The organism is Frankia sp. CcI49, assembly GCF_001983215.1.
GTDB lineage: Bacteria > Actinomycetota > Actinomycetes > Frankiales > Frankiaceae > Parafrankia > Parafrankia irregularis.
This window is the reverse complement of sequence record NZ_MOWP01000025.1, coordinates 115343-173013: the sequence shown is the minus strand read 5'-3', so window position 1 is coordinate 173013 and position 57671 is coordinate 115343. Positions and strand designations below refer to the sequence as shown.

At 71.6% G+C, this 57671-nt stretch carries 45 protein-coding genes and 1 tRNA gene (2 of these 46 running past the window's edge); 17 read left to right on the top strand and 29 right to left on the bottom strand.

Features of this window, described 5'->3' with window-relative positions:
* Nucleotides 1-499 carry the 5' portion of an MMPL family transporter gene (locus tag CcI49_RS21990; protein WP_076828967.1) on the bottom strand. Its footprint begins 2207 nt before the window's first position, so the window shows 499 of its 2706 coding nt (coding positions 1-499); the start codon lies at nucleotides 497-499; its stop codon lies beyond the left edge, outside the window.
* Between the two features lie 419 nt (nucleotides 500-918).
* Nucleotides 919-1125 (bottom strand): DUF1918 domain-containing protein, encoded by a 207-nt coding sequence (locus CcI49_RS21985; RefSeq protein ID WP_076828965.1) that lies wholly within the window; start codon nucleotides 1123-1125, stop codon nucleotides 919-921.
* A gap of 790 nt (nucleotides 1126-1915) precedes the next feature.
* On the opposite strand from CcI49_RS21985, the gene CcI49_RS21980 reads away from it, so the two are divergent.
* The 3 genes from CcI49_RS21980 (at nucleotide 1916) to CcI49_RS21970 (ending at nucleotide 6269) form a co-directional block, all read left to right on the top strand.
* Nucleotides 1916-3121 carry a phosphatase PAP2 family protein gene (locus tag CcI49_RS21980; RefSeq protein WP_076828963.1) on the top strand — a complete coding sequence of 402 codons (1206 nt, stop codon included), beginning with the start codon at nucleotides 1916-1918 and terminating at the stop codon, nucleotides 3119-3121.
* A gap of 107 nt (nucleotides 3122-3228) precedes the next feature.
* The gene (locus CcI49_RS21975; RefSeq protein WP_241840181.1) at nucleotides 3229-4419 is read left to right on the top strand and encodes a phosphotransferase family protein; all 1191 of its coding nucleotides are present in this window, start codon (nucleotides 3229-3231) and stop codon (nucleotides 4417-4419) included.
* A gap of 107 nt (nucleotides 4420-4526) precedes the next feature.
* The gene (locus CcI49_RS21970; protein ID WP_116437469.1) at nucleotides 4527-6269 is read left to right on the top strand and encodes a C2 family cysteine protease; all 1743 of its coding nucleotides are present in this window, start codon (nucleotides 4527-4529) and stop codon (nucleotides 6267-6269) included.
* Nucleotide 6270: 1 nt separating this feature from the next.
* Here CcI49_RS21970 and CcI49_RS21965 read toward each other — a convergent pair whose 3' ends face one another.
* On the bottom strand, nucleotides 6271-7329 hold the full coding sequence (locus CcI49_RS21965; RefSeq protein WP_076828959.1) for a universal stress protein: 1059 nt from the start codon (nucleotides 7327-7329) through the stop codon (nucleotides 6271-6273).
* Between the two features lie 1004 nt (nucleotides 7330-8333).
* Between CcI49_RS21965 and CcI49_RS21960 the strand changes: the two genes are divergently transcribed.
* The gene (locus tag CcI49_RS21960; RefSeq protein ID WP_076828957.1) at nucleotides 8334-10565 is read left to right on the top strand and encodes a hypothetical protein; all 2232 of its coding nucleotides are present in this window, start codon (nucleotides 8334-8336) and stop codon (nucleotides 10563-10565) included.
* Between the two features lie 130 nt (nucleotides 10566-10695).
* Nucleotides 10696-12450, top strand: a complete 1755-nt coding sequence (locus CcI49_RS21955) for a GMC family oxidoreductase (RefSeq protein WP_235498189.1) — start codon at nucleotides 10696-10698, stop codon at nucleotides 12448-12450.
* 71 nt (nucleotides 12451-12521) lie between these two features.
* Here CcI49_RS21955 and CcI49_RS21950 read toward each other — a convergent pair whose 3' ends face one another.
* A complete protein-coding gene (locus CcI49_RS21950; protein WP_054568891.1) occupies nucleotides 12522-13232 on the bottom strand; it encodes a hypothetical protein in 711 nt (236 codons plus the stop codon).
* Nucleotides 13233-13579: 347 nt separating this feature from the next.
* On the opposite strand from CcI49_RS21950, the gene CcI49_RS21945 reads away from it, so the two are divergent.
* Together CcI49_RS21945 and CcI49_RS42135 are read left to right on the top strand one after the other, a co-directional pair.
* On the top strand, nucleotides 13580-14107 hold the full coding sequence (locus CcI49_RS21945) for a peptidylprolyl isomerase (RefSeq protein WP_054568892.1): 528 nt from the start codon (nucleotides 13580-13582) through the stop codon (nucleotides 14105-14107).
* A gap of 10 nt (nucleotides 14108-14117) precedes the next feature.
* Entirely contained in the window at nucleotides 14118-15350 is a 1233-nt protein-coding gene (locus CcI49_RS42135) for a rhomboid family intramembrane serine protease (RefSeq protein WP_076828954.1), read from the top strand.
* Nucleotides 15351-15396: 46 nt separating this feature from the next.
* Here the strand turns inward: CcI49_RS42135 and CcI49_RS21935 are convergent, their stop codons facing one another.
* Nucleotides 15397-15843: a PH domain-containing protein gene (locus tag CcI49_RS21935; protein ID WP_076828952.1), complete on the bottom strand. Its 447-nt coding sequence runs from the start codon at nucleotides 15841-15843 to the stop codon at nucleotides 15397-15399.
* Between the two features lie 215 nt (nucleotides 15844-16058).
* Here CcI49_RS21935 and CcI49_RS21930 point away from each other — a divergent pair, with 215 nt between their 5' ends.
* Complete coding sequence (locus CcI49_RS21930; RefSeq protein ID WP_054568896.1) at nucleotides 16059-17981, top strand: glycoside hydrolase family 15 protein; 1923 nt, start codon at nucleotides 16059-16061, stop codon at nucleotides 17979-17981.
* 161 nt (nucleotides 17982-18142) lie between these two features.
* Here CcI49_RS21930 and CcI49_RS21925 read toward each other — a convergent pair whose 3' ends face one another.
* Nucleotides 18143-18409, bottom strand: a complete 267-nt coding sequence (locus CcI49_RS21925) for a cell division protein CrgA (RefSeq protein WP_006538545.1) — start codon at nucleotides 18407-18409, stop codon at nucleotides 18143-18145.
* Between the two features lie 333 nt (nucleotides 18410-18742).
* Between CcI49_RS21925 and CcI49_RS21920 the strand changes: the two genes are divergently transcribed.
* Both CcI49_RS21920 and CcI49_RS21915 read left to right on the top strand, forming a co-directional pair.
* Nucleotides 18743-19726, top strand: coding sequence for a DUF881 domain-containing protein (locus tag CcI49_RS21920; RefSeq protein WP_076828949.1), 984 nt, complete (start codon nucleotides 18743-18745; stop codon nucleotides 19724-19726).
* A 115-nt stretch (nucleotides 19727-19841) separates the two neighbouring features.
* The gene (locus CcI49_RS21915; RefSeq protein WP_054568898.1) at nucleotides 19842-20510 is read left to right on the top strand and encodes an aminodeoxychorismate/anthranilate synthase component II; all 669 of its coding nucleotides are present in this window, start codon (nucleotides 19842-19844) and stop codon (nucleotides 20508-20510) included.
* Nucleotides 20511-20573: 63 nt separating this feature from the next.
* On the opposite strand, the gene pknB is transcribed toward CcI49_RS21915, so the two are convergent.
* From pknB to CcI49_RS21880, 7 genes are read right to left on the bottom strand one after another with little or no spacing between them, the layout of a single operon-like run.
* Entirely contained in the window at nucleotides 20574-22661 is a 2088-nt protein-coding gene (pknB, locus tag CcI49_RS21910; protein WP_076828947.1) for a Stk1 family PASTA domain-containing Ser/Thr kinase, read from the bottom strand.
* Nucleotides 22658-24307, bottom strand: coding sequence for a serine/threonine-protein kinase (locus CcI49_RS21905; RefSeq protein WP_076828945.1), 1650 nt, complete (start codon nucleotides 24305-24307; stop codon nucleotides 22658-22660). The genes pknB and CcI49_RS21905 overlap by 4 nt, the downstream gene beginning before the upstream one ends.
* A complete protein-coding gene (locus tag CcI49_RS21900) occupies nucleotides 24304-25755 on the bottom strand; it encodes a penicillin-binding protein 2 (RefSeq protein ID WP_054568901.1) in 1452 nt (483 codons plus the stop codon). The genes CcI49_RS21905 and CcI49_RS21900 overlap by 4 nt, the downstream gene beginning before the upstream one ends.
* Complete coding sequence (locus CcI49_RS21895) at nucleotides 25752-27233, bottom strand: FtsW/RodA/SpoVE family cell cycle protein (protein ID WP_054568902.1); 1482 nt, start codon at nucleotides 27231-27233, stop codon at nucleotides 25752-25754. Before CcI49_RS21895 ends, CcI49_RS21900 begins: the two co-directional genes overlap by 4 nt.
* Nucleotides 27234-27246: 13 nt before the next feature.
* On the bottom strand, nucleotides 27247-28653 hold the full coding sequence (locus CcI49_RS21890) for a PP2C family serine/threonine-protein phosphatase (RefSeq protein WP_054568903.1): 1407 nt from the start codon (nucleotides 28651-28653) through the stop codon (nucleotides 27247-27249).
* Nucleotides 28650-29192, bottom strand: coding sequence for an FHA domain-containing protein (locus CcI49_RS21885; RefSeq protein ID WP_054568904.1), 543 nt, complete (start codon nucleotides 29190-29192; stop codon nucleotides 28650-28652). Before CcI49_RS21885 ends, CcI49_RS21890 begins: the two co-directional genes overlap by 4 nt.
* A gap of 2 nt (nucleotides 29193-29194) precedes the next feature.
* Nucleotides 29195-30691 (bottom strand): FhaA domain-containing protein, encoded by a 1497-nt coding sequence (locus tag CcI49_RS21880; RefSeq protein WP_054568905.1) that lies wholly within the window; start codon nucleotides 30689-30691, stop codon nucleotides 29195-29197.
* Nucleotides 30692-30851: 160 nt separating this feature from the next.
* Between CcI49_RS21880 and CcI49_RS21875 the strand changes: the two genes are divergently transcribed.
* Nucleotides 30852-30934, top strand: a tRNA-Leu gene (locus CcI49_RS21875).
* 1055 nt (nucleotides 30935-31989) lie between these two features.
* Here CcI49_RS21875 and CcI49_RS21865 read toward each other — a convergent pair.
* Together CcI49_RS21865 and CcI49_RS21860 are read right to left on the bottom strand one after the other, a co-directional pair.
* On the bottom strand, nucleotides 31990-32787 hold the full coding sequence (locus CcI49_RS21865) for an HNH endonuclease family protein (protein ID WP_083749651.1): 798 nt from the start codon (nucleotides 32785-32787) through the stop codon (nucleotides 31990-31992).
* A 174-nt stretch (nucleotides 32788-32961) separates the two neighbouring features.
* Complete coding sequence (locus CcI49_RS21860; RefSeq protein ID WP_076828941.1) at nucleotides 32962-34893, bottom strand: DUF4352 domain-containing protein; 1932 nt, start codon at nucleotides 34891-34893, stop codon at nucleotides 32962-32964.
* Nucleotides 34894-35386: 493 nt separating this feature from the next.
* Between CcI49_RS21860 and CcI49_RS42630 the strand changes: the two genes are divergently transcribed.
* Nucleotides 35387-35560 (top strand): hypothetical protein, encoded by a 174-nt coding sequence (locus CcI49_RS42630; protein ID WP_006543788.1) that lies wholly within the window; start codon nucleotides 35387-35389, stop codon nucleotides 35558-35560.
* A 192-nt stretch (nucleotides 35561-35752) separates the two neighbouring features.
* On the opposite strand, the gene CcI49_RS21850 is transcribed toward CcI49_RS42630, so the two are convergent.
* Nucleotides 35753-36148: a cold-shock protein gene (locus tag CcI49_RS21850; RefSeq protein ID WP_006543787.1), complete on the bottom strand. Its 396-nt coding sequence runs from the start codon at nucleotides 36146-36148 to the stop codon at nucleotides 35753-35755.
* Between the two features lie 316 nt (nucleotides 36149-36464).
* Between CcI49_RS21850 and CcI49_RS21845 the strand changes: the two genes are divergently transcribed.
* A complete protein-coding gene (locus CcI49_RS21845; protein ID WP_006543786.1) occupies nucleotides 36465-36692 on the top strand; it encodes a hypothetical protein in 228 nt (75 codons plus the stop codon).
* 99 nt (nucleotides 36693-36791) lie between these two features.
* Here the strand turns inward: CcI49_RS21845 and larE are convergent, their stop codons facing one another.
* Nucleotides 36792-38234: an ATP-dependent sacrificial sulfur transferase LarE gene (gene larE, locus CcI49_RS21840; protein WP_277872748.1), complete on the bottom strand. Its 1443-nt coding sequence runs from the start codon at nucleotides 38232-38234 to the stop codon at nucleotides 36792-36794.
* Between the two features lie 58 nt (nucleotides 38235-38292).
* Here larE and purS point away from each other — a divergent pair, with 58 nt between their 5' ends.
* Nucleotides 38293-38544: a phosphoribosylformylglycinamidine synthase subunit PurS gene (gene purS, locus CcI49_RS21835; protein ID WP_035954139.1), complete on the top strand. Its 252-nt coding sequence runs from the start codon at nucleotides 38293-38295 to the stop codon at nucleotides 38542-38544.
* A 144-nt stretch (nucleotides 38545-38688) separates the two neighbouring features.
* Here the strand turns inward: purS and CcI49_RS21830 are convergent, their stop codons facing one another.
* From CcI49_RS21830 to CcI49_RS21810, 5 genes are all read right to left on the bottom strand, one after another.
* A complete protein-coding gene (locus CcI49_RS21830) occupies nucleotides 38689-39039 on the bottom strand; it encodes a rhodanese-like domain-containing protein (RefSeq protein WP_054568909.1) in 351 nt (116 codons plus the stop codon).
* 48 nt (nucleotides 39040-39087) lie between these two features.
* On the bottom strand, nucleotides 39088-39966 hold the full coding sequence (locus CcI49_RS21825; protein WP_076828937.1) for a DNA-formamidopyrimidine glycosylase family protein: 879 nt from the start codon (nucleotides 39964-39966) through the stop codon (nucleotides 39088-39090).
* Nucleotides 39967-40000: 34 nt separating this feature from the next.
* Nucleotides 40001-40888: a 1,4-dihydroxy-6-naphthoate synthase gene (locus CcI49_RS21820; RefSeq protein ID WP_076828936.1), complete on the bottom strand. Its 888-nt coding sequence runs from the start codon at nucleotides 40886-40888 to the stop codon at nucleotides 40001-40003.
* Between the two features lie 132 nt (nucleotides 40889-41020).
* Entirely contained in the window at nucleotides 41021-41941 is a 921-nt protein-coding gene (mqnB, locus tag CcI49_RS21815; RefSeq protein WP_054568911.1) for a futalosine hydrolase, read from the bottom strand.
* Nucleotides 41942-42279: 338 nt separating this feature from the next.
* Complete coding sequence (locus CcI49_RS21810) at nucleotides 42280-44139, bottom strand: MFS transporter (RefSeq protein WP_076828934.1); 1860 nt, start codon at nucleotides 44137-44139, stop codon at nucleotides 42280-42282.
* Between the two features lie 309 nt (nucleotides 44140-44448).
* Here CcI49_RS21810 and CcI49_RS21805 point away from each other — a divergent pair, with 309 nt between their 5' ends.
* Entirely contained in the window at nucleotides 44449-45579 is a 1131-nt protein-coding gene (locus tag CcI49_RS21805) for a DUF3027 domain-containing protein (RefSeq protein ID WP_076828994.1), read from the top strand.
* A 180-nt stretch (nucleotides 45580-45759) separates the two neighbouring features.
* Here CcI49_RS21805 and purL read toward each other — a convergent pair whose 3' ends face one another.
* The 5 genes from purL to CcI49_RS21780 form a co-directional block, all read right to left on the bottom strand.
* Nucleotides 45760-48018: a phosphoribosylformylglycinamidine synthase subunit PurL gene (gene purL / locus CcI49_RS21800; protein ID WP_054568913.1), complete on the bottom strand. Its 2259-nt coding sequence runs from the start codon at nucleotides 48016-48018 to the stop codon at nucleotides 45760-45762.
* 72 nt (nucleotides 48019-48090) lie between these two features.
* Nucleotides 48091-49062, bottom strand: coding sequence for an ABC transporter substrate-binding protein (locus tag CcI49_RS21795; RefSeq protein WP_198955590.1), 972 nt, complete (start codon nucleotides 49060-49062; stop codon nucleotides 48091-48093).
* A 5-nt stretch (nucleotides 49063-49067) separates the two neighbouring features.
* Nucleotides 49068-49787 (bottom strand): phosphoribosylformylglycinamidine synthase subunit PurQ, encoded by a 720-nt coding sequence (purQ, locus tag CcI49_RS21790; protein ID WP_054568915.1) that lies wholly within the window; start codon nucleotides 49785-49787, stop codon nucleotides 49068-49070.
* A 186-nt stretch (nucleotides 49788-49973) separates the two neighbouring features.
* Nucleotides 49974-50435, bottom strand: a complete 462-nt coding sequence (locus CcI49_RS21785; protein WP_241840183.1) for an ATP-binding protein — start codon at nucleotides 50433-50435, stop codon at nucleotides 49974-49976.
* Nucleotides 50436-50739: 304 nt separating this feature from the next.
* On the bottom strand, nucleotides 50740-51699 hold the full coding sequence (locus CcI49_RS21780) for an FAD-dependent oxidoreductase (protein ID WP_054568917.1): 960 nt from the start codon (nucleotides 51697-51699) through the stop codon (nucleotides 50740-50742).
* A gap of 468 nt (nucleotides 51700-52167) precedes the next feature.
* Here CcI49_RS21780 and CcI49_RS21775 point away from each other — a divergent pair, with 468 nt between their 5' ends.
* The gene (locus CcI49_RS21775; RefSeq protein ID WP_083473572.1) at nucleotides 52168-53187 is read left to right on the top strand and encodes a DUF5926 family protein; all 1020 of its coding nucleotides are present in this window, start codon (nucleotides 52168-52170) and stop codon (nucleotides 53185-53187) included.
* A 7-nt stretch (nucleotides 53188-53194) separates the two neighbouring features.
* Nucleotides 53195-54388 (top strand): geranylgeranyl reductase family protein, encoded by a 1194-nt coding sequence (locus CcI49_RS21770; protein WP_076828931.1) that lies wholly within the window; start codon nucleotides 53195-53197, stop codon nucleotides 54386-54388.
* 58 nt (nucleotides 54389-54446) lie between these two features.
* Here the strand turns inward: CcI49_RS21770 and CcI49_RS21765 are convergent, their stop codons facing one another.
* The gene (locus CcI49_RS21765) at nucleotides 54447-56645 is read right to left on the bottom strand and encodes a MinD/ParA family protein (RefSeq protein ID WP_076828930.1); all 2199 of its coding nucleotides are present in this window, start codon (nucleotides 56643-56645) and stop codon (nucleotides 54447-54449) included.
* Nucleotides 56646-56835: 190 nt separating this feature from the next.
* Nucleotides 56836-57671: the 3' portion of a nickel pincer cofactor biosynthesis protein LarB gene (larB, locus tag CcI49_RS21760; RefSeq protein WP_076828929.1), read on the bottom strand. The gene runs 16 nt beyond the window's last position; only the last 836 of its 852 coding nucleotides appear in the window; the start codon falls outside the window, past its right edge; its stop codon occupies nucleotides 56836-56838.

The window sequence follows — 57671 nt, the reverse complement described above, 5'->3', positions numbered from 1 at the left end:
ACTTCGGGTCGGGATCACGCTGCTGCGCCGCCAGGAGGATCTTCCCGGCCGCGCTGTTGATGATTTGACCGTCCGAGCTGGTCACGAGATTCGCGGTGAACTGGAGCGCCGTGAGCGGCGTGATCACGCTCTCGATGCGAGGGTCCTTCTCCAGGGTGGCCGACAGATCCCGGAACTTCTTGACATTGGCGGCGGTGAAGAGATCGACCAGGTCGGCGTCGGGCTTCGTCGTGAAGAGCGTGATCATCGCTTGGCCGCCGAAGAGGTCCTGGTAGGCGACGTTGTCCTTCGCGACCTGCGAGTCCGCGTTGAGGTAGTTCTCCTGACCGGTGGTGAACTCCAGCCTGGTCAGGCCAAGTCCGAGTGCCACCGTGACGATCGCGGTGACGGCTGCGACCAGGCCGGTACGGCTGCCGACCACCCGCCCGACGCCGAACCAGAAACGGGCCGTGCCGCCTGGTCGGGAAGACCTGTCAGACGGCACTGACGAACTTGGCATCAAGTTGCTCCGGGATCAGCGTTGCGCTCGGTGCACCCCCATAGGGGAACACCCGAGACGGTTTCCATGGTGTATAACGCACATCACATCCAGGAGCCGACCCCTGGCGTACGGCAATCCTTCCGGACCGGAGTCGAACCGGGACCCGGACAGACCGTACGTGCCAACAGGTAGTCGTTTCTGTCGCGCACCGTGGTGGTTTGGTCCGGGCGGGCACAATTACCTGTGGCGGTGGTGCGGTCGGCGCCCCGATCGGGCGATCGATCTGGCTGAACCGACGTCCGGGCCGCCCGGAGGCGGGTGAACGTCCAGCCCGTGGCGGACTGCGCGTGGCGGACTGCGCGTGGGTGGGCCGCCGGCGCCCCAGCGGCCATGAGCGGGTGCTGGGGAAGCGGGCCGTGGGGCGCCGGGGCCAGCTCTCAGACGGTCACATGCTCACGTGCCGGCCGGAGCTCGATGTTCGAGTCGGCGCCAGGGAAGAAAAGGCCCTCGTGGCCGTCGTCCCAGCGGACCACGAACGGCGGCCCGCCGGCTGCCCCGCGGACCTCGATGATCACGCCGTGACGCTCGGGGTCCCCCACCGTCCGGCCGTGGACGACGAAGCGGTCGCCTACCGATGCGTACATGATGTTTCTCCCTTCGGCCTCGGTGCGCGATGCCAGCGATCGAGGTGGCACGCCCGGAGCAGCCGTCCCGCCACCATCGCCCGGCGGCTCCGCCGGTCGCGGCCACCCGGGGTCATGGCGTCCTGGGACGTGGCACCCTGGGCCGTTCGGGCGGAGCGGTAGTTCCGGGGTAACACGGTTCGCGGCCACCGGCAGGTCGGAAGGGACGCATGCCGTAAAGGTCCGCTTCATCAATTTTGCGTGCTTCGCCGGGCGTGTGGGTTGATCGAGGGATGTTCCTGCGTCCCCGCTGCTGGCAACCCATGTGATATAGGCCACGATCGGCCCGGTTGGTGTGGGTAGTGAGAGCGACGTCTCCTGCGGCTTCGGATGGGGCGACGGTGGCTGCGCCGGGGTGCGCCTGTTGCCAGGGAAGGCGCGGAGTGGCACGTTGGCAGCCGCTGGCGACCGCGCAGGCCTTGCGCGGGGGTGACCGTTCGGTGTCGCCCGTCTGACAGAGCGACGGGACAAGCGTGCCCATGTGGTGGAAATAGCCGAGGGTTGTTCGCTGTTGGTTTATCTCACTGTCACTTCACTGCCGACCGGTGCGACATGTCGGCGAGTCACCGCGGTGACCCTGACCGGGTGATCCGCCGGGGGTGGTGACGGAGTGTCAGTACCCGGCCGTGTTGTGGGATGAGTGGGGCATCACAGGGATTCGATCCTTGCTCTGCTTACCGATCGGCCGGTAGGAACGGGAGGGTTAACAGGGCATGTCGTCGGGAGGGCGTGAGACGCGCCGGGAGGGCTCATGGTGAGCATTCCGATTCCTTCGCGTGACCAGGCACGGTCCGCGACCGGGCCGGTGGCGGTGCCGCCGCTGGCGGTGACCTTGCGGACGTCCTGGCTGCACGCCACCCGGCTGGGTCGGGCGACATCCTCGGCGCTGTTCTACGGCGGCCAGGTGCTGCTCATGGCCGCGTTGTTCATGGTCTACCGGCTCGGCCGCCAGCTCGCCGTCGGCCGGGAGCCGCAGGCGCTGGCCAACGCCCGGGACGTCTGGAGCTTCGAGCGGCTCATCGACCTGCCCGACGAATCCGCGCTGCAACGCCTCGCGCTGCACTCGACGGAGCTGCTGGAGCTCGCGAACCGCTTCTACATCGGCGTGCACTTCCCGGCCTCTGTCGCGTTCCTGCTGTGGGTCATGCTCCGGCATCGGGACGCGTGGCCGCGGGTGCGGATGGTCATCCTCGCCTCGACGGGTGCCGCGCTGGTGATCCACATGCTGTACCCGCTGGCGCCGCCGCGTTTCCTGCCGCAGGTGCTGCCGCATGTGTCGCTCGTCGACACCGGCGCGGTCTTCGGCCCGTCGCCCTACTCGGGCGGCGACAAGGTGGCGAACCAGTACGCCGCGATGCCGAGCCTGCACGTCGGCTGGTCGATCATCGTTGCGTGGGGGACGGTCACCATTCTGCGGGCCCGGGCGCGCTGGTTGATGATCCTGCATCCGGTACTGACCGTCATCGTTGTCGTGATCACGGCGAACCACTACTGGATGGATGGCGTCATCGGTGGTGGCCTGGTCGCGCTCGCGGTCTTCATGACCAGGCCGGAAGTGCAGACCCGGCTGCGCTCCGTGTCCCGCACGGCCTGGGCCGGGGTACGGTCCGGCGCTCAGGTCCCGGTGGCGGTTCGGGTGCCGATCGTGGCTCAGGTGCCGGTCGTGGCTCAGGCCCCGGCAGGGGCTCAGGCGCCGGTAGGGGCAGGACAGCTGCAGGTGGGGGCCCAGTCAGGGCCGGAGGGACAGCCCGACCGGGGTGCTGCGGCGGTGGCGACGGAAAGCCCACTCTCGGTTCCGCCCGCTCGGAACAAGCCTGGCGGAACCGAGGCGACGTCCATCGGCCTGCCCGATCAGCGAGCGCTCGTGGACGGCAGCCCGTCTGGCGACCTGAGCGGCCCGTCCCTCGACCTGGTGGAGCCGCCGGGCGCGGAGCCTGCCAGCGGGCTGGCTGGCTGACCACTCGCTCGCCGCACCCGACAATCGTCTGTCGTACAAGGGATTCTGGATTTTTCCCGGGGCCGTCCGGGCTCCCCGAACGCCAGCCTGAGCACTAGGCTCTACCGATGGCCGTGGATGATCTGGCGGGGTCACGCCCGGTGCGGGACGAGGACGCGCTCGACATACCCGCAGTGGACGACTGGTTGCGCCAGTACCTTCGGAAACAGACCGATCCAGAGACCGCTGGCGCCGCGGCGCCGGCCGCCGTTGCAGAGGGCCTCGGCACACAGGCGGGCGATGAGGCCGCCAGCGAGGTCCAGACTGTCCCGCCTGCTGGCCGTCCCGAGGTCCGGCAGTTCTCGGGCGGCGCCTCCAACCTCACCTATCTGCTTCGCTACCAGGATCGGGATCTTGTTCTGCGTCGTCCGCCGCAGGGGCGCAAGGCGACCGGCGSGCACGACATGGCACGTGAGTTCCGGGTGCAGACCCGGCTGCGGCCGGCGTTCCGTTACGTGCCCCGCATGGTCGCCTTCTGCGATGACCCGACGGTGATCGGCTCGGACTTCTACGTCATGGAGAAGGTGCCCGGCGTCATCCCCCGATCGGAGTTCCCGCGCTTGCTCACGCTGGATCCCGTCCGGACCCGCCAGCTCGCCTTCAAGGTTGTGGATCTGCTGGTCGAGCTGCACGACATCGACCCGGCCGCCCACGGGCTCTCGGACCTCGGGCGTGGCGTCGGCTACGTGGACCGGCAGATCCGCGGATGGACGCGTCGCTACCGGGATGCGCGTACGCCGAACGTCCCGTCCTACGAGGCGATCATGAGCTGGCTCGCCGAGTACGCGCCGGAGGACGTCGCCTCCTGTCTGATTCACAACGACTTCCGGCTGGACAACGTGGTCTTCGACGTGTCCCATCCGACCGCAGATGGCCTACCGCGGATCAGCRGAGTGCTGGACTGGGAGATGGCGACGATCGGCGATCCACTGATGGACCTCGGGGGCGCGCTCGCCTACTGGGTCCAGGCGGACGACGACGAGATCTACCGCCTCACCCGGCGCCAGCCCAGCCACAGCCCCGGGATGCCCACCCGGGCCGAGATAGTCGAGTACTACGGGGCGCGCCGCGGCGTCGACATCGGCCGGTGGCCCTTCTACCAGGTGTTCGGGCTGTTCCGGCTGGCGGTGATCGCGCAACAGATCTACTTCCGCTACCACCACGGACAGACCACGAACCCGGCGTTCCGTGACTACTGGAAGATGGTCTGCCACCTGGAGACCCGCTGCCTTCAGGTGATGGCGGCAGCCGGACTCTAGATCAGCGTCGGAGGCTCCGGCCCGGCCCGGGACCGGGGCGGGCAAACCGGAACTCGTTGTTGTCTCTCGCTGAACGCCCCGTCACGGTGGGCTGATGACCATCTAGCGTGACGAACGTGGCTGCTGTCGGTGAGGGAGACGCTGCGTCGCGTCGCGGCCTGGCCGCTGCCCTGCGTCGCGCGGCAGCGGAGAGCCTTCTGCTGCTTGTGCCGGTGATCGCTCTCGACAACGACAGCACCTGGCGGTCGCCCTGGCAGCGGCGGTGCCACGCCTGTATCGGTGCCTGGTGGCTGGCACTGGTCATCGGTGCCCGCCGGGCCCGGGAGCGGGCCGACGCGCTGGATTCCCGCCCGGAGCCCTTTCCTGCTGGCGTGGGGGAGCAGGCTTCCGGTGTCGCCGGTGTCGCCGCGGCTGGTGTGGCTGCAGCCGCCGGCCTGGGCGGCGGCCCGGGGGTGGCTGTCGCCGTTGATGACGCCGTCTGTTTCGAACCGGAGCGGCTCGCGGAGCTGGCTCGCCGATTACGGGTCGCCGAGCGCCAGGCGGCCCGTCTCGCCGGCGACATGGGCCCGCTGGGGCGGGCCGCCGGAGCCTGCCAGGGCCTCGATCTGGTGCGTGCCGAGGCCGGGGTCATGGCTGCGGCGATCGACCGCCGACTCGCCGCCTCCGCTGCTGCGGAGGCCTCGTCGCCCGGCTGGGGCGGGGCTGGGAGCATCCTGGTCCGGCCGCATGCGTCGCCGGCCCGGCCGCGTGCAGGGGAAGCGAGCTCCGCCGTCGCCGAGCTGGTCACGTCCATCGGCACCAACCCGTTGAAACTGGGTGTTCGTGAGCTGCGGGCCATCGCCGAGCAGCTGGCACGGCTGGAGGCGGGCGTCGCGTCGCAGGTGATCAGCGGGTTGCGGGGGCGTCCGCTCCAGGTGCTGGCCACCGCGGTGGCCCTGGCCCCTGCCCGGCTCGATCTCGGCACGCTGAGCCTCCTACCGACAGTTGTCTCGATCGCTGACGTGATCCTTCGGGTCGCGCCGTCGTCGATGCTCGGCGAGATCGTGCAGCTGTTCCCGTGGCTCGACCCGCCCCCGGGTGCCGGCTACGGGCCTTGGCACCGGGCGGGGAGCCCGGCCCGCGGCGCCGCCGCCGGGCTCGTCCTCCGCGACCACACCGGCGAGCCGGTCTGGGTCCGGGGCGCGACCCCGTCGGACGTCCGGCAGGGCCGAGTGGGTGACTGCTACCTGCTCGCCGCTCTCATCGGCATCGTTCGCGCGGATCCAGGGCTCCTGCGCCGCAATCTTCGCGAGAACCCGAACGGCACGGTCACCGTCACCTTTCCGGGCGGGGCGGGCTCAACCCCGGGCCCAATCGCGGTGACGATCACCAGGAGCCTGCCCGAGGAGGCGGAGACCCGGCGGGAGATCGGCGCGGGTGCGGAGAACGCCGACGGTGATCCGGAGCTGTGGGTCGCCCTGTACGAGAAGGCGTACGCGCGGCTGGCCGGAAGCTACGCGGGCACCGACGGCGGTGATCCGGCGGTCGCGATGCGACAGCTGACCGGAGTGGAGCCGGATCGGGTCGATCCAGACCAGGTCTCGGTCGAGGGCATAGCCGCCAGGCTTGCGGCAGGTGACGTGGTGACCCTGTCGACCCGCGCTCGTCCGACCGGCTCGTCGGGTCTTGTCCCTGGGCACGCCTACGCGATCCTCGCCGCGGACCCTCCCACGGGGCGGGTCCTCGTCCGGAGCCCGTGGGATCAGACCGCCTCCGACGACCGGCTGGTCTGGCGCCAGTGGGCGAGCCTGCGCCCGGACGTCCGAACAGTCCAGCTCGGCGCGACCGGCCGCGGGCAGGCCGGCGGGTAGGTCAGACGTCCCGGACGATGGCGACCGGCGCGGCCGAGTGCAGCATCGTCTGATGGCTGACCGAGCCCAGGAGGAGCTCGGCGAACCCGCCCTTGCCACGTGCCCCGACGACCAGCAGATCGGCGTCCCGGCTCGCATCAAGCAGGGCTCGAGTCGCGGAGGCCGCCACCAGCAGCTTGTGAACGTCGATCTCCCGTACCTTCCGCGTGTCCGTGGTCTCGCTGGTGCCGAGGGCTGCCTCGATCGATTCGTCCAGTACATGCCGAGCCTGATCCTCGAGCGCCGGCAGGATCTCGGCCGAGCTCTCGGCGAACGGAAGCGGGATCGCCGCGAGCCAGGCGTGCACGACATGCAGCGGTGCGCCGCGCAGCGCTGCCTCGCTCGCCGCCCAACGCAGTGCCGCGAGAGAGTTCGGCGAGCCGTCGACCCCGACGACCACCGGGTGCACTGCGTCCGCCTCGGTCTCGGATGCTGGGCCGGCGGGTCCGGTGGGCCCGCTGTCGGAGGAGTCAGCGCGGCCCGCTTCGGCGTCATCCGACGGCCGGCGTGTGCGGGCGACGACGACAGGCACCGGTGAGTGCACGGCGACGGAGGCGCTCACCGACCCGATCCGGAGGCGATGAAGCAGCCCACGGCCTCGCGTACCGACAACGATCATCGCGGCGTCCCGGCCGGAGGTGAGCAGCGCCTCGGTGCCCGAAGCGTCGACGACCTCCTCGACGATGTCGAGTCCCGTCGGGATCGGCACGGCGTCGAGTTCCTCATGCAGGATCTGGCTGGCGGCCCAGGCCAGCGCCTCCTTGTCATGCGGGCCGGCGACTGCCTCGGCAGAGCGGCGAACCGTGGGTGGCTGCTCCCCGGCGCATGACCCGAGAACCGCGCGGATCCGCGCGCCCCGCCGGACGGCCTCGTCGATCGCCCACCGCAGCGCGGACTCGGATCCCGGTGAACCGTCGATCCCGACGACGATGTCGGTCTTGGCGGTACCGCTGGAAGCGCTGCTGTCACGGGTGGAGGCGACGCCGCCGACGCGCCGGCTGCTTCGGATGTCGTCGGTCATGGAGCTCCCTCCCGCGATGACATGACGGGGGCCGGCACACAGGGCTGACCCCGAGCCGGCACGGTCCCTGTGGCGGACCTACCCGGCCTGCCTGAGTGGAACCTGCGGGCGATGCTGCGCTCTGGCCGCTCTGGCCGGTGGCTGTGGCCAGTGACGCCTCGGCCTGGGCGCAGCCACCGGGCCGAGCGTCAATCGGTTGTCGCTTTTGTGGTGAGTGGCACCACGGGTGTATGTCGATGATTGCGTATTTAGATCTTCATCGTTGTGTTACGTGTGTACTCTCGAGTGGCGATTATCGGAGAAAACCGCCTCGGATCAGGCGTACCGCCGCCGGGCGTGTGCGGCCGTGCGCGCTCCGCTTTGTGATCTCTCTGTGTCCGCGCGCACTGCGCGTTCCGCACCGGTGTGCTGCGCGGGAGTCATCCGGGGTGCAGCTTTCCGGGCCATCCGCGTCCATTGGGATGCCGGCGGCTGTGTGCTCATTGTGTACTTCCAGTTGCCTTCTCAGGCTGCCGGCCCGGCATTTTGGCGCGCTGGCATCGTGGCTGGCCGTGAGCGTGATGAACAGACTGTGTTCCCCGTGTGGGCGGGGGGTGACTGCGGCCGGCGTGTCCCGTGGTGCGGCGGAGTAGCGTGCGGGTCCGGCCGAGGGCCCGCGTATCGTTGTCTCTTCCCTCGGGGCTGACTGAGAAGCCCCGGCTGGTTACGGATGACAATGCTGCATTCGACGGGACCCGCTCTCGGGTGATGGTGTTGCGTGCCCGGAGTCATACGCACGCGACAGTCAATTGCTCGAAAATTCGATCGGACAACGGTGAGACCTCAGAACAACGCGATCTAGCCGCCATGGAGGCCCTCCGCGACTGATAGCAAAGACCATCGAACGCGCCGACCGGCAGTCGTCGCTGCGTGACCACCCGGTCGCGGGCACGGGAGTTGACGGGGCATCAGTGCCCCGCGCACCAGGCGACCACAGGCCACCAGGAAGGAGGGAAGGAGGAACCGTGGAATCCGACGCCACGACCCAGTTGCTCATTCCCGGCGCGCTGGTGATGGTCTGCACTCCTGACCGAGGAGTACCCGTCGCGGACGTGGAGGCCTGGGAAAAGGCCGTCCTCAACGCCAACTCGGGCGTGACACCGGCGATGCGGCTCGTCGCCACCTTGGTCGCCAACCTTGCCAGCCCGGCGGGTCCGCCTGCGCCCAGCGGGTCCTACATCGCGTCGCCAGGCCTGCCGGACCTGTGCGGGATGACCAACTTCAGCCGCACCCACTCCCAGCGCCAGCTGTCGGCCCTGCGTGCCAAGGGCTGGCTGGTGACGATCATCCGTCCTGCGGCGGGCCGGCCTGCACGGTACCTGCTGAGCGTTCCGAGCACGGTCGCGCAGGCAGGGGAGATCGCCCTCGCCGGTCCGGTTGTCGGATCCGGTTCGGGTGCCGACCTCCGCGCGGCTGGCGAGCCCGGTCCGGCTGAGGGCCTCGCGGATCCCGGCCGGGCGGAGTCGCCCACGCCGTCGGGTCAGGCTGCGGCGTCGCCTCGGCCTTCGATCCAGGCTGCGCCGCCCCTGGAAGATGACTTCCCCACGGGCACGGCGGCCGAGCGGCCGGCGCTGCTACGGCGTCGCAAGCGTGCGACGTACAGTTCGGCCGGCCGTGGGGTCGTCCGGGTCCGTCGCAAGCCGCGAAACCTCGAGCCGGCGGCTGTGACGGACCCGCGTGCGGCGGCCATGCAGTCGCCCGCCGCCATGGGGCGTGGTGCTGCCGCTCCCACCGGTTCGGCGGCGGGGCCCGAGACCAACTACGACGAGCGCGCCGCCGCTGTCGGCGAGACCGCCTACGTGCCCTTCGGCTCGGCGGGCTCCACTGTGGTCCCGGCGCCGGGGAGCCAGCCCGGGCCTGCTGCGGCCGGGCACCTGCACGCGGTCTCCGGCTCGGCCGGCCTGGCCGGCTATGCGGCGTCGACCGGCGGTTCGCCGGTCGTGGGGGACACGACGCCGGCGGTCACGGCCGGAGGTTCGTCGGCCGGCGCGGTGACGTTCGGCGCGGGAGCAGACACCGAGCCACGAACCAATGCTGGTTCGCCGCTCGCCGGTCCGACGTCGCTGTTGGCCGACGTGCCGCGAGCGGCGGAGACCCAGCGAGCCGAAGACGGCGGCAGTGCAGCGCTGGTATCCGGCCCGGTGGCACTCGGGTCGTCGATCGAGTCGGGCGGGCAGCCGCCCGGGTCGGCAGGCAGGCTGGAACCGGACCCCGAGCCGACCCCCGGGGAGCCGACTCCCGCGCCCGAGCCGGAGACCGATCGCGAGCCGGAGACCGATCGCGAGCCGGAGACCGATCGCGAGCCGGAGGCCGAGGCTGATTGCGAGCCCGAGCCCGAGCCCGAACCCGAACCGGATCCCGCCATGGAGGAGATCCGTACAGCCACCCGCCAGGTGATCGACATCCTCGCGAACATGCTGCGCTGCCCGGCCGAGGACTTCGCCGAGCTGCACAAGAAGGTGTTCGACGTGCTCTGCGAGAGCAACTGGGCGCCGGTCGAGCTGGCCACCCATCTGGTGAACTTCGTCGCCAACGGTGTCTGGGTGAACGACGGCGGGGTTGTGGACAACATTCGGTGGCGTATGGACCGCCTGCCGCTGGGCGTGACCGAATGCAGTTGCAAGTCGTGCCTCGGCTGGCGAGCCATGCCGGACCGGCCATCGAAGCCGAAGTCGTCCGCTCGGCCCGCGCCACGTTCAGCAGGTGCGTCCGCGGCGGGTGGAAGCGGAAGTGGTACGGGCTCACCGCCTGGTCCGGTGCGAGCGGTCACGACCTCGGCGACCACCAGGCCGGCGGCGGCGTCCGCCGGCAGCCCGGCCGGAGGCTCTCCCGGCTCCGCCGCACCGCCTCGGCGGCCCTCGGCCCAGGGCGGCCAGGCGGGCACACGCAGGACGGGTGCGCGGGGCTCGGGTGCCCCACCCGTGTCGACGTCGGTGAACTCCAGCGCCCCCGCGGATCCGCTTCCGTTACCGACGCCGCAGGCGTTGCCGCCGCCGCCGGATCTGGCGGCGATCGTGGCCGCGGCGGAGGCCGGGGCGCAGGAAGCGCTGGAAAAACAGCAGGCACAGGAGCAGCGCGAGCAGCAGGAGCAACAGCAGGCGCAGGAGAAGTGGGAGGTAGCGGAGCGGCAGGAACAACCGGCGCTCGATCTTGAGTCGGCGATGGAGCCGCTGGAGGACCCCGCTCAGGAACCCTGAGCGGATGGCTGTCGAGGCCGGCGGTCCCCATGACGTCGCGCAGCTGAGGGCGGCGCGGCGCTGAGGGCGGCGCGGGCCTCCTCGGCGGGTTCCCAGCGACGTTCAGCACTCCGGCGGCATGATGGGGCACATGGGCGGTGACGGGACCGAACGTGCAGGGGCGGCCGTCGAGGGGCCGGGCGGCGTCCCGGATTCGGCTGACTGCGATGTCCTGGTGATCGGCAGCGGCTTCGGGGGCAGCGTCGCCGCACTTCGGCTCGCGGAAAAGGGCTACCAGGTCACCGTGGTCGAGGCCGGTCAGCGGTTCAGCCCCGCGACCCTGCCGAAGACGAGCTGGGACCTCCGTAGCTACCTGTGGATGCCCCGGCTCGGATGCCGCGGCATCCAGCGGATCACCCTGCTCGGCAAGGTGCTGGTGCTGTCCGGGGCGGCTGTCGGCGGCGGTTCCGTCGTCTACGCGAACACGCTCTACCGCCCGCTGGAGGCCTTCTACCGCGATCCACAGTGGGCCGACGTCACTGACTGGCGGTCAGAGCTCGCGCCGTTCTACGACCAGGCCGAGCGGATGCTCGGTGCCACCCGGAACCCGTCGACGACCCTGGCGGACGAGGTGTTCCAGGCGGTCGCGGGTGATCTGGGCGTCGCGGACACCTTCCGTCTGACCGACGTCGGTGTGTTCTTCGGGCGAGATGGCCGGCGTGAGCCGGGGGTGACAGTCCCCGATCCCTACTTCGGTGGCGCCGGGCCCAGCCGCACAGGCTGCGTCGAGTGCGGCGAGTGCATGACCGGGTGCCGCCGCGGCGCCAAGAACACCTTGGACCACAACTACCTGTACCTGGCCGAGCGTCTCGGCGCTCGGATCGTGCCCGACACCACCGTGCGCGCTGTTCGTCCGGACGGCCACGGTGGCTACGAGATCGAGGCCGTGCGCACCGGCGGCGGTCGTCGCCGCCGGGACGACGTCCGCCGATTCAGAGCGCGGCAGGTGGTGTTCGCCGCCGGCGCCCTGGGTACCCAACGCCTGCTGCTGGCCATGCGGGACGAGGGGCAACTGCCTGCGCTCTCCGCGCGGCTGGGCTATCTGACCAGGACGAACTCCGAGGCGATCCTGGGCGCGAGCAAGATGCGGCCGGACAGCCGGATTCCCCGCGGTGTCGCGATCACCTCGTCCTTCTATCCCAACGATCACACTCATGTGGAGCCGGTGCGCTACGGCCGGGGCAGCAACCTCATGGCGCTGCTGTCCACCGCCATGACCGACGGCGGTGGGCGGACGCCCCGCTGGGTGAAGTTCCTGCTGACCGTGGCCCGCCGCCCCCAGCGGCTCCTGCTCACCCTGCCCTGGCGCTGGTCGGAGCGAACCATGATCGCTCTCGTCATGCAGTCCCGGGACAACTCGTTGACGGTCCGCCGGCGCCGTGGTCCGTTCGGGATCTCATGGCTGACCAGCCGGCCGGGGCACGGCGAGCCGAGCCCGACCTGGATTCCGGAGGGCAACCGCGCCACCCGGCTGGTCGCTGAGCGGATGGGCGGCCAGCCCGGCACCGCGATCACCGAGCTCGCGGACATCCCCATCACCGCGCACATTCTCGGCGGCGCGGTACTTTCCACCGATCCCTCGCGTGGCGTGGTCGATCCGTATCATCGAGTGTTCGGCTATCCGGGCCTGCACGTGGTGGACGGTGCCGCGGTGCCGGCGAACCTGGGGGTCAACCCGTCCCTGACCATCACGGCCATGGCCGAGCGGGCCGTGGCCTGCTGGCCGAACCGGGGCGAACCCGACCCGCGCCCGGAGCTGGGCGCACCATATCGGCGGATCGCCCCGGTCGCACCGGCCCACCCGGCTGTCCCGGCGGGCGCGCCAGGACGCTACGACGTCGGGTGATCAGCGAGCTTTTTCCATCGTCGACTCGGGACCTGCGGCTTCTGTGCCGTTGACCGTGAGATGGAAAAGGCTCAGACGCGGCGGCCGGCTTCGGTCATCGCGTCCACACCCGGCATCTCCTCCAGCCCGGAGGTCGCCTCCGGCCCGACCCCGTCCGTGATGTTGCTGCGCACCGGCGGAACGGGCTCGGCGGTGATCGTCGCCTCGTCGCCGGACGAAAGGTAGCGGCGCGCCGCGACAGCGGCGACCGCACCCCCGGCGAGCAGGAACAGGGCGACGAACTCGCGCCGCCGCCGCCGGTGCACCCGCGCGAGCCGTGCCTCCGCCTTCTCCAGCCGCTTCTCGAGCAGCTCCTGCGCACGGTCGGCCCGCTCGCGGGCCTTCGACTCCGAGCGGATCGCGCGTCGTGAGCGCGACTTCTCGAGCCGCAGCTCGGTGGCCATCCGGGCGCGCTCCGCGGAGATCTCCGCGCTGGTACGTGCCTTCTCGATGCGCCGCGAGGTCCGCCCCGAGACGTCGGAGGCCTTGCCGGCCGCGAGCCCCGCCGCCTTGCTGGCCGCGGCGCCGCCGGTGGAGGAGACGTCGGTGACCCGGTGCGCGAGGGTGCTGCCCACACCGCGTGTCGCATGCGCCGCGGAACCGGCCGTACTGCCTGCCTTGTAAGCGGCCTTCGTCGCGGCGACACCGGCGCGGTCGGCCACGGTGCGCGCGGCGCCCGGGAGCCCGCTCACCGGCGCACTGTCCGTCACGTGCGCCAGTCTGTCCTTGAGTGTTGTGCTCATGGGTTCCCTTCCGCTGACTGCGTCGTCTGACTGCGTCGTCGGGTGTCGCGATCGGAGGTGAGGGCGTGCGCGTGGTGGGAGCCCCACCGGGTGAAGCGCTCCGTCAAGATCTGTGCAGTCTCCCGTACCCCGTGCGCCGGCTCTTACAACCGCGGCGGCCCACCGTGCCGTGTCACCTACGCTTGCGACACATGCCCGGTGCTGTCCCCGGTGGACCCGTCGGGCGGATGGTGCCTCACTGCCCGGAGCTGGCACGCCACGTGCCCGATGCGGCTCGGTGGGGCGGCATACGATCGGGCGAGACAAGCGGTACGTGATGAAAGACGAAGACGGAGAGAAGGCAGGCCATGGCCGAGGAGCTGTACGCGACGCTGCGCACGACTCAGGGCGACATCGAGATCAGGTTGTTCCCCGATCACGCGCCGAAGACGGTCAAGAACTTCGTCGGGCTCGCCACCGGAAGCCGGGAGTGGACCGACCCGAACACCGGTGAGAAGAAGAACGGAGTTTCGCTGTACAGCGGGACCATCTTCCACCGCGTGATCCCGAACTTCATGATCCAGGGTGGGGATCCGCTGGGCAGCGGCCGTGGCGGCCCCGGCTACAAGTTCGCGGACGAGTTCCACCCCGACCTGCAGTTCAACAAGCCCTACCTGCTCGCGATGGCGAACGCGGGGCCCGGCACCAACGGCTCCCAGTTCTTCATCACGACGGCTGCCACCGACTGGCTGAACCGCAAGCACACGATCTTCGGCGAGGTCACCCGGGGCACCGAGGTCGTCGACGCGATCGGCAAGGTGGAGACGGGCGCGCAGGACCGTCCGAAGACGGACGTCGTGATCCAGGAGATCGTCATCGACCGTCGGTCCGTCTGAGGGTCCGGCCGTGACCGAACCGTCGGCGGGTGACGGCGGCCGTGCCCCGGCCGGCCCGCGGGATGTGACYCCGTCGCCGCCCGGCGGTGGCGGTGTCGAGTCGGGCCCGGTCACGGCGGGATCCTCCGGGGAGGTCTCGCCCGGCGCTGTTCCCGCGCCTGATCAGCCGGGTCGGTGGGGTGGGCCCATCCCGCCCGGGGGCGCCGTTCTGCCTGGCCAGCCGACTCCGTCGAACGAGCCCGGTCAGCCCGGTCAGCCCGGTCTGTCCGGTCAGCCCGGGCCCTGGGGCCAGCCCGGCCCTGCGGGCCGACCTGGTCAGCCCGGCTCCTGGAGCCAGCCCGGTCAGTCCGGTCAGCCGGGTCAGGCTGGTCAGCCCGGCTCCTTGGAGCAGCCGCACTGCTACCGGCATCCGGAGCGCGAGACGTACGTCTCCTGCCAGCGATGCGGGCGACCGATCTGCCCGGACTGCATGCGGCCGGCGGCCGTCGGCTTTCACTGCCCGGAGGAATCCGGCGGCTCCGGGCGCGCTGGCACGGCTCGGTCCGGCAGCCGGAGCAGGCCGGGTTTCGGGAGCCGGGTCGGGCGGGGCCGGCAGGGGCTGGTCACCCAGGTGCTCATGGGCCTGTGCGCGGTCGCCTACGTCCTGCAGGGCCTGCCCGGGCTCGACCGGAGCGGGAACAACCTCAACCAGTTCAGCCAGGACTTCCTGCTCAGCGGCGTCGACATCGCCTTCTACGACCAGTACTACCGGATTGTCACGGCCGCCTTCCTGCACGGGAACTTCCTGCACATCCTGGTGAACCTGTACGCGCTGTTCATCATGGGTCACCAGCTGGAAGCGGTCGTCGGGCGACTTCGGCTGATCGGGCTGTTTCTCGCCGGCGCGGTCGGGGGGAACGTCCTGAGCTATGTCGTGAACGGCCTGGAGACGAGCTCGCTCGGCGCATCGACCGCGATCTTCGGTTTCTTCGGCGCGTTCTATGTGATCGCCCGCCGGATGCGGGCTGACACCACCCAGATCCTGATCCTGATCGTGCTGAACTTCGCGATCACGTTCTCGCTCAGCAGCATCGACCGCTGGGGCCACATCGGTGGGCTGGTGGCCGGGACCATCGTCGGCGCGATCTACGCCTACCTGCCGGCGCGCCGCGGGGGCGCCCAGGCGGCCGCGGTGCTGACACTCATCGGTGTTCTCTTCGTGGCGGCGGTCGTGAAGACGTCCTCGCTGGGGCTGCCGGTCTAGGGCACTCGCCGCGTGCGCCCGGGACGCTCGCCGCGCGCGGTGGAGGTCAGCCGAGGCGCGCGCGGTGCTCCTCGATGATGGTCGCGATCGGCGTGGGGTCCGTGCCGAGCTGGCGGCGGCTGAGGAACACCGGGCCGTCAAGTGTCTCGATCTCCAGCGTGCGCACGTGCACGAGGCGCCGGCCGTGACTCAGGGCCGACGCGTGCACACTGGTGATCGCCGCCCAGGGCAGGTGCCGCCGGCGTAGCCCGTCCACGAGGTCGAGGCCGCCGGACGTCAGCCGCAGCGCCGGCCGCGCCACCGCGTCGCGCACGGCCAGGCCCACCAGGCCCAGGCCTACCAGGCCGACGAGCAGGCGCCCCGCGTTGTCCAGCGACGCGACCCGCCAGGCGAGGTCGGCCACCGCCGCCACGACGAGCAGCACGAGGCCTCCCACGGCGTACCCGGCGCAGCGCAGCAGGGGAGGGGACCAGGACAGCTCGGCCGGCGTCATCGGTCGCTCCCTTCGCCGGTGCCCTTCGCCCGGGTGCCCTTCGCTCAGCGTCCTTCGCTCAGGGTGCCCGGTGACGGTGTCAGTTTGCCGACGTCCCGGCACGTGCGCTTGCGCCGCATGACGCCGTGATTACCATTCGCGTTCTTAGCCTTACTGAAAGTTGCGGCCGTTTTGCGACGGTCGTTCCGGGTGTCCGGACCGGTGAAGGGGGAACGGTGGCGAAGATACCGATGCGACGAGGTGGGGGCAGTCCCTTCCCGCCGATCGCCGAGTACGGGTTCCTCTCCGACTGCGAGTCGAACTGCCTGGTGGCCCCGAGCGGCAACGTCGAGTGGATGTGCGTGCCCAGACCGGACGCGCCGAGCATGTTCGGTGCCGTGCTGGACCGTGCCGCGGGCGGTTTTCGCTTCGGTCCGGATCGGACGTTCATCCCGGCCGGGCGGCGGTACCTGCCGGGCACCAACGTCCTGGAGACCACATGGCAGACACCGACGGGCTGGCTCATCGTCACGGACTGCCTGGTGGTCGATCGGTGGCATCGAACCCACCGGCGCTCCAAGACGCACCGCCGCACACCGGGTGACTGGGACGCCGCCCACGTCCTGCTGCGGCTGGCCCGCTGCGAGCACGGAGAGGTCGATCTGAGCCTCGTCTGCGAACCCAACTTCGACTACGGCAGAAGCCCCGAGTCATGGCGCTACGAAGGAAATGACTACTCCACAGGGGTCATCTCCCACGCCGGTTCGGACCCCGATCCGTCCTCGCTGCTCTCCCTGCGGCTGCGCACCGACCTGCGGCTGGGCTTCGACGGCCGGCGGGCCCTGGCCAGGACGACCCTGCGGGAGGGGGACACCGCCTTCGTCGCGCTGACCTGGCGCGCGGAGGACCCGATGCTGCCCGACAGCTACCAGCAGGCCTGCGCGGCCGTCGAGCGCACCACCGAGTTCTGGCGGCAGTGGCTCTCGCGCGGGACGTTCCCGGACCACCCGTGGCGCCAGCACCTGCAGCGCAGCGCCCTGGCGCTCAAGGGCCTCACCTACGCCCCCACCGGCGCGCTGCTCGCCGCCGCGACGACGTCGCTGCCGGAGACCCCGCAGGGGGAACGGAACTGGGACTACCGGTACAGCTGGATCCGGGACTCGACGTTCGCGCTTTGGGGTCTCTACACCCTCGGCCTCGACTCCGAGGCCAACGACTTCTTCTCCTTCATCGCGGACGTCGCCGAGAACGCCGACGACATCCAGGTGATGTACCGGGTGGGTGGGGAGCCCCGGATCGACGAGGAGATCCTCGGACATCTGTCCGGGTATGACGGTGCCACGCCCGTCCGGATCGGCAACGAGGCGGCGAAGCAGCGCCAGCACGACGTGTGGGGTGTCATCCTCGATTCGGTCTACCTGCACACACGTTCGCGGGACTACCTGTCGGAGCGGCTGTGGCCGGTGCTCGTCCGGCTGGTCGAGGCTGCCGCGGAGCACTGGCGGGAGCCCGATCGGGGCATGTGGGAGGTCCGCGGCAAGCCGCAGCACTTCACCGTGTCCAAGATGCTGTGCTGGGTGGCGTTGGACCGTGGGCGGCGCCTCGCCCAGATGCGCGGTGACTACACCACCGCCGAGCGCTGGAGCGAGATCGCCGCGGAGATCCACGCGGACGTGCTGGCCAAGGGCGTCGACGACCGCGGTGTGTTCACCCAGTACTACGGTTCGGCCGCGCTGGACGCCTCCGTGCTGCTGATGCCCCTGCTTGGCTTCCTGCCGCCGACGGACGACCGGGTCAAGGCGACCGTGCTCGCCATCGCGGACGAGCTGACCGTCGACGGCCTGGTGCTGCGCTACCGGACGGACCAGACCGACGACGGCGTCGCAGGCGAGGAAGGCGCGTTCCTCATCTGCTCGTTCTGGTTGGTCTCGGCCCTGGTGGAGATCGGCGAGGTGACCCGGGCCCGCCAGCTCTGCGAACGGCTGCTGAGCCTGGCGAGCCCGCTGGATCTCTACGCCGAGGAGATCGACCCGGCCGACGGCCGGCACCTGGGAAACTTCCCGCAGGCCTTCACCCACCTGGCGTTGATCAACGCTGTCATGTATGTGATCAGGGCGGAGGACGGCGATTCGTACACACGGCCGTCCTCCGCCGGCTGACCATCAGCAGCTCCGGACGCAGCGGGTCCGGGCACCGGGAGGGGCCGGCACATCGGGCATAAGGGCTCGAGGCACTGGATATCCACATTGTGGACAACGGTTGTGGACGAACAACACGCGTGGAAGTCACACCGTTGGCACAGCGGGCAGTCGTCGGGTGGTCAGCGCCACTGGGTCGACACGGCGAGGCCGATGACCACGAACCCGAACCCGATGAGGATGTTCCAGCCGCCGAGGCTCTCCATCCCCAGCACGCCGCCGTTGGAGAAGTAGTAGACGAGCAGGTAGGCGATCCCGATCAGGAAGAACGCCAGAATCATCGCGCCGAACCAGGGCGGCGACGGCGGCTTGCGCTTGGGCGCGCGGGTACTGCCCCCGGGGGCAGTCGCCGTCGACTTCTTCGGCTTCCGGGATCGGGATTCGGGCACTGCGAGCTCCTCGTGACCAGGTTCACACGGCGCGCCGACCGGGTCGCTTGGTCGACGTCATCTCCGAAGTTCGTCACCAGGGTAGACAGGGTGACCGTGCGGAAGCTGTGGGCACGGCCGACATGTCTGCGCCAGATGTCATGATGCCGCCGCCGTAGCCCGGCAGGCCCTGGCACTGCAGCATCCAGCGCCATGCCCGGCGTGGTCCTGCCGGTGTGCGAGGTGTGGCACGCGGCGTAACCTGCGGCGGGGAATCGCGGTGGTTGACGTCCTGCCAGCTGCGGCCGGTTCCCGGCGGCGCCACACAGAAAGGCCCGAAACGCGACGGACGACATGACAGGCGGCGCGGACGAGAGCGGCGGCGTGGACGAGAGCAGTAGCCCGGGGGAGGCCAGCAGCTCGGGCGAGAGTGACAGCTCGGGCGAGCACGGCGACCCGGATGAGAGCAGAGACCCGGATGAGAGCGGCAGCTCAGGCCAGCGCGCCGCGCGCGCCGTGGCCGGGTGGCGGGTCCTGGCGGCGGCGCTGGTCGCCGTCGTGGTCGCCGTCGTGGTCGCGGAGGCGGTCAGCGCGCCCCGGAGCGGCCGGCCCGGGGGAACGGGGGTGCTGAGCGCCGCGGGTTTCGTGGCGGCGGAGCGCCGTCGCCTGGACGAGGAGTCTGAACGGGTCCGGGCCAACCGGGAGGCGCTGGAGTCCGCGCCGGGGTCGCCAGCGTCGGCGCCGTCCGAGCCGGCACCGACGCGGTCCCCGGCGACGGTCGGGGGCCAGCCGGAGCCCTCCGTCACCGTCACCGTCCCTGCTCCCGTCCCCGGTACCGCCCCGGCCGCGCCGGTGGACCCGCTGCTTCGGCGCGCGGATCTCGCGGCGCAGGTCGGTCTCACGGCCGTGCGCGGGCCGGCGGTGACCGTGGAGCTGGACGACGCGCCGCGGGAGAGCCGAGGCGGGCCGCTTCCCGCCGGTGTTCCCTCCCCCGGCCCGAACGATCTCGTCGTGCATCAGCAGGACGTCCAGGCGGTGGTGAACGCGCTGTGGTCGGGCGGTGCGGAGGCGATGGCCATCATGGGCCAGCGGGTGACCCCCCGGACGGCGGTGCGCTGCGTGGGGAACACCCTCCTGCTGGAGGACCAGGTCTATTCACCCCCGTTCCGCATCAGCGCGATCGGTGATCCGGGCGCCCTGCGGAACGTGCTGGACACGGATCCGGGGGTGGCGCTCTACCGGGACTACGTAGCTGCCTACGGCCTGGGCTACCGCGTCACCTCCGAGGCGGATCTGGTGCTGCCCGCGTACACCGGCGGATCGCTGACCGGACCCTGAGCCGCCGGCGGGGGCTGGACGCGCCGAGCGTGCGGCAGGATGGATCCAGCACCTGCCGGCTGGCGGCGCGGTGCGATGCGATGTCTTGCGCGGTGCGGTGCCTGTGGGAGGTCCGATGCGGATCCTGGTCGTCGACAACTACGACTCGTTCGTGTTCAACCTGGTCCAGTACCTGGGCCAGCTGGAGACGGAGTGCGTGGTGCGCCGCAACGACGAGATCGACCCGGCCGCCCTCGACGGGCTGGACGGCCTCGACGGGCTCGGTATCGACGGCGTGCTCCTCTCCCCGGGCCCGGGGACACCCGAGGCGGCCGGGGTCAGCATCCCGATGGTGCGCGCCTGTGCCGAGCGTCGCCTTCCGCTGCTCGGCGTCTGCCTGGGGCACCAGGCGCTCGCGGTGGCCTACGGCGCCACGGTCGACCGGGCGCCGGAGCTGCTGCACGGCAAGACCTCGGTGGTACATCACGAGCAGGTCGGTGTGCTGGCGGACCTGCCCTCGCCGTTCACCGCGACGCGCTACCACTCGCTGGCGGTGGAGGAGCACACCCTGCCCGCGCAGATCCAGGTGACGGCGCGCACCGAAAGCGGCGTGGTCATGGCCATGCGGCACCGCGAGCTGCCGCTGGAAGGCGTCCAGTTCCATCCCGAGTCGGTGCTGACCCAGGGCGGTCATCTCATGCTCGCCCGCTGGCTGGAGACCTGCGGTGACGGCGGGGCGGCCCGGCGGCTCGCCCCGGCCCTTTCGGCGGAGGTCGAGACGCTGCGTCTGGCCGCCTTCGCCTGAGAACGGCCGAGCCGGCGGCGGTGGCCGCCGCCGGCTCGGATCAGGTCAGACGGTTGGCTGCCGTCAGCCGTTGCCGGGCCGGCCGCCGCCCAGGCCCAAGCCCCCCAGGCCCGACCCTGCTGTCGCCGTTGTCGTCGGAGTGGTGCTCGTCGGCGGCGTGGTGCTGGCCGGGGGAGTCGTGTGCTCGGGAGACGGCGTCTCCTCAGGCTCACCCGAGTCGCTGGTCGGGGTCGGTGAGGTCGTCTGCTGGCTCGCCGACACGACGATGATCTGCACCGTGCTGCCGCGGGGGACAGCGCTGCCGACCGGGTTCTGGTTGGCGACCGTGCCGGCCTGCCTGGACGGATCCGGCCGCAGCGTCTTCTCGACCTTGAGCCCGTACGACTCGAGCCTCACGGTGGCCGTCTGGACGTCCAGGTTCCGCACGTCCGGCACGTTGACGTTCTTGTTGACCACCGAGATCGTCACCGTGGAGTTCTTGGGAACGGAGGACCCGGCCGCCGGCTCGGACTGCTCGACCTCGCCCACGTCCTGCTTTGCGGCCTCGTAGTAGGGCATGACGCTGGCTTCGAGGCCGAGCGCGCTGAGGGCGTCCCTCGCCTTCTGCTCAGTCATGCCGATCAGGTTGGCGGGGACGAGTACCTGATTCGGAGCCGCCGCGACTGTGAAGGTGACCGCGGCGTCGGAGGCGATCTTCGATCCTTCTGTGGGATCGACCGCCAGGACGGTATTGGCCGCCTGGTCGCTCTCCTGGGCCTTCTGCTGGGGCTGCCCCGTCCACCCGCCGGCCTTCAGACGATTGACCGCAGTGGTGTAGTCCTGGCCGAGTAGACCGCTCGGGATCGTGATCTCCTTTGAGGAGACCGTGTCCTTGTCGTCGCCGCCGCCGCTGAACATGGACGAGGCGAGCAGCGCCACCACCACGAACACCACGACGGCGCCGAGCCCGGCGAGCACGAACTTCCAGACGGGTGAACCGCCGGAGCGGTCGTCGTCGCGGTGCCCGCGTCCGTTCCCCTGCCCGGGGTCGGCGTAGCGGTCGTCGTCGTCGAACCGGCCAGGCTGGTCGTAGCGGTCGTATGGGCCGGTCTGCTCGTAGCGGTCGTAGGGCGCGCGGCCCACCTGCGTGCGGTCGTCGTAGTCGTCGCCCTGGTAACGGCCGCGGTCGTCGTAGCGGTCGTCGTAGCCGCCGCCCGACCGGCCGAGCAGCGCGGTGCCGGCTGTCGCCGTGCTCTGTGCGCCAAGCATCGTCTGGTCGGCGCCGCCCATCAGCATGGCGTGCACCCGCTGCCCGCTCAGCGCCCGTTCCAGGTCGTCGCGCATCTCGCCGGCGGTGGCGTACCGGTCGTCGGGCTCCTTCTCCATGGCCTTGAGCACGATGGCGTCGGCCTCGGGGGAGATGCGCGGGTCGTGGCTGGACGGCGGCGGCGGGATCTCCCGCACGTGCTGGTAGGCGACCGCCACCGGGTTGTCACCGCGGAACGGCGGCTCTCCGGTGAGCAGCTCGTAGAGGAGCACCCCGGTGGAGTAGACGTCGCTGCGCGAGTCCACCCGCGCGCCACGGGCCTGCTCCGGGGAGAGGTACTGCGCCGTCCCGATCACAGCGGACGTCGCCGTCATGGTGGAGGACGTCGCGGTGGTCGCCCGGGCGATGCCGAAGTCCATGACCTTGGCCGCGCCGTCCGCGCCAACCATCACGTTCGCCGGCTTGATGTCGCGGTGGATGATGCCCATGCGGTGGCTGTAGTCCAGCGCCGCGCAGACCTCCGCGGTGACCTGCAGGGCGTAGCGCTCATCGAACGGGCCGCGGGCCTGGAGCAGGTCTCGCAGGGTCTGGCCCTCGACGTACTCCATCACGATGTACGGGAGCTGCGTCCCGTTGATGACGTCCTCACCGGTGTCGTACACCGAGACGATCGCCGGGTGGTTCAGTGAGGCCGACGACTGGGCCTCGCGGCGGAAGCGGGCGAGGAAGGTCGGGTCACGCGCCAGGTCGGCGCGCAGCGTCTTCACCGCCACCTCGCGGCCCAGCCGGATGTCGCGCCCCCGGTAGACCTCGGCCATGCCGCCGTAACCGATGCAGCCGCCGAGCTCGTACCGCTCGCCGACAAGTCTCGGCTGAGCGTCGTATCTCTCAGTTACATCGGTCACAGATTGTCACCCGTCGTCGGCTGGGTACCGCCGGCCACCACGGTGCCAGCCGCCTCACCGCCCGCAGCGGCGATCTTTCCCGCTTCGGGTGTGAGATATAGCACATGTTGGGTGGCTGCCGCCGTGTCGTTATCGGAGTTGCCCGCATTCGCGAAGGTGCGGGTGATAACGGCGACCACCAGCACGGTGAGGATCAGCAGCGCGATGAGGACGGGCAGTGGAAGCCTGCGCCGGCCCGCCGGGGCTGCGCCCCGCCGCCGGCCTGAGCGGCCACCCACCGGATCACCCGGGTCGTTCTGCCAGGCCGGCGCGGACGGCTGGTAGAGCGTGCTCGCCGGGTCGGGCCGCCCGCCGTCCCCCCGGTCGCCCGGAGCCCGTGAGCCACGGTCGCCGCCGGAGGAGTAGTTGGCCGCATAGTCGGCGAATTCGCCGGGGCTGTACAGGCGCCCGGTGCCTCCGCGTGACCCGCCGGGCCCACCGGATCCGGGTCCATAGCCCGATCCGGGGCCGGGGCCGGCCGGGCCGGGGCTCGGGTGCAGCGCCGTGGCCGGCATGCCGCCGGGGCCGACGCCCGCGGGGTCCGGCATCGGCGGCTGCTGCGGCCACGCGGCGCCGTTGTTGGGCCGGTTCCACGAGGGTGTCCGCGGCACGCTCGGGGCGCGCGAGTGCCCGGGCCCGAAGGCCGGCGGCGCCGACGGAGCGGGGTGGCGTGCGGTCATGTCCGGTGTGCTCGGGCCACCGTTCCACCGCCCGGCCTCGGCATTCCACAGGTTGCGCCGGATGCTCGCGGCGGACCGCGCGAACGCGCCCGCGGAGCTCGGCCGCCGCGAGGCGTCCTTCGACATCGCCGACTCGACCAGCGCCCTTACCTGGTAGGGGATGTCGTTGGGCAGCGGCGGCGGAGTGTCCTGCTGGTGGGCCATCACGACGACGATCGGGTTCCGGTCGTCGAAGGGCCGTCGCCCGGCCAGACACTCGTAGGCCACGACCCCAAGCGAGTAGACGTCACTCGCCGGTGTGACGGGGCGGCCGGACGCCTGCTCGGGGGAGACGTAGTAGGCCGTCCCCATCATGATCCCGGTCGCGGTGAGCGGGGCCGCGTCGACCGCGCGGGCGATCCCGAAGTCGGTCACCTTGACCGCGCCGTCATGGCGGATCAGCAGGTTGCCGGGCTTGACGTCACGGTGGACGACGCCGAGCGCGTGCGCAGCCTGCAGTGCGTCGGCGGACTGCCCGAGGATGTCGAGCATCCGGTCGGGAGTGAGGCGCTTCTCCCGGTGCAGCACGGCGGAGAGCGGCTCGCCCTCGACCAGCTCCATCACCAGGTAGGCGGTGGGGTAGTCGTCGGCTGTCGACACCTCGCCGTAGTCGTACACGGAGGCGACACCGGGGTGGGAGAGCCGGGCCGCGTGCCGGGCCTCGCCCCGGAAGCGGACCAGGAAGGACTCGTCGCTGGCGTACTCGGGGCGCAGCAGCTTCACGGCCACGGGCCGGCCCAGCGTCTGGTCGAGGCCGCGCCACACCTCGCCCATGCCGCCGGTCGCGATACGGCCGTCGAGCCGGTAGCGGTTGTCGAGCACGGTGTTGGGAGACGCTGCGCCGGCGAACGGCTGCGACGGAGACGGACTGTTGGCAGATGTGCTCATCGTTGCGTGTCCAATGCGGCCTGCATGACTTTCTGGGCAACGGGCGCTGCGACAGCGCCGCCGGTTCCGAGCTCCCCGCCTCCGTCCTCGACGATCACCGCCACGGCGACCTCCGGCGCGCTGGCCGGGGCGAAACCGACGAACCAGGCGTGCGGATCCTCGCCGTCACCGTGTTCGGCGGTACCTGTCTTACCCGCGACATTGACACCGCTGATCTGGGCCTTACGCCCAGTGCCGGAGGTCACGACACTTTGCATCATCGTGGTGAGCTTGGCCGCGACCTCGGGAGTGATCGGTTTGCTGAGCACGGTCGGCTCGGTGCGGCTGATCCGTTTCGTATCCGGACCGCGCAGCTCGGAGACGAGATACGGCTTCATGCGGACACCCCCGTTGCCGATCGCCGCGGCCACCTCCGCCATCTGCAACGGCGTCGCCTGGACGTTGAACTGGCCGATCGCTGACTGTGCCGTCTGGGCCCCGTCCAGGTCGTTCGGGAAGATACTGCGTGCCTGCTGGAGAGGGAAGTCCTCGATCGTCGAGTTGAAGCCGAAGGCCTCGGCCTGGGCCCGCACCGCGTCGTCACCCAGTTCGATCCCCAGCTCGCCGAATGCTGTGTTGCAGGAGATGGTCAGTGCGTGGATCAGAGTATCGGTCTCGCCGTCCCCACAGGTTTCCCCGTCGAAGTTGGGTAGCACCGTGGTGCTCTGCGGAAGTGTGAGCTCATCGGGCGCGGGAACCCGGGTGTCCGGTTCGTAGCGGCCGGACGACAACGCCGCGGCGGCGGTGATGAGCTTGAACGTCGAACCGGGTGGATAGGTCTGCTGTGCCGGCCGGTTCAGCAGCGGCTGGTTCTTGTCGGTGGACAGCCCCTGGTACGAGTCGGTCGCGGCGGACTCGTCGTGGGATGCGAGCGTGTTGGGGTCGTAGGTCGGGCTGGTGACCATGGCCAGGATGGCGCCGGTGCGGGGATCAAGCGCGACGACGGCGCCCTTGCGCCCCGCCAGTGCCTCGGTCGCCACCTGCTGCAGGCGGGGGACGATCGTGGTCACGACGGTGCCGCCGCGCCGCTCCTCGCCGGTGAACAGGTCGGTGACCCGGCTGGCGAGGAGGCGGTCGTCGTCGCCGGAGAGGAAGACGTCCTCGGATCGCTCCAGGCCTGCGGCGGTGAACAGGGTGTAGTAGCCGGTGACGTTGGCGTAGAGCTGACCGGCGGGGTACTGGCGCTGGTACTTGTACTCGTCGTCGACCGGCACCGAGATCGCGAGCTCCTCGTCGCCGGCGATGATCCCGCCGCGCTGCCGTTCGAGCCGTTCGGTGATCTGGCGGGCGTTGGTCGGCTCCTTCTTGAGCCGGTTGACCTGACCGACCTGAATCCAGTTCGCGTTCACCAGCAGGGCGGCAAACAAGATCATGCAGGCGATGGCGACCCGGCGAATAGGGCTGCTCACGTGGTCTTCACCACCTGCGTCGGGCTTTCGGAGACTGCGCTCGGGTCGAACAGCGGGGCATCCGGGACGGGTTCCTCCAGCCGCCGGGCAGCGTCGCTGATCCGCAGCAACAGCGCGATGATCGCGGCGTTGGCAACTATCGACGATCCACCGTAGGAGACGAACGGCAGCGTCAGACCGGTCAGTGGGATAAGCCGCATCACGCCGCCGACCTGCACGAACACCTGAAGTGCCAGGGTCGCGGACAGGCCGGTGGCGAGCAGCTTGCCGAACGGGTCCTTGGCCCCGAGCGCGGCCCGGATCCCACGCGCCGCGACGAGCGCGTACAGCAGCAGGATCGCCATCACACCGGTCAGCCCGAGCTCCTCGCCCAGGCTGGCCATGATGAAGTCGGTGTTGGCGAAGGGCACCCGCTGCGGGCTGCCCTGGCCGATACCGGTGCCGGTGATGCCACCCGCCGCGAAGCCGTAGAGGCCCTGGACGAGCTGATAGGACGTGCTGGACGGGTTGTCCCCGTCGAAGGCGTGCAGCCAGCCGTCGACGCGGATCTGGACATGGCCGAACAGGCTGTGCGCCACCACCGCGCCGAGCATGAACAGCGCGAGCCCGATGGCCACCCAGGAAGCCCGCTGGGTCGCCACATACAGGATCACCAGGAACATCCCGAAGAACAGCAGCGACGAGCCGAGGTCCTTCTGGACGACCAGGACGCCGAGGCTGGCCGCCCAGGCGACGAGGACGGGCCCCAGATCGCGGGCGCGCGGGACCTTCATGCCGAGGAAGGACCGCGACGCCACCGACAGCACGTCCCGCTTGTTCACCAGATAGGCGGCGAAGAAGATCATAAGAATGATCTTCGAGACCTCGCTGGGCTGGAACGAGAACGGGCCGACCTTCAGCCACAGCCGGGCGCCGTTGATCGTGGCGCCGATGCCGGGCGCGATCGGCAGYACGAGGAACACCAGACCGACCAGCCCCGCGGTGTACCCGTACCGGGCGAGGCTGCGGTGGTCCCGCACGACCGCCAGGACCAGGATGAACACCACGACCGCGAGCAGTGTCCACACGAGCTGGGTCTGCGCCGCCCCGGTGGGTACCTCCCCGCCCGCGCGCCGGGCGGCGTCGGCCTTCGCCAGATCGAGCCGATAGATCATGACCAGGCCGATGCCGTTGAGCGCGGCGACCACCGGCAGCAACACGGGGTCGGCGGCGGGCGCGAAGCGGCGGACGGCGAGGTGTGCCAGCGCCCACAGCGAGAAGAAGCCGAGGCCGTAGGTGAAGACCTGGAAGCCGATCGTCCCGTCCCGGGCGAGCGTCAGCGCCGCTAACGCCGCGGTGGCGAGGATCCCCGCGTAGCCGAGCAGAAACAGCTCACGGCGGCGGTACGGCGGAAGTTCGAGCCCACTCGGTAGCGGGAAGCCGGCGAACGTGGCTGTCAGGTCAGCCGACCTGGGCCTGCGGAGTGGGGGGAGGGTCATCGCGTATGCGTGCTCACGGGGAGGTGGGCACGGCCAGCGACGGGCAGCTCGCCAGGGCCTGGGTAACCGCGGACGGGCAGGTGAGGACCACAGTGGGGGACGGATTGGGCCCGGCGTTCTTCGTCTCGGGCGTCGCGGTCGGGGACGGGGACGGCTTCACGGCCGAGTTCCCGTCGTCCTCCGCGCTGGCTGGCCTGGCCAGCTCGGAGACGATCTTTTCGGCATCGTCGAGGTCGTCGGCGGCTATGCCGTGGCGCAGCTCTTCCTGAAACGGCGCGGAGACCTCGGACAGCGGCTGGTGGTGGGACCGCACCGTCGACAGCGAGATGCCGACGATGCTGCCCTTGAGCCCCTGGAACACCGCCACGCGGTCGTCATCGACGCCGACGTAGTACTGGCCCCGCACATAGGTCCAGCCGGCGGCCGCTCCCGCGACCACCAGCACCAGCACCACCGTCGACACGAAGAGCCGGCGCCGGCCCCCACCGCTCGCCAGGGCTCGTTCAGGGTCCTCGTCGGCCTCGTCGCCGCCGTCGTCGGAACCACGCCGGTGAAAGCCGGTGCGGCCGATGCGGGCGGCCTTCGCCGCCGCCGACTCACCGTCGGCGTTGCGCGGGTTCGGGCCGGACCGGGCCGCCGCGGCGCCGGGCACCACCCGCTTCTCCGCCGCCGCGCCCGCCACGAGCGGTGAGTCGTCCTCCAGCGTGTCGTCCAGGACGTCCGCGACGACCACGGTGATGTTGTCCGGCCCGCCGCCCTTGAGCGCCAGCTCGACCAGCCGGTCCACCGCGTCCTGCGGCTCGGGGAGCAGCAGCGCCTCCAGGATGGTCTCCTCGCTGACCACACCGGAGAGCCCGTCGGTGCACAGCAGGTACCTGTCCCCGGCGACCGCCTGGCGGATGGAGAGGTCCGGGTCGACCTCGCGGCCGTCAAGCGCCCGCATCAGCAGGGACCGCTGTGGATGGGTGTTCGCCTGCTCCGGCGTGATGCGGCCCTGGTCGACCAGATCCTGGACGAGGGTGTGGTCGTGGGTGATCTGTGAGAGCTCTCCGTCGCGCAGCAGGTAGGCGCGGGAGTCGCCGACGTGCAGCAGCCCGAGATGATCTCCGGAGGAGAGCATCGCCGTGACCGTCGTGCCCATCCCGTCGAGCGCACTGTTCTCGATCGCCATGTCACGCAGACGCCTGTTGGCATCCCGGACCGCCTCGGACAGCTCCTCGAGCAGGCTCGCGGGCTCGACGTAACCGTCGAGCTCGGCCAGCCGGGAGATGACGGTCGAGCTCGCGACCTCGCCCGCGGCATGACCACCCATGCCGTCGGCAACCGCGAGCAGGCGGACTCCCGCATAGGCGGAGTCCTCGTTCCCTTCTCGGACATGCCCGATGTCCGAGCGGACGGCGAAGTGAAGCCTGAGGCTCACCGGTGAAGCTCCAGGACGGTCTTCCCGATCCTGACCGGCGCGCCGAGAGGTACCGGCATGGGACTCGTCACCTTCGTGCGGTTGAGGAATGTGCCATTGGTGGAGCCAAGATCCTCGACGAACCACTGCCCGTCGTGAGGAACGAGTCTCGCATGCCGTCCTGACGCGAAGTCATCCTCGAGGACCAGAGTCGAGTCCGGTGCCCGTCCGATGGTGATTCCCTCGGGACCCAGTGGGATTGTTGTGCCTGCAAGGTGTCCCTTTGTGACCACGAGGCGGGTCGGGGTCGCATCGGCGGCCGGCGGAGCGGGCGGTGGCGGCCGCGGGTCCTGCCGGGGCGGCCGGACGCGGACCGGTGGCCGCCCCGCCGGCGCCGGTGCACGGGCCGCGACCGGCTGGCGGCGGCGCTGGCGTTGCGTCGGGCCGAACATGTCCAGCCGCACAGCACGAACCGCGACCAGGACGAAGCCCCAGAGCAGAGCCAGGAAGCCGATCTTCACCAGCAGGAGGACAAGCTCGCTGGGTTCGGTGGGATCCACAGCTACCAGCCCCCACGGCGGCCGTCGTCACCGTAACGCTCCGCCGGCCCGCCAGCGCGGCGGGAACCGTAGGAACCGGCGTCGTCGACCGGCTCCAGGGCCTCCAGGCCGTCGTCGGATCGAGCGGCCGGACGCTGCCGGGGATCCGGCTGGGAGCGGTACATCTCATCACCACCCGCGTCTCTCGCGCCGCCAACGGATGACTCGGCACGATAGCCGCGGCCGCGTTCACGTTGCGGATCACGCCCATGACCCGGGCCCCGATCCGGCCCGGCACCCGGCCAGCCACCACGGTCACCGCCACGCGGCGACGGCGGACCGTCGTCGCGGAAGCGGGCGGACGGGCCTTCGCGGTACTCGTCGGCTCCGTAGCTGTCGGGGCGTGGGCCGCCGTCACGTCGGGCCGGTCGAGGGCCGGAGTCGTCGCGGAACCGGGCCGATGGGCCTTCGCGGTACTCGTCGGCTCCGTAGCTGTCGGGGCGTGGGCCGCCGTCACGTCGGGCCGGTCGAGGGCCGGAGTCGTCGCGGAACCGGGCGGACGGGCCCTCGCGGTACTCGTCCCCACCACGCCCCGGACGGTCGGCGAACCCCGGCCCACGGCCACCGGGCGGTGGAGTCGCACTGCGCCGACCTGGCGAGGTCGGCTGGTGCGGATCGAACGGCGGCGGCGTCCGCTGGTCGGCCGGCGCGAGCCCGGGGCGGCCCGGCGGGTTGGACGCACGGGCGGCCGGCGGCGGCGTGCGCGCGCCCCGTGGACCGCCGCCGCGGGACTCCTCCCGGCGGAACTCCACGATCGCGGTGCCGAGCTCGATGCGGTCGCCGTTCATCAGCTTCACCTGGGTCGCCGCGCGCCCGTTCACGAGGCTGCCGTTGGTGGAGCCCGCGTCCACGTAGAGGAACTGCCCGTCCGGCAGCCGGCGGATCTCCCCGTGCCGGCGGGACACCCCGGTGTCGTTGAGCCGGATGTCGCACTCGACGCTGCGGCCGATCACTGTGATCTCGGCGTCCAGCGGATACTCCCGCTCGCCGCTGGCGCCACCGGCAGCCCGCGTCGTGATCAGCAGATGCGGAGTGCCCGGCGCGGCCGGGCGGCGGGGACCTGCCCGGCGACCACTGACCACCGCCGGATCGGCCGAGGCGACACTGCTGCGGATACGGAAGACACCGATGTCGAGATCGTCGGCCTCCGCGAGCCGAACGGTCACCGGGCCGACGAAGGTGTAGCGCTGCTCCGCGGCGTGCTCGCGGACCATCTCGGCCAGCCCGTCGCAAAGCTCGCGGGTATAAGGGGCCAGCCGGGCGAAGTCGCCCCCCGCCAGCTCGACGGCGAACTCGTTCGGGACCAGAACCCGGTTGGAGCTCTGCGCGCGCCGATCGTCGGTCTCCCGAGCGAGCGCGCTGGCGATCTCGACAGGTTCGACCCCGCCCTTGAAGACCTTCGCGAACGCACCCTCGACGAGGCCGCCCAGGCGCCGCTCGAAGCGCTGGAGCACGCCCATGCCCGACCTCCCTTCTCCCGGTCTGTGAGATCGTATGCCCACCGACGGGTCCGTCCCACGGCTCGGCAGCTTGACATGGCAACCCGGTCAGCCGGGGGGCGTTGCCCGAGTGCACCGCCCACGTGATAGCGTGTGCCACGACAAGTTGATAGTCCCACTCGGGCGAGTGGCGGAATGGCAGACGCGCACGGTTCAGGTCCGTGTGTCCGAAAGGACGTGGGGGTTCAACTCCCCCCTCGCCCACGAGCTGGCTCGTCGTGGTCGTCGAACTTTGTTCGGCTTCCCGGCGGGCCGCGATTTTTTCGGGGGGGCGGCCCCCCGAGACCCCCCGAGTGTCTCGCTTCGCTCGACCAGTGTGCGGTTCGGGGTCGGTGTGGTGGGGCTGACCACCTGGTTTGGGTGAGCGGCGGTGGTTCTGGGCCTGTCGTGGTCGTCGGACTTTGTTCGGCTTCCCGGCGGGCCGCGATTTTCTCGGGGGGCGACCCCCCGAGACCCCCCGAGTGTCTCGCTTCGCTCGACCAGTGTGCGGTTCGGGGTCGGTGTGGTGGGGCTGACCACCTGGTTTGGGTGAGCGGCGGTGGTTCTGGGCCTGTCGTGGTCGTCGGACTTTGTTCGGCTCCCCGGCGGGCCGCGATTTTTTCGGGGGGCGACCCCCCGAGGGCCCCACGGTCTTGCGGGGTCATTGTGGTCGCGGGTCTTTGGGTGGTTTGCCGGTAGGCGTGATGTCTGTCGGGGGCTGGTTGCCTGAGGCCTACCAGAACCTTCCAGCCCAGGCGTCCGAGCAGTGCGGTGCTCCGGTGGCTCGTTGGTGTTGATCGGCGATTTTTGGTGGGTGTGCCGGCGGGCCTTTTCTGCGCGATGATGGCGGAGGCCCTGGGGGGAACGTCATGAGAGCATCGGTGGCGCCGCGCAGTCGCGTGCTGGTCGCTCTCGCTGTTGCCGTTTCCGTCGGCGGAACCGTGATCGCACGCCGCCGCGGATATGCCGTCGGTGGCCGGACGATCGTCCGCTGCCGTCAGGGCCACGTCTTCACAACCGTGTGGATCCCCGGAGTGTCACTGAAGGCGATTCGTCTCGGTTGGCTGCGGTACCAGCGTTGCCCGGTGGGCCACCACTGGACGTTTGTCACCCCGGTCCGGGCGAGCGATCTCACCGACGTGGACCGGGCTGCCGCTGCCGTCCTGGACACACCCGTCCCATAGCGTGACGACCCGGGTGGCCGTACGCCGTTCGGGCCCGAGCTCTCGCGTGCACCGGGTGATTCGAGACCTCCGTCGAATCGGCGGGTGTCGGTCGGGTCAGCGGGCGGTTGTCGTGGTCAGGCCGAGAGGTGGCTGGTCGGGGCAGGACTGCAGGACCTCGCGCATCGCGGTGGCCTCAGGCTGCTCGACCCAGAGACCGTAACGGGCCTTCAGCCCGACCTGGCGGGCCACATATGCGCAGCGCGCCCCCGGGCTCGGCGGCAGCCACTCGGATGCGTCCTGGTCGCTCTTGGCCTGGTTGGTCGGGCCGTCGACCGCCAACAGGTTCTCCGGGTCGTTCGCGAAGGCCAGCCGTTCCTGGTCGGACCATTCCAGCGCCCCCGTCCGCCAGGCGTCGGCCAGCGCTACGACATGATCGATCTGCACCGCCGAAGCGTTGCGTTCGCGGTTGAAACGTATCGTGCGAGTTGTATACGGATCCCTGAGCTCGCCAGTCAGGACGATGCAGTCATCCGACCGGCGGGTGGTGATGCTGCGAAGATCGCGGTGAAGGATGTCGTTGCGGGTGTCGCACCCGTTCTGATCGACGTCTGACCAGGCGGTACCGAACTTGTCGCGCCGATAGGCGGGCGAGTTGTCGGCCGCTCGGACGGACAGTGTGCCGAGCAGTTCCAGCGCCGATCCGGCCCCCGCCCCCGGTGCGTTTTCGTCACCGAAGCCGGCCGTGCCCGGGGTGGCGGAGGTGGTGGGTGTTCCCGAGGCGACGTCGAGTACCTCGCCGCAGCCGCTGGCCAGAAACGCGAGGAGAACCGCGACCAGGACGCCGGCTCCCCGTGGCAGCAGGCCGGATGCCGATCGGCCGCCCTGCACAGCAGCGGTTGGCTGCGTTTCCACTCATGTCCCCGATCTGCCTGTGGCCCGGCGGTATGCCTGCTGCGCCCGTCTGCGGGACGTGATGGTCGACTTTYCCTCGTGGAGATCACCGTAACCTGCGGTGTGGCAGACCCCACGGCCGGACGGACCTGGAGCCGGACAGGGAGGTGCTTCGGCCAGCCGGCGGCGGTGGCGTCAGGGAGTGATCACGACGCCGAGGCTCTCGGGCCGTTCGTGTAGCTCCAGCGACTTCGCCTTCTCGTCGGCCGGGATGTCGAAGACAAACGTGCCGGTGACCGTGTCGCCGGGTTTGATGGTGTCCCAGATACCGCCGTTCAGGCTCGGGTAGAACCGCGCAACAAAATCGGCGGAATGGCGTTCACCGGCCGATGTGGTCAGATACTGCTTCGAGCTGTCCAACAGGCGGGCGGTCGTTCCCCTGTTTGTGACGGTGATATCCACCAGACAGAACTGCCCGGTGGCCCGGCGCGCGAGAAACGATTCGCCGATCTGCTGCTCACCACATTTGATCTTGTTTGCGCGAAATTCCAGCTGGTCGTCGCGGACCGGTGAACCCACCTTCGCCGTCCTGGGCGCGGTCGGCGCCTGGGCGGACTCGCTCCGGTCTCCGGACCGGAGGTCATTCGCCCCGCCGTCAGAGTCGGCACCGGTGATCGAGCTGATGAACCACGCCGCGAGGACCACAACGAGGGCCACGGCGGCGAACCCGAGGAGGCGCTGCGGGGTGAAGCGCGGCGGACGTGACTGATCAGGAAACGCGTCAGGGCCGGGGGGATGGTGTGGGCCACCGCCCGGTGAGCGCGCCGCGGGCCAGCCTCCGGCGGGCTGCCCCGCGCCTGCGGCTCCGGAGAACGACGGTGCCCCGGCCGGGACGGGAACCGGCAGCCCCCCCGGCTGCGGGCCGGCCGGCGCCGGGCCGGCGTTCGGACGGGCGGCGCCGGCGGCCGCGCCGCCCGGTCGGCCATGCGGTCCCAACTGGCTGGGTGGTCGGGCCACAGGTGGTTGCCACCTGCCCGGGCGCGCGGCCCGCCAGCGATCCCCCCGACCGCGTGGCGGCGGCGGTGGCGGTGGGGCACCCGGGCCCACCCCGATCCGCCTGTCGATGGACTCCGACGGTTCGGCCCGGCGCAGCGACACGTTCGGCAGGCTCACGCCCTGGGTCAGGTGCAGCAGTTCCTCGGCCTCGTCGACAGCGGTGGGGCTTGGCCGCCACGCCCGGTCCTCGCCGCTCTCCGAAGGCTGCGTGGGCGGTAGCGCGATGAGGCTCAACAGCAGGTCGCGCGCGCTCGGCCGGGCGTCGGGGTTCTTGGCGAGGGCGGCGGCCACCAGGGGTTTCAGGCTCGGTGACAGCCCGACGAGATCCGGCTCCCGGCCGACGATGCGGGTGCTCAGCTCGAGGTCGGTTCCGGTGCCGAACGGATGGCGGCCGGTGCCCGCGAAGGCCACCAGGATGCCCCAGGTGAAGACGTCCGCCTCCGGCCCGATCGGCTGACCGTTGACCTGCTCGGGTGCCATCCAGCCGGCGGAGCCGAAGCCCCAGGCGGTCGGCTTGGCCTTCGCCCCCTCCAGGGCCTGCGCGATGCCGAAGTCGATGACCCGTGGGCCGGACATCGACAGCAGGACGTTGCTCGGCTTGAGGTCGCGATGCACGAGGCCGGCGCTGTGAATGGCGGTGAGCGCCGTCGCCACGCCGACGGCGAGCCCGGTGAGGGTCGACCCGCTGATCGGGCCGTTCTCCACGGCGTGGTCCAGCCGGACACCGTCGATGAACTCGGTCACCAGGTAGGGGGCCGCGGCGTCGGGATCAGCGTCGAGCACCTCGGCGGTGCAGAATGGCGCGACTCGGCGGGCGGCGTCGACCTCCTGGCGGAACCGCCGACGGAACTCCTCATCGGCCGCGAGGTCAGGTCGGACGATCTTGACGGCGACCCGCCTGCCCGCGGTCTCGGAGAGGTAGACCGTGCCCATGCCACCCGCGCCGAGGCGGCGCAGCAGGCGGTACGGGCCGATCACTCGGGGCTCGTGCGGGTGCAGGGTCTCGCCGGGAGGCGTCAGGCCTTCCGGTTGTCCGCGCGCCGCCGGGGCGTGTTCCCCGTTGTGATCCACTATGACGTTCCACCTTCGGTGCCGGGGTAGCGGCGTCTATGGTCTGTCCGCAGTCTGCACCAACACGTGGGCGGCTCCGGCCGGCCCGAAGCTATGGCCGGATTTTCCGACTACGCGGCGGGGCACCGTCCGGGTGGAGTGGACGGAACTGCCGTCACTGTCGTCGATACACGACCAGATGGGCGCTCTGCCGGAATCTCGTAGTCGTTGATCCGACAGGTTCGCCGATGCCCCGTCGCGCGCGCCGCCTGCCAGGGCGTATCCGTGCCGCACGGCCGCGCTGGGACGGATCGTCCGCCGTGGCAGACCGCGGTGTCCTGCGGGAGACCACGGTGTCCTGCGGGGCAGGGCGCGATCAACGATGCGCGGGCGTGAAACCATGGGCAGTCCGGTTCGGGACGATCCGGACCGCGGCTGACTGCTCGGGGCGGTCCGTCCCGGGAGCCGATGCCGTTGGCGGCCGGCCAGGCCCCGGAAGTGGGAGAGCGTGCGGATGATCGACACCCACGGCCCGTGGCTCGACTGCCCGTGGTGCGGCGGCCGGGTGCCGCTGGCCTACCTCGCCCCGTCGGACGAGGAGCCCGGCGCCGCTGCCGGGGTCTGCACGGAATGCCGGCGGCGGGTGACCATCACGCCGCCGGACGACCCCTTCGCCCCGGCGCGCTGACGTCCGCGCACGGAGCCGATGAACCGGCCGGAGCATTCGGGCTGGGCCAGGCCCCCGAGCCTGAGCCGGCGTGGCGGCCAGGTCGGCCCAGACGGCTTGGCGTGCCCAGACGTCTTGGCGTGCCTGGATGGCCTGGCGTGACTGGCCGGCCAGCCGGCAGGTTACGTTCCTGGCCGGCCGGTCGGCAGGCCGTCAGCGTTCGAGCTCGTTGGCCACCGCGTGGACGACCTTGGCGACCTTCTGCGCCGCCCTCCGGTCCGGATAGCGGCCCCGGCGGAGATCGCGCTGGACGTCGTCCAGGATCTTGATCATGTCTTCGACCATGCTGTGCAGTTCGTCCGGGCTGCGCCGAGCCGCGTTCGCGGCGGCCTTGGCGACGGACGGGGGAGCAGCCAGAATCCGTACCGACAGGGCCTGGTCCCCGCGGCGCCCGGCGGCCACGCCGAACTCGACCCGGTCGCCGGGCTTGAGCCGGTCGACGCCGGCTGGCAGGGCCGCCTTGTGGACGAAGACGTCGTCGCCGTCGTCACGGCTGAGAAAACCGAAACCCCTGTCAACGTCGAACCACTTGACTTTGCCGGTGGGCACGGGCGACCTCGTTCTGCGTTGCGGATCGGTGGGTTGACACGCGGTGACGAAGTCCCAGGCTATCGGGCCTCTGCGCCAGGTGTAGTCGCTTCGCGGACGATGACACTGCGTGGTCGGAGTGGCCGGGCCGCCGCTGCTGGAGGCACTGGGACGTACCTGCAGGTCCGACGTGTGTGGGATCGCGGAATACCGGCGAATTGGCCCTATTAATCGGTTCTTCCTGCCCCTGTGGACGTTACGGAAGGCGTGCCCGGGGCAGGACGCCGGGCGTAGGGCGGGCCGGATCCGTCCGATCTTTTTGAGGAGTGTGATTGTGATGCCGAAGCTTGGCCACGACCTCGACTTCCGTGACGCCGGCGCATTCTCCGAGGCCGAGGACAGCCGTCGTCGAGATGCGAAGGCGCACGCCAGCGGAGGTCCCGTTGATCCCGAGGCGATGCGGCACGCCGACGGTCTCACCGTGTCCGCCGAGGAGGCGGCCGCCTACCGGGAGCACGTGGAACGGGGCGCCCGCCAGCAGGGCGAGGGCGCGCCGATCTTCTGACCTCACGAGGGGCCTGCGCCGCACAGCCGGCGCACAACACTGCACAGCCGGCGCACAGCACCGCACAGTCTCCATGGCGCCCGGCAGTCCGGGCGCGGACTACCCGCCCGGCGACAGCACCTCGTTCATCGAACCGGAGCGGAATCCGCGCGGATCCACCTCCGCACGAGCGAACCCGGCGTCGACCACCAGGGCCAGCAGCTCGGGGTGGGCCGCCAGATCGGCGGTCCGCTCGGGATCGACCTCGATCCGGGCCAGCTCACCCAGATCGCGCACCCGCAGGTCGCGGATCTTCAGGCCCGCCTCGGCGATGGCCAGGCGCAGGGCCGACTCGGCCCGCTCAACCCTTGCCAGCCGGGCCGGGCTGACCTGCACGCCGTAGGCGATCCGGCTCGCCAGGCAGGCCGCCGCCGGCTTGTCCCAGGTGGGCAGCTCCCACTGCCGGGACGCCGCACGGACCTGGGCCTTCGTCAGGCCGGCGTCGAGCAGCGGGGTACGGGCTCCCCGGCTCGCGGCGGCACTGATACCGGGACGGAACCCGGCGACCGCGTCATCGGCGTTCGTGCCTGTCACCACGTGTGCCAGACCCAGCTCGGTGGCCAGCGGGGCGAGCGTGGCGATCAGCTCGGACTTGCAGAAATAGCAGCGGTTGGCGTCGTTGGCCCGGTACGCCGGGTTGCTCATCTCGTCGGTTCGGGGCAGGAGGTGGCGCACGCCGAGGTCGGCGGCGAACCGGCGGGCCGCAGCCAGCTCGTCCGCCGGCAGCGAAGCGGAGACGGCGGTGGCGGCGATCACCGAGGCGGGCCCCAGCGCACGCACCGCCGCGGCCAGYAGCAGCGCCGAGTCGGCGCCGCCGGAGAAGGCGACCAGCACCGAGCCGAGCTCCTCCAGCCGCGTCCGCAGCGCTTCCAGACGTCGCTGCAGGATCTCGCCGTCGAGCCAGGCCGGGAAGGTGGCCAGGTCGTCCAGCACGACGTGCGCGCCGGCCGCGGAGAGCTCGTCGGGCGGGCAGGGGCCGGTTGCGACCGCCACCGCCGTCGCACCGCCGCTGTGCGCCCCGCGGACGTCCCCGACGTGGTCGCCGACGAAGATGTCGACTCCGTGCTCGCGGATCGCCTCGCCCTTGGCCTCCGCGAACAGCCACCCCGCGACGTCGTCCACGGTGAGCCCGATGTGCGCCAGGCTGGCCTCGGCCAGCGGACCGCTCTTGGCGGTGACCACGACGGCCCGCCCGCCGGCCGCCCGCACGGCCGCGACGGCCGCCGCCGCGTGCGGCATCGCGACGGACACCGGGACCGCGTGCACCGGATAGAGCTCGCGATAGCGGACTGCCTGGCGCGCCACCTCGTCCGCCGGGAACCAGCGGGCGAGCTCGTCTTCGAGTGGTGGGCCGAGCCGCCGGACCGCGGCCTCGCCGTCGATCGTGACGCCGGTCTCGGTGGCCAGCGCGGCGAAGGCCGCGACGATCCCGCGCCGGGCGTCCAGCAGCGTCATGTCCAGGTCGAAGCCGACGACCAGGGTGGATGTTCTCCAGGGGGACACTCGGTGAGCCTAACCAGCGTCATGGGCGCACCGCCCGAAGCCGGTAGGGTCCGCGAGTGTGACCAGGGTTGTGGTGGATGTGATGCTCAAGCCGGAGATCCTTGACCCGCAGGGCCAGGCGGTGCTTACCGCGCTGCCCCGGCTCGGCGTGAGCGGGATCAGCGGGGTTCGCCAGGGGAAGCGGTTCGAGCTCGACCTGGACGGTGAGGCCGACGCCGAGGTGCTCGCCCGCATCGAGCACCTCGCGTCGACGCTGCTCGCCAATCCGGTGATCGAGGACTACGTCGTCCGGGTGGAACAGACGTCATAGCCCGGGAATGGACGTCGTGGCCGGGAACGGACGGCTTTGCGCAGAACGGACGGCTTTGCGCAGAACGGACGGCTTTGCGCAGAACGAACGTCGTCGCCCACGCCGGTCGCCGGCCGCCCCGTCCGGGGTGGCCGGCACCCGGTGCTAGCGAACGGTGGGCGCGAGGGGTGTCTCACTGATCATCGGGCGCCCGGCGGCCTGCCAGGCGAGCATTCCGTCCTCGAGGTTGCGCGCCTGCCACCCGCCGCGGGCCAGGTAGGCGGTGACCTCGGCGGACCGCCGCCCGGAGCGGCAGACGACGACGACATCCCGATCCTGGGGGACCTCGTTGATGCGAGCCAGGAAGTCGCCCATGGGGATGTGGATCGCGCCGTCGATGTGACCGGCGGCCCATTCGTCCGGCTCACGCACGTCGACGAGCAGCGGGCCGCCCTCGGCGGGCAGCTGGACGGGAAGCTCCGGCACGGTGACCGTTGGTATCTGCTGGGGGCTCACAGCGCCATCCTGCCACCCGGCGCGGCGAACAGTTGATGTGCCGTCACGCTACTTGAGCAGCTTCGACAACCGCCGGTCGGCCAGCGGACGTCCATCTGTCTGGCAGGTCGGGCAGTACTGCAGCGAGCGGTCGGAGAAGGAGACCTCCCGGATGGTGTCCGCGCACCGCGGGCAGGGTAGCCCGGTCTGGCCATGCACCTTCAGCCCCAGCTTCTTCTCCGCCTTGAGGTCGGCGGCGGCGAGGCCGCGGGTGGCGTCCGCCGCGTCGCGCAGCACCCCGGTGACGGCCGCGTGCAGCTGGTCGACCTCGGTGGCGGTCAGCGCCGCGGCGGGCCGGAACGGCGAGAGCCGGGCGACCCAGAGGGCCTCGTCCGAGTAGGCGTTGCCCACCCCGGCGATCTTCGACTGGTCGGTGATGACGCCCTTGATCTGCGCCCGCCCCGACTCGGCGAGCAGCGCGGCGAGGACGTCCCGGGTGAACTCGGGGGAGAGCGGGTCGACGCCGAGCCGGCTGATGCCGTCGACCTGCGCCGGGTCGCGCACCAGATAGACGGCCAGCCGCTTCTGCGTGCCGGCCTCGGTGAGGTCGAAACCGGAACCATCGGTGAAGACCACGCGCAGTGCCAGCGGACCCCGGCCCGGCCGGGCCGGGGTCCGCGGCTGCTTCGCCTTCCACTGCAGCCACCCGGCGCGGGCGAGATGGGTGATCAGGTCGAGCCGCTCGCCGTCGGCGGCGGCGAACACGAGGTCGAGGAACTTGCCGTGCCGCTGCACGGTCACCAGCGCCGCGCCGACCAGCGTGGAGAAGGGTGGGTCGAACGTCTTCAGGGCGTTCACCGCGACCGGCTCGACGCGAGCCACGGTCAGGTCGGCAGCGGTCTCCCGCAGGAAGGCCGCCAACGCCTCGACCTCGGGAAGCTCCGGCATGAACGTCAGTGTCGCACCGGAGCGGACAGCCGGGTCAGATTCGCGGGGGCCACGTGTCGAGGGACCCGGGCGGGAGCGCGGGCACGAGGCCGGCGGCCACCGCCCGCCCGAGAAGCTCACCGACGGCGGCCATGCCCTCGTCGCCGAGATCGAGCGAGAAGTCGTTCACATAGAGCTCGATGTGCGCGTTGACGACGTCCGGTGCCATCTCCTGCGCGTGTTCGATCACGAAGGAGGCGCTCGCGGACCGGTCGGCGAAGGCGGCCGCGACGCTCGCCCGGACCATCTCGGAGAGCGCGGCCGGGTCCAGCCCGCGGCGGCCCAGGATGCCGCCGAGCGGGATCGGCAGCCCGGTGTGGCCCTCCCACCAGTCGCCGAGATCGGCCACCGCCGTCAGACCGTAGGACGGGTAGGTGAACCGGGACTCGTGGATGACGAGCCCGGCGTCGAACCGACCGTCGCGCACCGCGGGCATGATCTGCTCGAAGGGCAGGACCTCGATCGAGCCGACGCCGAGCTTCTCCGCCCACAGCCGGAACAGCAGGTAGGCCGTGGTGCGGGTGCCCGGGATGACGACCGAGGCGCCGCGCAGGTCCGTCCGCCCTGCGGTCAGGACGAGCGGACCACACCCGCGGCCCAGCGCGCTGCCCGCCCGGAGCAGGCTGTACTTGTCGAGCAGCCACGGCAGCGCCGCGTACGACACCTTGACCAGGTCGTCCAGGCCCTGGGCGGCACGGGCGTTCAGCACGTCGATGTCGGCGAAGGTCGTCGACACCGCGGGCGCCGCGGGCACCAGGCCGTGGATCAGCGCGTGGAAGGCGAAGGTGTCGTTCGGGCAGGGGGAGATCGCGAGCGCCAGCGTGTCGGCGGCCGGTGAGCCGCCCGCGGAACTGGCCGTTGCCGCGGCGGATGACGTACCCATGCCGAGCCTCCTCGATCCGTCCTGCCCGTTGTTCCCCTGCCCCGTTGTGCCCCCGCCGGGTCCGTCGGGCCCGTCGGGCCTGTAGTGCCGCTGGACCCGTCGCCGACGGGTCCAGCGCTGCTGGGACCGTCCCTACTCGGCGTCCACGACGGGCACCAGGCCCTCCGGGTGCGCGACGAGCGCCGCGGCCGCCGTGCGCAGGCTGCCCAGCGCCGCCTGCATGTTCCAGGACGCCCGGTCCCGGCGGCCGACCAGATTGCTGATCGCCCGGATCTCGATCACCGGCACTCCGAAGGCCCCGGCCGCGACGCCCACAGCGTGGCCTTCCATCGCCTCCGCGATCGGATCCAGCCGCGCGGTGAAGGTGGCGGCTCGCCGCTCGGTTCCGGTGACCGTCGACACGGTGATGACGGTGCCGCTGACAATTCTGCGCCCCGTGACGCCCAGCACCGATGTCATCCGCCGCACCAGGCCCGGGTCGGGCCGCACCGTCGACGATCCCAGCCCCAGATCATCCATGGTCAGGAAGGCGCCGGTCGGAGCCGAGCTGGCCGGTGGACCCGGCTGGGCCGCCGGTGCTCCGGCGGGATGGAATCCCAGGTTGCGGTCCATCTCACTGATCCTGACCGGGGGGATGACTTCGGCCGGCTCGTCGAGCCCGGACTCGGCGCCCAGGTCGGCCGCGACCATCTGGTCGGCGATGACCAGGTCGCCGATCTCGGCCCAGCCGCGGAACCCGCCCGCGACCCCCATCGCGATGACCAGCCCGAACGGCTCGCCCGCCGCGCTCGCGACGGACAGCGCCACCGCGGTTCCGGCGGCGGCCGCCGCACCGGCCGGACCGGCCGCGAGCACGGTCACCGGGCCACGCCGCCGGCCGACATACGGGCCGAGGGTCGAGGTGGTCAGCAGCTGCCGGTCCCAGTCCGGAGAGACGAGCCCCCCGGGGCCGGACGGGGTACGTGCGCGGCTGCGCGACCAGCTCCCCATCAGACCGGCGCACACCGCGTCCGCCTCGGCGTTCACCGCGGTGACGATGAGGGTGCGGGTCATGACCCGTTCAAGATCATGTTGTGGATGTGTCCTTCGTGTGCCGTCGTGCCGATGGGCTGCCGGCTGCGGGCAGGCGACCGTGCCGGACGGCGAAGTAACGCCACGATGCCTGGGAGGTGGTGCAAACCGGACTAGTTGACGGACCCTAGCACCGCGATCGACCCTCCGTGGTTCTGTGTACGTTATGTGATTTTCCTATTACGAAAAGTGTGCGATACGTGCTGGTGGTCGATCCGCACTGTCGGCCGGACCGTCGGGCGGGGCAGGGCCGCCACGGGTGTCGATCGCATTCTGTGAATCGGTGATACCGACGGCGACTAGAACGAAGGCCTCGATGCCTAGCGCTGGCGACCACGGCGTGCGCGGCCACGTCCCGGGTGGTCGCCTACCGGCCGCGGCGGATCCGGCGCCATGGGTTCGGGGCCGGGCGGGTCCGCCGCCGGCACGCCGAGATCCGGAACGGTGTGATCGGGCACGGTGCAGTCGGGCAGGCTGAGATCTGGAACGGTGCGATCGGGAACCGTGAGATCAGGCACGGTGAGATCGGGAAGCGTCGGGTTTCCGGCCGGCGATCGTGCGCCCCGCGGCCGGCCCCGCGGATCATGCCACCCGACCGGGACGTCGGCGCGCTGGTCGGGGGCGACCCCGACCGGGCCGGGATCGGCCATGGCCGCCACGGCGTACCCGTCGTGGCCGGTCGCTGGCAGGGGCCCGCCGGTCGGGTGCGGGGCGCCTGCCGGGTATGGGGTTGCTGGCGGGTGCGGCGTGGCCGTTGGGTGCGGTACGGCTGGTGGGACAGGGAAGTCCGGCGTGGCCGGTGGCGCCAGAAGGTCTGGTGGAGCCGGCGGGCCCGCCGGGGCGGCGGCCGACGCAGTCCGCACCTGCCGCTCGCGGGCGTACGCCCTGGCCTGGCGCAGGGCACGGGCCTGCAGGATCAGCGTCAGCCCGACGGCTGCGGCCGCGAGGGCGAAACCGAGCGCTCCAGGCATCTCGATCAGCCCCAGCGCTCCGCCGAGGACCCAGCCGAGCTGCAGCGCTGTCTCCGAGCGGGCGAAGGCGGAGCCGCGGGTGTCCTCCACGATGTCGCGCTGGATGATCGCGTCCAGGGCGAGCTTGGCCATTGAGCCGGCGGTCATCGCCGCCAGCGCCGCCACCAGCGAAGTCAGCCGGGTGTAGGTCACCGCGGCCAGCAGGCAGCCGCTGGTCGGCAGCAGCAGGCTCAGCACCAGGATGCCCTCCGGGCGGCGGCGGCCGAGCCGGCCACCGATCAGCACGCCGATGCCGCTACCGACACCGGCGGTCGCCGCCAGGGCGCCGAGCCAGAGGTTGTTGCCGCCGTTCGTTCGCAGCAGGAAAGCCAGATAAAAGGTGAGAAAGCCCACCAGGCCGCGCAACACGAGCGTCGCCCGCAGCGCTACCGGAAGAGCACCGAGCACCGCCACGACCCGGTTCCGCAGGCTGCCTCGGCGGCGCGGACCGGTCAGCTCGCGCAGCGTCCGCTCGCCGGCGGCGGAGTCGACATGACCGGGCAGGTTGAAGGCGAGCAGAACGCCGGCCATGTAGACCAGTGCGCAGACCCGTAGAACCCACGGATAGCCGACGAATGGGATGTTGGCCAAGCCAAGGCCCAGCGGGGCGACGATCGCGCCGGCCACGATGTTGACCAGTGAGATCCGCGAGTTGACTTTCACCAGGGTCAGTTCCGACGGCGTGACGCGCGGAACAACAGCGCTGCGAGCGACACCGAAGGCCCGGGAGAGCACGAGAAGACCCAGCGCGAGCGGGTAGACGGCGAGACCGTCGAGGGCACCGGCGAGCTGCCAGGCCAGCAGACAGCGCCCCAGGCAGATGGCCGCGAGCGCGGTGCGCCGGCCGTAGGCGACCCGGTCCAGCAGCGGACCCACGATCGGCGCCAGCAGGGCGAACGGAACCATGGTGATCAACAGGTACAGCGCGACCTTGGAACGGGCCTCACCGGTCGGTACCGCGAAGAACAACGATCCGGCCAGTGCGACTGTGACAAGCGCATCACCGGCCGCGTTGACGAACGACAGCTCGGTCAACGAGGAGAGCCCGGACTGTTGCGCGCCGTCGCGGCGAATGGTCGCACGCAGGCGGTTCACTCCCTGGGTGAGCGTGCTTCCGAACTTCACCCTGACGAGTCTGCTCGCCGTCACCGCCCGAGACCACGACCACATCGGGCGGGGCGGCAGTCGGTGAGTGAGAATACGTGCGTGGAAACACTCGACGTTCGCTCCGAGTCGGCTGGGACTCGTGCATCTCGGGCCCCGTCGTCAGGCGCCGACGGGCCGGCAGCCGACACCGCGGCGGATCACAGTGAGGCCACTGGGCCGGCTGCATCGGGCTCGATGGATTCGACCGGCTCGACGGACTCGGCACCGACGCGGCCCACGCGCCGCCGGTCGCCCCGTCGTGCCCGTGCGGCGTCTGACGCGGCCGGCACCGAGCCGGCTGTCGAGCCGGCCGCAGGCGTTACCGCCGCGGCTGTGGAGGCCGAGCCGGCCGAGAAGCCCAAACGGGCCGAGAAGCCCAAACGGGCCGAGAAGCCCAAACCGGCCGTGAAAGCCAAACCGGCTGAGAAGCCCAAAACCGAAGCCGCCGCGAAGGGCGAGCCGGCCGTGAAGGCCGAATCCCCGGCGGCCGTGGAGTCCGGAGCGGCCGTGGAGTCCGGAGCGGCCGGTGAGGCTGTGGCGGCCGGTGAGACTGTGGCGGTCGGCGACGCGGGCGCGGAGGCGGCGCCGCCGCAGCCACGGGCCGGTCGGGCGTCCCGCACCGCCCGGGAGCTGGCGCCCGATGCTGTGTGCGCCACGGCGGTCGACCTCGCGCGCGCCGCGGCCGAGGAAGAGGCCGGCGACGCGGGCGCGGTCGGCGAGCACCTCGGGGTCGAGGCGGAGGCGGAGCGGCTGGTGCTGCACCGGTTCGCGTGCCTCTCGCCGGCCTACGCGGGCTGGGCCTGGACGGTCGCCGTCGCGCGCGCCTCCAGGATCCGCAAGCCGACCGTCAACGACGTCGTGCTGATGCCCGGCGAGGGCGCGCTGCTCGCACCGGCCTGGGTTCCCTGGTCAGAGCGTCTGCGGCCGGGAGATGTCGGCGTGGGCGACCTGCTGCCGACCGCGGTGGACGACGCCCGTCTCACCCTGCGGGCCGGCGACGCCCTTGAGCTGGACGACGCCGACGTCTGGATGGAACTGGGGCTCGGCCGCCCGCGGATCCTGTCGCCGGCGGGCCGTGAGGACACGGCACAGCGCTGGTACGGGGGCGAGGCGGGCCCGGAGGCCTCCATCGCCAAGGTCGCGCCGGCGTCCTGCCTGACCTGTGGTTTCCATGTCCGCCTGGCCGGCGTGCTGGGCCGGATGTTCGGTGTCTGTGCCAACGAGTTCGCGCCCGACGACGGCCGCGTGACGGCGATCGACCACGGCTGCGGCGCGCACTCGGAGGCCCTGGTGGCGCCGTCGGCCCATCCCGAGCCGGTGCCGTTCGACGAGGACCCCTCGGATCTGGTGCCGACGGACATCGAGCTCGTCGGCGTGGCCGCGCATGCCCCGGGGTCGGTGCCGGACAGCACGAGGACACCTGGCGCCGACTCCGCGGACCCCGAGCCGTACGGGCACTCCTGACACCGGACCGCCCCGCGCATGACCGCTGACGTCTGACCAGATCGCCTGACCGCTCGGCCGGCCCGGGTCACCCGGCGCCGGCCACGGGTGACCCGGGCCAGCACCGGGCGCGCCAGGCACACCGGCCAGCAGACGTCGTCAGGCGTCCGCCGTCAGGCGTGCGTCGTCAGGCGTGCGTCGTCAGGAGGTGCTGCCGAACAGGCGAGGCAGCGTCCCCTCGTGTGCCGTCCGCAGCTCGTCCAGCGCAATGCCGAACTGGCCGGCGACCTCGAGGTCGGCTGCCGCCGTCACGGCGCCGATCGGCCGCCACGGCAGACCATGTGAGGCGCACAGGGCCGCGAGCCGATCCAGGTCGCCGCCGGCGACGGTCACCACCGCGCGCCCGGCTGACTCGCTGAACAGCTCGACGAACGGGTCGGCGTCCGCGGGGAGCTCGAGGCGCGCACCGTGCCCGCCTCGCAGGCAGGACTCGACCAGGGCCTGCGCCAACCCGCCCTCGGAGAGGTCGTGCGCCGCGGTGAGCACGCCGTCGCGCCCGCCGGCGACGAGCACCTCGGCGAGTGCCTTCTCCTGGGCCAGGTCGACGGCCGGTGGCGTGCCGCCGAGATGTCCGTGGGTGACCCAGGCCCACTCGGAGCCGCCGAGCTCGTCCCGTGTCTCACCCAGCAGGACGACGGTGTCGCCCGCGCCGGTGAAGGCCATGGCGGTGCGGCGGCCCACGTCCGGCAGCAGCCCGAGCACGCCGACGACCGGGGTCGGATGGATCGGAGTCGCCCCGGTCTGGTTGTAGAAGGAGACGTTGCCGCCGGTGACCGGCAGGCCCAGACGCCGGCACGCCTCGGCGAGGCCCGCGCAGGCCTGGGCGAACTGCCACATGACCTCCGGGTCCTCGGGCGAGCCGAAGTTCAGGCAGTTGGTCACCGCGATCGGCTCGGCGCCGACGGCGGCGACGTTGCGGCACGCCTCGGCGAGGGCGAGCTGGGCGCCGGCGAACGGGTCCAGCCGGGCATAGCGGCCGTTGCCGTCGGTGGCCAGCGCGATGCCGAGCCCGGAGGCTGACAGCCGCAGCACACCGGCGTCCTCGGGCTGGGCCAGCACCGTGTTGGCCTGCACATACCGGTCGTACTGCTCGGTCACCCAGGCCCGTGAGCACAGGTTCGGCGAGGCGACCATCCGCAGCAGCGTCTCCCGCAGCTCGGCACCTGTTCCGGGACGTACCAGGGCAGTCGGTGCGTCCGCGTGCAGCAGGTCCAGATCGGCCGGGCGCCGCAGCGGGCGCTCGTAGACGGGCCCGTCGTCGGCCAGCGAGCCGGGCGGGACGTCCACCACGACCTCGCCGTGCCAGCGGACGATGAGGCGGCCGCTGTCGGTCACCGTGCCGATCCGGGTGGCGTGCACGCCCCAGCGCTCGGCCAGCGCCAGCACCTCGGGCAGCACGTCGGGGGTGACGACGGCCAGCATCCGCTCCTGCGACTCGCTGGCCAGCACCTCATGGGCCTCCATCGACGCCTCGCGCAGCGGGACGAGGTCGAGGTCGACGTCCATGCCGCCGGGCTGGCCGGTCGCGATGCCGGCGGCCGTCGTCTCGGTGAGCGCGCAGGTGAGGCCGGCGCCGCCGAGGTCCTGGATGCCGACGACCAGCCCGCGGTCGAAGAGCTCCAGGCAGCACTCGATGAGGATCTTCTCGATGAACGGGTCGCCGACCTGCACCGACGGGCGCCGGGCCGGGCCGCCTTCCGCGTCGAACGTCGCCGACGCCAGGACGGACACCCCGCCGATGCCGTCCCGCCCCGTCTTCGCGCCGAGCAGGACCACGGCGTTGCCTACGCCGGTGGCCGCGGAGGTCTGCACCCGGCCGACCGGCATGACGCCCACGCACAGCGCGTTGACCAGCGGGTTACCCGCGTAGACCGGGTCGAAGACGACCTCGCCGCCGATGTTCGGCAGGCCCAGGCAGTTGCCGTAGCCACCGATTCCGGCGACCACACCGGGGAGCACCCGGGAGGTGTCGGGGGCGTCCGCGGCACCGAAGCGGAGCGGGTCGAGGACGCCGATCGGCCGGGCCCCCATGGTCAGGATGTCGCGGACGATGCCACCGACACCGGTGGCCGCTCCCTGGTAGGGCTCCACGAAGCTGGGATGGTTGTGTGACTCGACCTTGAAGGTGACGGCCAGGCCTTCGCCGACGTCCACGACACCCGCGTTCTCGCCCATCCCGACCAGGAGCCGGTCGGTGGCCGGGGTGTCCCGGAACTGGCGCAGATGCACCTTGGAGGACTTGTAGGAGCAGTGCTCGCTCCACATCACCGAGTACATGGCCAGTTCGGCGTCGGTCGGGACCCGGCCGAGGGTCGCGACGATCCGTTCGTACTCGTCGTCGGTGAGGCCGAGCTCGCGGTAGGGCTGGCTGGTGGTGGGGGCGGAGGGTGTTCCGGTCACCGCCCCATCCTGGCGGATCCGCGGGCGCAGGGTGTCGGCGACGCCCGGGCCGTCCGCCTCCGTGCGCAGGGGTCAGCCCTCGAGCAGGCCCTTGTCGGCGAGGTAGTCGCGGGCGACGTCCTCGGTCTTCTGCTGCTCGGCGTCCACCTTCTTGTTGAGCTCAGCCAGATCCGCCGTGGTGAGCACCGGTGCCAGCGCGTTCAGCGCGGACGTTATCTGCGGGGTGAGTGAGGCGGAGTTCACAACGGGCACCAGGTTGTCGGCGTTCTGGAGCTTCTTGTCATCCGTGAGCACGACCAGGCCGTAGTCGGTGACGGTCGCGTCGGTGGTGAGCACCAGCCCGAGCTGCGCTTCGTCGTCCCGAACGGCGGCCTTGGTCTGCCTGGTCGCGACCCCGGTCTCGAGGATTCCGCTGATCTCGATGCCGTACACCTTCTCCAGGCCGGGCGCGCAGAACGGGCGGTTCACGCATTCGGCGCCGGCCGCGAGCTCGACGGCGAGCCCGCTCGCCCCGAGGTCGGACAGCGTCCTCAGGTTGTGCTCGTCGGCGAACGACCGGCTCACCGCGAAGGCGTTCTGGTCGACGGCGTCGGCCGGCTCGAGGACGCTCAGCCCCCGCGCCGCCGCGAGCGTGCGGAGCCTGGCCAGTGCGGCGTCCAGATCGGACGCCGTGCCGGGCTGGAGATCGCCGCCGTTGCCCTGGGAGCTGAGGAGGTTGGCATAGGTGGCGACATACTGCGGCATCGCGTCGATCTCGCCGCTCTCGAGCGCGGACTGGCCGTCCTCCGTGGTCGACAGCGAGGTCCGTTCGACCTGGTAGCCGGCCTGGTCGAGCAGTTCGCCGTACATGTCGGCGAGGATCGTGCTCTCGGTGAACCCGGCGTCCGCGACCGTGAGCGAGCCGAGGTCATCGCCTTCGGGCTCCCCACCGCCACCGCAGGCGGCGACCGCCGCCAGTGTCACGGCGAGCAGCGTCGCCGCCACCGAGCCCCGCAGTGCCGAGCCCCGCCTCGCTCCGCCTCGCCTCGCCGAGCTCCTTCTCATCAAGGTCAGAGCGCCGCGCGAAGCAGGTCACCCAGCACGGAGGTGAACATCCGCAGCCCGTCCGTGCCGGGCCCGGTCAGCTCCTCCACCGCATGCTCCGGATGCGGCATCAGGCCGACCACCCGCCGGTTCTCGCTGCACACCCCGGCGATGTCGTCGACCGACCCGTTGGGGTTCCCACCCACATAGCGGACGACCACCCGATCCTGCGCGGTCAGCTCGGCCAGGGTCGACGCGTCGACCACGTACCGGCCCTCCCCGTGCTTGACCGGGATGAGGATCTCCTCGCCGGCGGTGTAGGCGCTGGTCCAGGCGGTGCTGCTGGTCTCGACGCGAAGCCGCTGGTCCCGGCAGATGAAGTGCAGCCCCGAGTTGCGGGTCAGCGCGCCGGGCAGCAGCCCGGCCTCGCACAGGACCTGGAAGCCGTTGCAGATCCCGAGCACCGGCAGACCGTTGCGCGCCGCCGCGACGACCGCGCCGACGACGGGGGAGAACCGGGCGATCGCCCCCGCGCGCAGATAGTCGCCGTAGGAGAAGCCACCGGGAAGGACAACGGCGTCGACGCCGCGCAGATCGCTGTCGCCGTGCCAGAGCGGGATCGGGTCGGCGCCTGCGAGCCGGACGGCCGCGGCGGCGTCCCGGTCGTCCAGCGAACCGGGAAAGGTCACCACGCCGACCCTGGGCGCCCCTGGCGTGCCTGCGTCGCCCAGCGGAACTTCCGGCATCTTGTCCCCACCACCGTCTTCGCCCGTGACCTCGATCCGAGGCGTAACCGGCCTCAACCTACCGGCCTGCCACGGGATGAACCATGATCTGAGCCTTTTCCATCGTCGACTCGGACCTGTGGCCATCGTCGACTCGGACCTGTGGCGTCCCCCGAGCAGGGGCGAAATCACCCCGGAGGGGGCCGATCAGGGGTCCCCGCCAGCACGAGCCCGGATGAGCTGCGCGCCGGGGGAGCGGTCATTCCAGGTCAGAACCTTCTCCAGATGCACCCTGGTGCCCTGGTGTGGTCCCTCGACGGCGTCGAACCGGACCCGGTCCATGAGCGCGCGCATCAGGAGAATCCCGCGGCCGCCTTCCGAAAGGTGCTCGGCCGCGCCGTCGCCGTCGCCCTCACCCTCACCCTCGCCGTCGCTGCTGTCGCTGTCGGCCGGGCCGTCGCCGTTGGGGCTCGCTCCGCCGCCTTCGAGGGCCTTGGCCACATCGAAACCGCCGCCGTGGTCGACGACCTCGATCACGGCGAGCCCGTTGTCCACACCGACGCGGACCTCGTAGTCGTCGTCCGCGGTCGCGTGCGCGAGCACGTTCGCGCAGGCCTCGGTCAACGCGAGCTCGACATCGGCGATGCAGTCGGGCGAGACACCGAGCACGGTGAGCGCCTGCGCACAGATTCTCCGGACGATCGGAATGGAGATCTCGTCCCGGGGCAGCGACAGACCCAGCTTGATCTCCACGTCGCTCGGTGTACCCCCGGCGGTCCGTCAGCAACCAGCGACGACTGCGACGACGACCACATCGACGTCAACGACGACGAGCGCGCCGACGACGAGCGCGCCGACGACGAGCGCGCCGACGACGAGCGCGCTGACGACGAGCGCGCTGACGACGAGCGCGCTGACGACGAGCGCGCTGACGACGAGCGCGCTGACGACGAGCGCGCCGGGGACGAGGATGTCAGGTCAGTGCGCTGATGATCGCCCGCGCGAGATCCGTCCCCGAGCGCCAGGCCGACTCCACCCGGGGTTCGCCCCAGCCGTCGCCGGCCAGGCCCACCCGGGCCGCGCCGAAGAAGTATGTCTCCTCCCGGGGTGCGGCCGGGCGGGCGAACGTCCAGCGCTGCACGTAGGTCCAGTCGGGTTCGGCCGGTATGCCGAGCAGCCGCCGCAACGCCTCGGTGAGCGCCGGCGCGGCCGCCGGTGGGTCAGTGAGCCGGCCGGCGGCGAACTGGGCGGTCGAGTGCGCGACCAGCACGGGCGCGTTGTCGCCGCGGCGGCGTCCGTCGTCGGCGATCCACTCGATGGTCGGATCCCGGTGGACGAAGGCGCCGTCGATCGGTGACCACCGCCGGGTGGACCAGCCGGCGAGCAGGGCGAGAACCGGCGTCCAGGCCCGTCCGAGCAGGGCGGCGCGTTCGGCGGGTAGCTCGGGAGCGAGATGGCGCAGGGCCTGTGGGTCGGGCATCGCCAGGACGACGGCGTCCACCGGCTCGCCGTCCACCATCGGCCCCGGCTCCACCGTGGTGACCGGGGACGAGTGCGACACTCGGACCCCACCGCGGGCGGCCAGGTCGGCCACCAGGGAACGAATGCCGCGAGGGGCCGCGTACCGCAGCGGGCCCGGCACCGCGGCGGAGATCGTGCGGGACGGGCCGTCGATCACGGGGAATCGCGTCGTCCAGGGCCGAACGAGGCCGCGGGTGAGCCAGTCGTCGACGATCTCCAGGAAGTCGGGGCCGCGGGCGGTGAAGTACGACGCGCCGGAGTCGACGATCCGGCCGTCGATCCACCGGGACGCCATCCGGCCGCCGACCACCCGGCCGCGGTCACGTACCTCGACCTCGATGCCGTGGGCCCGAAGCTCCCGCGCACAGGCGATCCCCGCGATCCCACCACCTGCGACGACGACTTTTGACACGTTCCAACCGTCCTGGGTAGATCTTCCTCTCCGAAGCGACCCGAAGCTGGTGTGGAGCGGGCGGGCCGCGACGTCATCGTGCCCCGACCGGCAGCCGCGGGACGTCCCCGGCGGGCGCTTGGGTGCCGATCGGAGGGAAAACACCCGTACGGAAGGGGGGAACCCCGCGTGCCGGGTGACGACGACGCGGCCGGCGCCCCATCGGACCGTGATCGGCCCGCCATCGACCCGTGATCGACCCGCGATCGGCATGCGGGCGGTGGCGCATGTCGGGAGGTGCCCCGACGCGCTGATGCCCTAGCCTTACCGCCTAGCCCTGTCGCGTTCCACCGAGCCGCTCGCGGTCCGCGGAACCCGATCTTTGCTCATCTGCCCGCGCGGCGTCCGGCGCTGCGCGGGCCCGGCCGCGGAGGCTCCCCGATCGCCCGCCGTACGACGCCCAGCCGTCCCGAATCCCGTTCCGACCAGGTGCCGGCCGTCGGACCGCGCCAGCCCTGCCCGTGTGGCTCCGGCCGGCGGTACAAGGCGTGCCATGGCGAGCGGACCCGTCCGGCGCCGGTGCTGCGCCCGTTCCAGGGCCGGCAGGACGAGCCCGACCTGGTCGCGTTGCGGGAGTTCGTCCCCAGCGCGACCGCCCCGCTGACGCTGTCGGCGGAGCACCTCAACGCCCACCCCGATCACGCGGACCGGCGGATCATCCTGGGCACGCTGCTCCCGCAGGCCGCGCCCGCGGTGGTCCGTGACGACGGCGAGATCCTGCTCGCGATGCAGACCCTGGTCAGTGGTCTGGACCCGGCGGCCGATCTCGCCGGCGCGCTGCTCGCGGCCCTCGACGCGAAGCCCGGAACGGTGGTGGAGGGCCCGCCGGCCTCCGCGCTGGCGGCTGTGGAACAGCTGCCCGGGGGCCTCGCCGAGCTGCCCCGGCTCGCCGACCTGCTCGACCCGGCCCCGCTGGAGGTGACCGTCCACTCAGGTTTCACCTGGTGGATTCCCTCGTCGGAGGGGGCGGAGCCCAACGCGGAGGTCGCCGCGAGCCTGGACCGGGCCAACGCGACCGTCGTCCCGACCACACGGCTGGAGTCCGTGCCGGCGGCCTACTGGTGCAACCCGGGCGACCGGCTGCACCTGCGGTGGGCACTGCCGCTCGGCAGCGGTGGCGATGGGGATGGCGGCGGCGAGTCGTCGCGGGCGCTGTCATCCTCGCGTGATCTCACCGAGGAGGCGCTGCTCGACGCACTGGCCCGGCTGTCCGCCGCCGGCCAGCTCAGCGTTGGTGAAGGGTCACGTTTCGTGGGATCCTTCCGCGCGGACGGTCTGGTCGTGCCGGTCTGGGACCTGGCTCCCGGCGCGGACGCCGAATCCTGCGAGAAGCCCGCGGCAGCGCTCTGGGTGGCGCTGCGGGAGACCGTCGCCGACGCGCGCGCCCTCACGCCGCAGGAGCGGCGGGTCCGCGCCGGCGTGGTCGGGCGCACGCTCACCCTCCGCTAGGCCGGCGGTGGCGTTCTCGGAACCGCTCGGCGGGGAATCGCCGAGCGGCCTCTTCGATGTGGTCGTGCTGGGCGCCGGACCGGCGGGCACGACCGCCGCGCGGGCGGCCGCCGAGGCGGGCGCCCGCGTCTGCCTGCTCGAACGCATGGACGTCCCGCGTTACAAGACGTGCGGTGGTGGGCTCGTCGGCCTGTCGATGGACCACGCTCGGATCGACCTCGCCCCGCTGGTCCGCGCGCGGGTGGACGCGCTCACCATGACCCTGGACGGACACCGCACCTTCACCCGGCGCCGCCGTGACGGCCAGCCGCTGCTGTCGATGGTGATGCGTTCCGAGCTGGACGCGGCGCTGCTCGACGCGGCGAAGGCGGCCGGTGTCGAGGTCCGCACCGGGACGCACGTCACCGGCCTGCGTGAGGACGACACCGGGCCGGGGAGCCCCGCGGTGACGGTGCAGGTCCGCTCCGGACCGGCGATCCACGGGCGGGTCGTCGTCGGGGCGGACGGCACCTCCGGCCGGGCCGGCACCTTCGTCGGCGTCACCTGCGACCAGGTGGATGTCGGTCTCGAAGGCGAGTTCGAGGTGTCCGCCGCCGTGGCCGCCGAATGGTCCGGGCGCATGCTGCTCGACTGGGGGCCGGTACCGGGGTCGTACGGCTGGGTCTTCCCCAAAGGCCGGGTGCTCACGGTCGGCGTCATCGGCAGCCGGGACGAAGGCCCGGCGCTGCGCAGCTACTACCAGGCGTTCGTCGACCGGCTCGGCCTCACCGACGCGCCCAGGTTGCACGACTCCGGCCACCTCACCCGAGTGCGGTCCGAGAGCTCCCCGCTCCGGCGCGGCCGGGTGATCGTCGCCGGCGACGCCGCCGGCCTGCTCGATCCGTGGACGCGGGAGGGCATCTCCTTCGCACTCCGCTCCGGTCGGCTCGCCGGTACCAGCGCCGCCGCGGGCGCCGCCGGCGACCTGGGCGCGCTCGAGCGCTATCCGGCCCGGATCGGGGACGTCTTCGGCCCCGAGATCACCGCCGGCCGTTCGGTGCTGGCTGCCTTCGCCCGGCGTCCCGCGTTGATGCACGCGATGATGGTCGGCGTGCCCGGCACCTTCGGCCTGTTCAGCCGAATCGTCGAGGGCCGTTCCACCGTGGCGCGCCAGCTGCGTCGTCCCGGTGTGGCCGCCGCGGTGGCCGCGCTCGCGAAGTGACCGGGATGGTCGGGATGGCCGACACGATCGGGATGGTCGGGATGGCCGGGCGGGCGCGTCAGTGGAAGCGTTCGGCCACCGCTCCCGCGATCTCCTCGTAGGCCCGGCGGGTCTCCCGCCGGAGGAGGTCGAGAACGATGGGACCGCCGGCGGCGAGATGCGGGTCGAACGGCACCCGGACCACCTGGCGGGTCCGCGCCGCGAAGTGCTCCTCGAGCGCGTCGACGTCCACCGCCTCACCGGCCTGCGGAAACATGGTGATCACGGTGATGGCCTCGCTCACGTGGGCGTGGTGCCCATGCGCGTCCAGCCAGTCGAGGGTGCCGCTGGCACTGGCGCCACCGTCCGCGCTCGCGTTGCTGACGATCACCAGGGTGTCGGCGAGCTCCAGGACCGGGCGCATCGCGCTGTGCACCATGCCGGTGCCGCAGTCCGTGAGCAGGATCGAGTAGTGCCGCTGGAGCAGATCGTCGATCGCCCGGTAGTCCTCGTCGGAGAAGGCGTCGGAGATCTCCGGGTCGCTGGCCGAGGCCAGCACCTCCAGCCGCGACTCGGACTGCGAAAGATACCGACGGACATCCACGTAACGGTGTAGTCGATCGGCGTCCGCGAGCAGGTCGCGGACGGTGTGGCGGGTCGTTCGCGACAGGCGCGTCCCCAGCGTTCCGCGGTCGGGGTTCGCGTCGATCGCCACAACCCGGTCGCCGCGCAGGCTCGCCAGCGTGGATCCGACCGCGGCCGTGGTCGTGGTCTTGCCGACGCCGCCCTTGAGGGAAAGCACAGCGATGCGGTGACAGTCGTCCAGGGGCGTGCGGACCCGGCCGATCAGCCGCCGGTAGCGAGCCTCCTCGGGGGACGGGCCTGGATTGAGCGTGCCCGCGGACACCTGGTAAAGCAGCCGGCGCCACCCACGGGACGCGGTGTCCGGCCCGGCGGGCAGCAGCGCGTCCGCGGGCAGCCCGCCGTAGGGGTCGGCCGGATGATCACCATAGGGCTCGTCGTACGGCTCGAAACGTGGCGAAGGCTGGTCCCAGTCCTGCTCCCGCGCCTGCGGCTCGTCGTGAGGCAGATCGCTGCGGGGATGCCGGCCCGCGGCGACGATGGGGTAGTCGTGTGGCTCTGTCGAGTAACCGGGCCGCCCCGTCGAGGTCGCGTAGCCAGGTCGATCCGCCTGGTGATCGGGCGGCTCCGTCGAGCCGGTCGGCTCCGCCGGTGGGGGCTCGCGCAGCCAGGACGCCACCCGCCCGGAGCGGTAGGGATCGGTTCTCGGCGCGGTCGAGGCCCCGGTGGACCCGGGTGGCGGCGGTGGGGCGGCATAGCCCGGCGGCGGGAGCGGAGGGGGCGGGGGCGGAAGCAGTGGTGGAGGCGGTGGCGGCCCCGCGTAGCCGGGGGGCGACAGCGGCGGAGGGGGCGACAGCGGCGGCGACGACTGAGGCGGCGACAGCGGCGGAGGCGGCGCGGGATAGAGCGTGGACGGCCGGTACTCGCCCGTGGCTCCCGGCGGCAGGCCGTGATCGAGAAGCGGATCGAACGTCCGCGTCGGCACTCCGTCGATCAGGCGAGCCGGTTTTGCCGGCGGAGCAGGCGGGATCGCCGTGTCGTTGTAGGCCGTGTCGTGGTATCCGGGCCGCAGCGACGGCCAGGTGTCCACTCCCGGCCGCGCGGGTGGTGGTGGTGGTGGCGAGTAGAGCGGCTGCGGCGGCGCTGGCAGAGCGGAAGTCGGGCTGGGATGGGCGGAGCTCGGGTTCGGCTGGGCTGCGTTCGGGTTCGGCAGAGCGGCCGGCCCGGCGAGGGCGGTTGGTTGCGGCGGGTCCGCGGCCTGCGACCAGCTCGGGGACTGCGACCAGACGGGCGGTTGCGACCAGCCCGGTTCGCTCGGACGGTCCGGGCCACCAACCTCGATTCCGCCTACCTCGATGCCGCCGAGGCCACTGCCCGCGGCCGTTACCGCGGTTGACCCGACACCGAGGCCGGCACCATTCACGCCGGCACCATGCACGCCGGCACCATGCACGCCGGCACCATGCACGCCGGCACCATGCACGCCGGCACCATGCACGCCGGCACCATGCACGCCACCGACGTCGATCCCGCCGACGTCCACCCCGCCGACCTGCACGCCGCCCACGTCGATCGCGTCGCGGTCGTTCCTGGGCCGGTCAGGCATGCGGATGTCGTACGCCCCGGTCACCTCCACGGACATGCCACCGGAAGGCGACGGGTGGCTCCCGCCACCGATGTCGTCGGTCCTGTTCATGGTCGCCTGCTCATGATCCTGCCTGAGATGTACGGCCGCCCTGTGACGAAATCACACGGTTGCGCCTGACTCGGCACACTGTCCAGCCTTGATCCTCCGTTCGGGCGGTCAACAACGGACGCTCATCCAGGATGACACGACTCTCCACGCCCTGACACGGCACGGTCCGTGGCCACCGGACCATGCCGCGTCAACGGTGGGTGGACTCGCTGCGCGCCAGGCGGGCGACCCGGGCGGCGAAGAGGCCCGCGCCGAAGCCATTGTCGATGTTGCAGACGACAATTCCCGGCGCGCACGAGGTGAGCATGCCGAGCAGGGCGGAGAGCCCACCGAAGCTCGCCCCGTACCCCACGCTGGTCGGCACAGCGACCAGCGGAGTGCCGACCAGGCCGCCGATGACGCTGGGCAGTGCGCCTTCCATCCCCGCCACCACGACCAGGCAGTCGGCGCGCTCCAGCGCCGGGCGCGCGGCCAGTACGCGGTGCAGCCCGGCCACCCCGACATCGCGCACCATCTCGACGCCGGCTCCTGCGGCGGCGGCGGTCATCGCGGCCTCCTCGGCGACAGGGGCGTCCGAGGTGCCGGCGGCGACCACCACGACCAGTCCACGAGGCTCGGGCAGCGGACCGACGACCACCGTCGCCGGACGTCGATCGCCCGCGAGCGGGCTGCCCGCGAGCTGGTTCGTGGTCGGCGGCTCGGCGCCGGAGCTGACCTGGGCATCCGGCCAGCGTTCGCGTAGGGCCGCGACCGTGACATGATCCGCGCGGGTCACCAGGGTGGGCCGGGTGACGCCCGAGGCCCGGCGCAGCGCCTCGACGATGCCGACGGTCTCCGTCGCGGTCTTGCCCGCCCCGAAGACCACTTCAGGATCACCGGTGCGGATCCCCCGGTGGGTGTCGACGCGGGCGTAGCCGAGATCGCGGAAGCCCGAGCCGTCGGCGCCCAGCGGGCCGGCGGCCAGCTCGGCCGCCGCGGCCTCGGGGTCGACCTGTCCGGTGGAGACGGCCTTCAACAGGTTCCGCA

Excerpts from the sequence above, each read along its gene's own strand:
- CcI49_RS21985 (WP_076828965.1), bottom strand. The coding sequence starts at position 1,125 with ATGTACGCATCGGTAGGCGACCGCTTCGTCGTCCACGGCCGGACGGTG.
- CcI49_RS21820 (WP_076828936.1), bottom strand. The coding sequence starts at position 40,888 with ATGGGTACGTCATCCGCCGCGGCAACGGCCAGTTCCGCGGGCGGCTCA.
- CcI49_RS21845 (WP_006543786.1), top strand. The coding sequence starts at position 36,465 with ATGCCGAAGCTTGGCCACGACCTCGACTTCCGTGACGCCGGCGCATTC.
- CcI49_RS21965 (WP_076828959.1), bottom strand. The coding sequence starts at position 7,329 with ATGACCGACGACATCCGAAGCAGCCGGCGCGTCGGCGGCGTCGCCTCC.
- CcI49_RS21980 (WP_076828963.1), top strand. The coding sequence starts at position 1,916 with ATGGTGAGCATTCCGATTCCTTCGCGTGACCAGGCACGGTCCGCGACC.
- CcI49_RS21825 (WP_076828937.1), bottom strand. The coding sequence starts at position 39,966 with ATGCCGGAGCTTCCCGAGGTCGAGGCGTTGGCGGCCTTCCTGCGGGAG.
- CcI49_RS21905 (WP_076828945.1), bottom strand. The coding sequence starts at position 24,307 with ATGAGCACATCTGCCAACAGTCCGTCTCCGTCGCAGCCGTTCGCCGGC.
- CcI49_RS21955 (WP_235498189.1), top strand. The coding sequence starts at position 10,696 with ATGGGCGGTGACGGGACCGAACGTGCAGGGGCGGCCGTCGAGGGGCCG.
- CcI49_RS21795 (WP_198955590.1), bottom strand. The coding sequence starts at position 49,062 with ATGAGAAGGAGCTCGGCGAGGCGAGGCGGAGCGAGGCGGGGCTCGGCA.
- CcI49_RS21765 (WP_076828930.1), bottom strand. The coding sequence starts at position 56,645 with ATGAACAGGACCGACGACATCGGTGGCGGGAGCCACCCGTCGCCTTCC.
- purQ (WP_054568915.1), bottom strand. The coding sequence starts at position 49,787 with ATGCCGGAAGTTCCGCTGGGCGACGCAGGCACGCCAGGGGCGCCCAGG.
- CcI49_RS21920 (WP_076828949.1), top strand. The coding sequence starts at position 18,743 with ATGACAGGCGGCGCGGACGAGAGCGGCGGCGTGGACGAGAGCAGTAGC.
- CcI49_RS21945 (WP_054568892.1), top strand. The coding sequence starts at position 13,580 with ATGGCCGAGGAGCTGTACGCGACGCTGCGCACGACTCAGGGCGACATC.
- CcI49_RS21880 (WP_054568905.1), bottom strand. The coding sequence starts at position 30,691 with ATGGGCGTGCTCCAGCGCTTCGAGCGGCGCCTGGGCGGCCTCGTCGAG.
- CcI49_RS21935 (WP_076828952.1), bottom strand. The coding sequence starts at position 15,843 with ATGACGCCGGCCGAGCTGTCCTGGTCCCCTCCCCTGCTGCGCTGCGCC.
- CcI49_RS21810 (WP_076828934.1), bottom strand. The coding sequence starts at position 44,139 with ATGTGGTCGTGGTCTCGGGCGGTGACGGCGAGCAGACTCGTCAGGGTG.
- CcI49_RS21915 (WP_054568898.1), top strand. The coding sequence starts at position 19,842 with ATGCGGATCCTGGTCGTCGACAACTACGACTCGTTCGTGTTCAACCTG.
- CcI49_RS42630 (WP_006543788.1), top strand. The coding sequence starts at position 35,387 with ATGATCGACACCCACGGCCCGTGGCTCGACTGCCCGTGGTGCGGCGGC.
- mqnB (WP_054568911.1), bottom strand. The coding sequence starts at position 41,941 with ATGACCCGCACCCTCATCGTCACCGCGGTGAACGCCGAGGCGGACGCG.
- CcI49_RS21950 (WP_054568891.1), bottom strand. The coding sequence starts at position 13,232 with ATGAGCACAACACTCAAGGACAGACTGGCGCACGTGACGGACAGTGCG.